The sequence below is a fragment of the Campylobacter insulaenigrae NCTC 12927 genome, from assembly GCF_000816185.1.
Taxonomy (GTDB): domain Bacteria; phylum Campylobacterota; class Campylobacteria; order Campylobacterales; family Campylobacteraceae; genus Campylobacter_D; species Campylobacter_D insulaenigrae.
In genome coordinates this window covers 1037097-1094767 of the sequence record NZ_CP007770.1, presented here as the reverse complement: position 1 = coordinate 1094767, position 57671 = coordinate 1037097, and the positions used below count along the sequence as shown (strand labels likewise).

Sequence of the window (57671 nt, the reverse complement as noted above, 5' to 3'; positions counted from 1 at the left end):
TTTCATTATAGCTTGTGCATCAGTGTTTGCAGATATAAGATCTAAATCGTTCAACCCCATATTAACCATATGATCTATCATGTTTCCACCGCCACCACCGCAGCCAATGACTTTAATTTTTGCACCTTTTGCGTGTTGCATTTCTTCCACCAAAAATTCACTCATTATATTCTCCTATTAGAACTGATTTATAACTTTATTCCACAATTTAGAAAAAGCACTTGGTTTTTTTTCTTTTTTTATTTCAGTTTTATTAAAAACTTCTTTTTCATCATCAAAATCTCGTTTATCTTGAAAAATTTCTTCAAATTTCTCTTCCTCTTGATCTTCTTCTATAATAAGATTTTGTTTGACTTGTTTGTTAATAAATTCAGGTTCGCCTTTATATCTTAGCTTCTCATTTGAGTCTAATTCATAAGGAGTAAAATATCCTCCACCATAAAGACAAAGTCCTATCGCACAACTATTTTCTGGATCATCAAAAATTTCTTTAAAACCATCCATTGTATCTTTTTTTGCACTTGCTATTCTAACAGCTTTATTATCAAAGTAAGCTGAAGCAAGTTTATCAAGTCCTGCAAATTTTGTCATACCACCGGTTAAGACTATACCGGCTCCTGCTTGATTTGCATTTGAATTATCGCTTAGCATTTTTGCTAGTATAATGATAGTTTCTTCTATTCTTGCATAAATTACATTAGAAATAACTTCTATAGAAACCTCATTTTTTCTTTTTTCATCACCCATATATGGAATTTGTATTAACGAATTTTCATTTTGTGCTAGTGATGCATAATTTAGTTTTAATTTTTCAGCTTCTTTAGGGGGCGTGTGTAATGCTATAGAAAGATCGTTAGTTATATTTACAGAGCCAATTTGCAAACATTCGTTATATCTTACAGAATTTCCTGCGTGAATAATCATATCACAAACTGCACCGCCCATATCTATTAATATCGCACCTAATTCTTTTTCACTATCATCAAAACAAGCAATTGATGATGCGTATCCAGATAAAACAATGTTATCAACTCTAAGATCAGCTAATTCTACAGCTTTTTTTAAATTTTTAATATGGACTTCTTGGGAAATAACAATATGAGTAGAAACCTCCAAACGATTTCCACTCATTCCTAGAGGATCTTCTACGTGTTCTAAATCATTAACCTTGAAATTATAAGGCAATACATGAATAATTTCATACCCATTTGGTATATTTGCGGTATGTTTAGCAGTACTTACGGCTCTATGAATTTCTTTTATGCCTATTTCTTGATTGGGGATATTTACAACTCCTATGCTATCAACACTTTTTGCATATGCTCCAGATATTGAAATAATTACCTTATCATAATGCACCCCTGACATCATTTGAGCATTAGCAACAGCTTCTTCAATAGATTTTGACGCTAGTTCTATATTAGTAATAGCTCCTTTTTTTACTCCACTAGATTTTGATTTACCAAAACCTATAATCTTAAGTCCTTCTTCATTTTTTTGTGCTAAAATCGCACATGTTTGCACAGAGCCTAGATCAATTCCTAAAATATTCAACTTGCATTTCCTTTATAGTATCGTTTAATTGGGTATAGTTCAATAAGTTTTTTTAACAATTCTTCTTTTAAAATTGTTTGTTTTGTTTGTCTTGCACTTTGTTCTATGATAAATTGATAAATTTTATCTTTTTCTTTATTTTGTAATTTTTGTTCGCTAATTTCATAGACAATAGCCTTATTATCAAATAAAACATAAGATTTTTGTTTATTTGAGTCAAATACCTGCATTAAAAATTCACTAAATTCGGTATTATTCATTATTCTATCATCAACTTTAGTATTTTTGCTAGAATCTCTACTGTAAATTCCTATATCTATACCTTTAAAGTTTGTTAAAGCTTTTTTAGCTTCTTCTTCGAGTATTTTTCTAGCTTTTTCTTTTAAATATATAGTTTCAACTTCTTTTTTAGCTTGTTCAAAAGTTTTAGTTTGTATAGGGTTTATTTTGACAATTTGAGCAATCATATAGCCATCTTTAAACCTAAAAGGCTTAATAAAATCTTTTTCTTTGCTCTTTTGTATGCTTTCTAAAGGATAATAAATGTCAGCATCGCTAATAGTGATATTTTTGTCAAATTTCAACTCTCCTTTTTTAAGGGCGACATAGCTTTCATTAGCTTGAACTTTTAAATTTGATAATTCAAAATCTTTTGTAATTTTATCCTTACTTTCTTCTAAACTTAAAATTTTACCATTAAAATCTTTATAATTATTTTTATTTTCTTCATAGAATTGAATAAGTTCTTTTTCATTTATCTGCATTTTTTTTGGTTCTAGAAAATATGTAGCTAATTCATAACTTGGCTCTGTCTTATATAAATTTTTATTTTTTTCCCAAGTTTGATAGAGTTCTTTTTCATCTATAGAAATGTTTTTGTCATCAATATAAACTACTTGAATTTTTAATTTATCTTGCATCAAAAAACTTGCCGCAAACATTTCAATTTCGTTTTCTTTTAAAGGCAAATTAAAAATAGCATTTATTTTTTTCAATAACAATTCATCATGAATAATTTGTTCATAATTTTTAGCAGTATAATTATTTCTTGAAAGTATGTTGTAGTAAATATTTTTATCAAAAATACCTGAATCATTTTGAAAAATTTTTTGATGTGCAAGATCATAAGCAATTTCTTCTTCACTTACGCTTAAACCTAATGACTTCGCATAAGAAAGCAATAACTTCTCTCGTATTAATTCATCTATTGCTTGAGTATCTAATCCATCTTTGAGAGCTTGCTCTTGGGTGTAATCTCCATTGTTTAGTTGAGAATAATAGCCAAATAATTGAGAATATTTGAGATTAAATTCGTCATAGCTTATTTTTTCATCACCTACTTTTGCAACAGCGTTTGCGCGATCTGTATTAAAATCATAACTACCCCAACCAACAAATCCTGCACCTACAAAAGCAATTACGCTAATCCAAATAGTTACGACCAAATATTTTTTATGATGCTGCATCCAAGTGAGCATAATCTCCCCAATCAGTTAAAATTTAATCATAAATTATAGATAATTTGTGATTAATAAAAAATTAATTTTTTAAAAAAATTATGATAAATTTGTTTCAGCTAGATAAATAATTTTACATGAATTTTCTATTAAATCTATGATTTTGCCAAGTTCATAACTTGTTCTTCCGTAGGCGAAAATTCCATAACCTTTTATTACGGCAAAATTTTGTTTTTGTTCTAGCATGTAACGATAAATTTCGGTTTGAGATCTATCTTCCCAGTCTTCGTAGTTTTTAGGATTATAAACACGAATCTCTTCTAAAAATATTTCTCCAAAATAATCTTGAGGAACTATAAAATCACGATTTAAACTCATAGAAAGAGTAAAAGAAGGACAAGCAAAACATATAAATTTTGCTTCAGGTATATTTTCATAGATACTCTTATGAATTTCGCAATCTTGACTTGCTTCATTCCAACTATAATCTTTGCTAAATTTTAATATGCTGAGATTTTTTTCACTAATATGGCTTAAAAAAGCATCATTTTTATTTATAATAAAAGAACTTTGTGAAAGTTTGGCAGAAATAGAACCATGGTGAATACCAAAAAAATTTTTTTTAAACATAGAATCAGAGAGTATTTGAATTTGGGAAATAATATTATCTTTATTCACTAAGAGCCTTTTTTAAACTTAATTGAGATATTATACTAAAAAATAAATTAAGGTTTTGTTTGAATAGTCCACATATTTCAGTTTTATTGAAAGAAGTTTTAGATGTTTTTAAAGATCTAGATCAAGGTGATTTTTTAGATTGCACTCTTGGTTATGCTGGTCATAGCAGTGCTATTTTAAAAGCTCATCCGAAAATAAATTTATTTGCTTGTGATAAAGACATAGAAGCTCTAAATTTTTCTAAAAAAATATTAAGTAATTTTCCTAATAAAATTACATTCAAGCATATAGGATTTAAGGATATTTTAAAAGAAATTCCACTTTTGAATTTAAAAGGTATATTAGCTGATATAGGAGTTTCTTCTTTGCAACTTGATAAAAACGATAGAGGATTTTCTTTACAATCAGATTTTTTAGATATGAGAATGAATCAAAATCAAAAGTTAAGCGCAAAAGACATTGTAAATTTATATTCTCAAGAAGAATTAGAAAGAATTTTTAGAGAATATGGAGATTTAGGTAATCTTTCTCGATCCTTAGCACATAAAATAGTGCAAAGTAGAAATATCAGAGAAATTTTGAGTGCAAAAGAATTATCTAATATAATTGGTACAGCTAAATTTCAAGGACGTAGAGTAAGTGTAGCTTTGCTTGTATTTCAAGCTTTGCGTATAGAAGTAAATAATGAATTAGATGAATTAAAAAAATTACTTGTAGAAATTGAAAAAGCAAGGCTTAAAGATTGTAAATTTGCTATTATTAGTTTCCATTCTTTAGAAGATAGGTTAATAAAAAATACTTTTAAAAAATGGGAAAAAGATTGTATTTGTGATGATAAAGCGATAAAGTGTGAATGTGGTAAAAATCATAGTCTTGGTAAAATTCTTAGCAAGAAGGCTATAAGTGCATCCAAAGAAGAAGTAAGATACAATAGCAGATCAAGTTGTGCAAAAATGAGAATTTTTTATTTTAGGTAGAATATGGTTGATGATGATTTTTTAAAAGAGAAGCAAAATATACGAGAAAAAATGCTTAAATATTCAAGAGCTGTTAAGGAAGGTAAAGCTCATGAAATACGTCAATATGAATTAAATGAAAGCGATCGTATCTTAAAAAATAGAATCAATTATAAAAAAAGACCAAAATTTATAGATTTTGATGATGAGTATGAAATAAAACCGAAAAAACAATCATCTATTTATCTTAAAGAAGATTTAATTAATGTTAAATTGGAAGAAAAAAAGCCATTTAATATAAAATTAAATTTTTTTAAAAATAAAAAAAAGATTGTGAATTTTAAAAAGAAAGATATTGAGCATATTAAGGAAAACAAATTAAAATTTTCCAAGATTATTATGCAAAGTAATGCTTATTTAGCATGTAAAATTCAAAATTTAAAAGAAAAACAAAAATTAAAAACACAAATTAAACAAGAATCCAAGAAAAAGCAAAAAAATGAAAATTTTCAAAAAGTAGAAGAAGAGATTGTTCAGGAAAAATCACAAGTTCAAGAGCGAGATTTTCAAGAACAAAACGAAAATTATATTATTGAAGATAAATATGAGTTATTGGATAATATTAAAACAGAAGAAAATAAAAATTTAAGTCTTAAAAATTTATTATATGCAGGAATTATTTTATTTTTTACTTTATTAATATTTTTACCACAAATTTATATTAGAAACCAAATTTATTATATTAGTAGAGATATCGCAGATTTAAGATCACAAGAGTGGATATTAGATGAAGAAAATAAAGAGCTTCAAAGACAACTTGAGGCAATATATTTTCAAAATCAAGTTTTAGATTTTCTAGATTAATTATTAAATTGAATAATTTTTTCTAAGACATATTGTTCTAGTTGATTTTTCGGAATTTCTTCTTTTATAGCTTGATTGTAAACATTTTCTAAGACTTTAGAATATTTTTCATAAGAAAAAAAAGGAAAATGCAAACTCCAAGATTTTTTTATTAACTTTTTGCTAATAATTTTTCTTGTATAGATTTTGAATATATCATAACCTATAAAAACACAAGCGGTTACAAAAATGGCACTTAAAATACTAATATGAAAATCAACTATAGTTAAAAAGTAGTGTGTGATAAATAAAGATGGAATAAGTATTATAGCGCATAAAAGAGCATATATAAGATAAGAATTAATAACTCTAAAATTATAATTTAACTTCGCTGGATCAACCAACATACCTTCATTAAATAGAGCATTTGCTTCTAAAAGATCTTTTAAATTTACTGGTTGATTTGAAATTTTAAAAATAGAATTAAAAATAAAATCTTGAATCTTCATAAATATTTGCCTAAAATTTATTTGTAATATTTTATCATTTTTTTATTTTAAATAAAAGTAAGTTTTGGTTTTTTAAATCATTATATTATGTTAAAATTTAGCATAATAATAATTAGGAGATGAAAATGCAAGAAAAAGAAATAGTTTTTTTAAATGGGGAATTTGTTAAGTCTAATGAAGCTAAAATCAGTATATTTGATAGAGGCTTTATTTTTGGAGATGGAATTTATGAAGTGGTTCCCATAATAAATTTTAAAATGGCTGATAAAGAAGAATTCTTTGAAAGATTAGAAAGGAGTATGAAGCAAATTGATTTGAAGATTACTTATTCTAAAGAAGAGTTTGAAAATATTATAAAAGAATTAATTACTCAAAATTCTTTAAAAGAAGGAGGGGTATATATACAAATTACTAGAGGTGTAGCTAGTAGGAATTTTGCACTCTTAAAAGGACTAACACCTACTGTTATGGCTTTTGTTTTTGAGTGTAAAGTTGTTGATCATGAATTATCAAAGCAAGGAGTTAGTATAGTTTCAACTGCTGATTTAAGATGGAAAAGAAGAGATATAAAATCAATTTCTTTGTTAGCCCAGTGTCTTGCAAAAGAAGAAGCAATCAAAGCTAAGGCGTTTGAAGCTTTTATGGTTGAAAATACCTGGGTGACTGAAGCTTCTAGTAGTTCAGCTTTTATCATAAAAGATGACACTTTAATTACTAAGCCATTTTCTAATGAGATCTTGCCAGGTATAAGACGAAAAAATATTTTAAATTTTGCAAAAGATATAGGACTTAAGATAAATCAAAGAGCTTTTAGTATGAAAGAGGTATACGAGGCAGATGAGGTTTTTATTTCAGCAGCTACCTTTCTAATTTTAGGTGTTATCAAAGCTGATAGTAAAATTATTAAAGATGGAAAAGTTGGATTTTATACACAACAATTAAGGAAAAAATACGTAGAAAAAGTTATAAATGAAACTTTATAATTTTGATGAAATATTATTTAAATATTGTTTTTAAATAATGATAATGTTTATCTTAATTTAAGAAATGAAGTAATATACTTCCAGCTATAATTTTAAAAATGAATATCATTTTTGGAGATATATAGTGTTAAAACATTTTTTCCCTCTTTTAATTTTATTATTGTATTCATTAACTTTCGCAAGGGATATAAATTATAAAGAAGAAAGTCAAATTATCAAAAGTATCTTAAGCGAAAGTATGTCTTTATATAAAGAAAATAAAAATTTGGAAGCAAAAAAGAAAGTTGAAGATGCTTATTTTCAGCATTTTGAAAATATGGAAGGCTCAATTGGACGTAATATCGGTAAAAAAGTTATCGTTATGGAAAGAAAATTTAATAGTCTTAGGAAAATGTATAAAGATAAAGAAGAAATTTCCAAAATTGAAGCTTTAATTAGTAGTTTATCTTTTGATTTAGATGAGGTTACACCAGCTCTAGAAGAAGGTTTTCAGTTGCAAGCTGAAGCAAGTGATACTAGTTATGATAAACAAGAGGCTGAGAATTCTTCTATAAAGGCTGAAAAAGAAAGACAAGCAGCAGCAGCAGCAATGTTTGCAAATTTACTTGGAGAAGAATTAGGAGCAAATAAATTAGATTTAAATTCAAGTCAAGAAAAACAAGTAGATAATGAAAAGAATTTGCTTTCTTTGCAAGAAGCTTCTATGTTAGATGATAGGTTGCAGTTTTTATTAGATAATATAAGTTCTAAATTAGATCAAGCGGCCTTAGCTTTTTTAAATAAAGATTATCAAAAGGCTAAGAATTTCATTCAATCTGCTTTGTTTGATGATTATAGAAATTCGAAGGTTGAGATTCTAGTTGCAAGATATACAAGAGCAAATTTGGATAAAGAAATTCAAACTAGTTTAAGAAAAATAATAATAGAAATAAATGAAAATTCGATTGATGAAAAAGCTATAAGAAGTGAAATTTCAAATATAGTTGATTTGATATATGAAGCTTTTTTGATGTTGCCAAAAGAAGAGTTATCGGTTTTACAAATTCAAGGTTTTAAATCAAATGATGAAAATTTTAAAGATTATAGTAAAGTTTCTGAAGATATTAAATTTGCATTAAATGAGATATTAAAAAATTATGAAGGTTTTAATTTAGATAGTATTGACGCTTTGCAAAATGTATATTTAGATATATTTGAAGCAAGTGGAATGGAAAGCAAGATAGGAGCTATTGATAGTGCTTTAAAATTAAAAATTGAAAGTTATTTTTCTAAAGGCGTTGCGCTTATCAAAGCAAGTGCTTCAAAAGAAGAGTTAGAGAGAAATTTTGGCGAACTAAATGCCTTAATAGAAAGTTCTTTAGATAGTATTCAAAATTCTTCACCTTTATCTTTGTTTATATGGGCTTTAGGAATTATTTTAAGAGAAGGCTTAGAAGCTTTAATTATTATTGTAGCAATAGTGTCTTATTTGGTTCAAAGTGGTAACAAAAAGCGTTTAAATATAGTCTATTCAGCACTTTGGAGTGGAGTATTCTTAAGTTTTGTAACAGCTTTTTTAGTATCGTGGTTTTTTAAAGAATATGCTGGACAAAGTAGAGAATTATTAGAAGGCATTACGATGCTTGTAGCTGTTGTTTTACTTATTTATGTTGGATTTTGGCTTTTATCTAATGCACAAAATAAAAAGTGGGCAAATTATGTTAAATCTCAAGCTATAGAATCTATTTCTAATAATTGTGCTAAAACTTTATGGCTTAGCGTATTTTTAGCTGTATATCGAGAGGGTGCTGAGACTATACTTTTTTACCAAGCTTTATTATTTGATGCAAAAACAAATTTAGGATATACGCTTGTATTGGCAGGTTTAGCGTGTGGTTTAATTATTCTTGTAGTGTTATACTTTTTATTAAAATCTGGCGCTTTAAAAATTCCTGTAAAACAATTTTTTTATATTACTTCATACATTATTTTTTACATGGTCTTTGTTTTTACGGGCAAAGGCATAGGTGAGCTTATAGAAGCTAAGGTCATTACTCCAAATTTACTTCCATTTGATTTTAATGGAATTTTGTGGCTTGGAATTTATCCTTACTATGAGAGCATCATACCTCAGTTTATAGTTTTAACTTTACTCGTTACGGGTATTTTTATAACAAATCAAATTTCACATAAAAAGGAGAATACATGAAAAAAACTTTATTAAGTTTAGGTGCTGCAGCTAGTATTTTTGCTAGTTCAATGTTTTCAGCAGAAGTTCCAATTGGGGATCCTTATGAATTAAATGGTATGGAAATAGCAGCTGTTTATTTACAGCCTATTGAAATGGAACCAAGAGGTATTGATCTTGCAGCTAGTTTAGCAGATATCCACCTTGAAGCAGATATTCATGCATTAAAAGGCAATAAAAATGGATTTCCTGAAGGTTTTTGGATTCCATATTTAAGTATCGCTTATAAACTTACAAATCTTGACAATGGAAAGGTGAAAACAGGAACTCTTATGCCAATGGTAGCAGATGATGGTCCTCACTATGGTGCAAATCTTAAAATGGATACTGGTATAGGAAATTATGAATTAGTATTTTTAATTGATAATCCAGAAAAACAAGGTTTTGGTCGCCATGTAGATAAAGAAACTGGTGTTGGTAAATGGTTTGAACCATTTTCAGTAAAATATAATTTTAAATATACAGGTAAACCTCAATGATTTATCCTAGCTATTAAGGCTAGGATTTATGTAAAGAATTTAAGATTTTTTACATAAATCCTATCTAAAGAAGTATTATAATGTCTATTTATTTCATACATTTTTTTATAACTATATTTCCCTGTGTATTTTTAGGTGCTTTATTTTTTTATAATTTAAATAAGTTTTTTGTTTTAAAACTTAGTGCAATAGGATTTATTTTTGCATATTTTGCTTTTTTTATTAGTTCTAAAAATTTAGCATATGATGTATTAAATTTTTTTAATTCTATTTTATTGGTTGTTTTAACTTTGAGTATTATTGGTTTATCTTTAATAAAAAATTTTTCTTTTAGAAAAAATATTCAAAGTGCAATAGTTTTTTTACTATCTTTTGCTTTTGGCGTAAAATATTTATATATTTCTATAAATTTTCCGCTTTTTAGTACTAATTTATTAGATTCTTTGACATTTAATTCTTTTGGATTTATATTGCTTGCTTTGTTTTTATCTTTTGGTTTTTATCTATTTATATGCTGGGTGAAAGAATTTAATTTTAAAATTTTAAATATATTTTTGTTGATTATTGGTATTTTGTATTGCAATGAGTCCTTAGCTCAAATTTTACTTTATCTCATGAGAGAAGGAAATATAGAAACAGAAAGTATTTATTTAAGTTATGTAGCAAAAAGTGTGTATTATGTGCAATTTTATCCTTATATTTTATTAAGTTTTATAGGAATAATTGTTGTTTTAGTATTAAAAAGACGAGAAGAACAGTGTGCTAAAAAAAAGGACTTTGATATAGAATTTAGAAAAATTCGAGCAAAGAATTTAAAAATTACTAAATTTAGTGCAAGTATTTTTAGTGCAAGTATTTTTAGTCTTTGTATTTTGCTTTTTTATGATTTACATGCTTCAAAACCTATTACTATAGATGAACCTACTTATGTGGAACCAAACGAAAATAATGAGTTTGTTTTTGATGTAAAAATGCTAAGAGATAATAAATTGCATCGTTTCGCATATATTAGCGATGAAGGTAAAGTAGTGAGATTTTTTCTCATTAATAAAAGAGAAGATCGAGACTCTCCAGTAGCTGTTTTTGATGCTTGCAGTATTTGTGGAGATGTGGGATATATTAAAAGAGATGGGGAATTAATTTGTATTTCTTGTAATGTAAGGATATTTTTACCAAGTGTGGGAAAAGCGGGCGGTTGTAATCCTATTCCTATGTTGTATAAATTTGAAAATGATCAAGTCATTATTCCTTTTTCTGAAATTTTAAATGGGATAAATTTTTTCACTAAAATAGTGGAGAAAAAAGTATATGATCCAATTGATAATACCGAACTTATTAATTTAAAAGCTCCAAGAAGTTATATGTATAAAGGGAGAACTTATTTTTTTGCTAATGAAAAAAATTATGAGAAATTTAAAGATGATCCTGAAAAGTACATAGGTGCTAATGAGAGTTCTAAGTTTAGAATTCATAATTTATTAGGAAACAATTATGCAAGTTAAGATTATTAAAAATTCTATTTTTCAAAATAAAATTCAAAAATCTCTAGCTCTTTTTACTATTTTTTTAGCCACTTTGCTTATTGCCACTATGTTAAATCTTACTTTAGGCATAGGAAATGAATTAGCTAAAGAGTTAAGAAGTTATGGATCTAATATTTTAGTTTTGCCAAAAGGTGCAAGTTTAAGTATTGAAGTAGGGAATAAAATTTATGAACCTTTAAAAAATCAAAATTTTTTAGAAGAAGATAAACTTCATACTATTAAAGAAATTTTTTGGAGAAATAATATTAATGCCTTTTCTCCATTTTTAAATTCACAAATTGATGTGAAAATTCAAGATAAAAACATTAATAATATTTCTTTGTTAGGGACTTATTTTAATAAGGCTATAAAAATTCAAGATGATGATGATTTTTATGCTGGAATAGAACAGTTATATAAATATAGTAAAATTGAAGGAGTATATCCGCAAGATGATAGTTTAGATGAGATTATTGTGGGAAAAGAATTGGCGGAAAAATATCATTTAAATTTAAATGATGAAATCGAATTAATTAAAAATGAAAAAAGATTTAAAGTTAAAATAGTAGCAATTATAAGCTTAGTAGATGAATTTTCTAATAAAATTATTGCTTCTTTACTTTTATCTCAAAAACTTTTAGATAAGGAAGGCTTATTCGCTAAGGCTGAAGTTTCAGCATTAACTATACCAGAAAATGACTTAGCTCAAAAAGCTCGCAGGGATGTTAGTAGTCTTGATCAGTTAGAGTATGATCATTGGTACTGCACAGCTTATGTAAGTTCTATAGCTTATCAAATTGCAGAAGATTTTAAAGGAGCAAGCACCAAAGTTATTAGTGCTATTTCTGATGCAGAAAGTTTAATAGTATCTAAAATTCAATCTTTAATGATGGTTATTAGCATAATATGTTTGATTGTTGCTTCCATAGCTATTTCATCTTTAATGAGTGCAGATATTTATAGAAGAAAAAGTGAAATAGGGCTTTTAAAAGCTCTTGGTGCAAGTATTTTGCAAATATATATGATTTTCGTTTTAGAAGGTGTAATAATAGCTATTATTGGGGCTATTTTAGGTTTCATTTGCGGTGTCGTGATTTCAGAATTTATAGCATTGAGTATCTTTTCTCATAGTGTTGATATTTCTTGGATTATTTTGCCACTTTGTATTTTCTTTGCAATACTAATAATATTTTTAGGATGTTTATTATCAATTAAAAGTATTTCTAAACTTTCCACTTCAGAGGTTTTATATGGGAAATAATTTTTTTGTGCAAGAAATTTTCAAATCGCTTATTTTTTCTTATAAGCGAGTAAGTGTTATTTTTATAGCTATTTTTATAGGTGCTATGGTTAGTACATCGTTTTTTAATATATATTTTGATATTGATGCAAAACTTTCTAAAGAATTAAAAGCTTATGGTGCAAATTTTATTATCACTCCAAAAAATAGTGAATTTTTAGATATGCAAGAATTTTTGCAAATCAAAGAACAATTAAAAGCAAGATCCATAGCACCTTTTTTATATGGTTTTTATAATCTTGAAAGTTCAAGCGCCATAGTTTTAGGAACTGATTTTGCAAGTTTGAAACTTACCAAACCTTTTATAGAAGTCTTAAAAGGTAATTTTTCTTTAAGTGATTTTAAGGAAGATAGTGCTTTTGTAGGAGCTGATTTAGCAAAACAATTAGAACTTAAAATAGGTCAAGAGATACAAATTTATAATCCAAGTCTTTCCAAGATTGTTAAAGTCGTTATAAAAGGTATTTTAAGAAGTAATGATGAGCAAGATGGTGTTTTGATAGTGTCTTTACAAAAAGCTCAGGAATTAGCTGATAAAAATGTTGTAAATTATGCAGAGGCTATAGTTTTAGGTGATTATGAAACTCTAAATAATACAGGTAAGAAATTAAGCCAAGATAATATAGAAGCTAGACCGATATCTTCAGTTTCCATAAGTGAAGGGCTTATTTTAGATAAAATGAAAGCTTTAATGGCTTTAATTAGTATTGTTATTTTATTAATTAGTTCTTTGAGTGTGAATACAACTCTTAGTGCGGTAATTTTTTCAAGAAAAAAAGAAATAGCATTGCATCTTGCATTGGGTGCAAAACAAAAAGATTTGATCAAACTTTTTGGCGCCGAAGTTTTAATTCTTAGTTTGAGCGCTAGTTTGTTTGGGGCATTTAGCGGATATTTTTTAGCAAATATTTTTGGGTATTTAATCTTTAATGCAAGTATAGATTTTCGATTGATTTCTGTACTCTTTGCCATAATTATATCTTTAATATTTGCGTTTTTTGCAAGTTTCTTACCATTAAAAAAAGCATTGACAATCAATGTTTGTGAAAATTTAAAAGGCGAATGATGAAAAATATTATACAAATTTCAAATTTAAATCGTGATTTTAACGAAGTTAAAGCTTTACAAAATATAAATTTAGAGGTTAAACAAGGTGAATGGTTAGCTATTATGGGTCCTTCAGGATCTGGAAAATCTACACTTTTAAATATACTTTCTTTGATGGATACTCAAAGTAGTGGAGAATATTTTTTAGATGGAAAAGAAGTTGGAAATTTAAATGAAGAGGAAAAAAGTATCATAAGAAGAGACAAAATAGGATTAATCTTTCAACAATTTCATCTTATTCCTTATTTAAATGCTTTAGAAAATGTTATGTTGGCACAATTTTATCATTCTTGCGTAGAGCAAAAAGATGCGACAATTGCGTTAGAAAAAGTAGGACTTTCTCATAGACTCACTCATTTACCTAGTCAATTAAGTGGTGGAGAACAACAAAGATTGTGTATAGCAAGAGCTTTGGTTAATGATCCTGAGATTTTATTGGCAGATGAACCGACAGGAAATTTAGATGAGGCAAATGAAAAAAATATTTTAGAGTTGTTTTGTCAGTTAAAGCAAGAAGGTAAAACCATAGTTTTAATTACACACAATCCTGATTTGGCTACTTTTGCTGATAGAACTATTATTCTAAGTCATGGAGTAATAAAGTCATGAGAATTAAAATTTTGATTCTAACTTTTTTTTGTATGATATTTTTAAATGCTTGTTTTGAAAATAACAATAAAAATGGAGGAAAAATAGGCTTGCATGCTCCAGAAATTTCAGCCAAAAATATAAAAGGACAAAAAGTAAAAATTTCTGATTTTGATAATCTTGTTATTTTAACTTTTGTACAACAAGGCTGTGCTTCTTGTTTGAAAGATTTACCACTTTTAGAAAAATTAGCTGATGATAATCCACAAAAAATAACTATTTTAGCAGTAGATTCTATAGATAAAGATATTAAATTTAAAGATTTTGTAAATGCAAATGATTATAAAAATATTATTTTTCTAGAGGATGATTTAGATATTTCTTGGCAAAGATTTAATATCTTTGCTGTTCCAACAACTTTTATTATTAAAAATGGAATAGTGCAAGATAAAATTATAGGAGAAAAGCCATGGTCGTACTTAAAAAATTCTATATCTTCTTGGCTTTAGCTTTTTTATTAAGTTCGTGTGCTAACAATGAATTCAAAGCTTTAAATGGCGATGAAAATTTAGAATTTTTATATGATGGTTTTCAAAAAACTTTAAAGATTAAAGATCAAAACCAGCCTTATGCTTTATTTTTTCTTACTCCAGATTGTGGAGTTTGCAAAGCTCAAATACCTATACTTAATGAACTTTATAAAACAAGAAAATTTAAAATTATTGCGGTATTAAATGGTGTTAAGGATAAAAATGAGGCTCAGCAAAATATTTTAGAAAAAAATATTCTTTTTCCACTTTTATACCAAGCGAAAGCAAGTTTGTTTTTGTCTAAAGCTGTAGGTGATATATATGGGGTTCCTGTAATAGTTTTTGTTGATGAAAATGGTATTTTGAAAGAAAAATTTATAGGACTTACTCCAAAAAATATTCTTGAAAATCAAATAAAACTTCTCAAACAATATGATGATTAAAAATAATTAATATAATTTTTAATTAAATTTTATATTTCAAAAAATACTTCAGGCTTTAATTTTAACATTAGGCAAAAAGCGGCTAGACATGCTTGTTCTCGTGTGTAATTTCTATTGCCTTGTATGTGAATACATTCTTGCAAAAATGTTCCATCTTTATACATAGCTCCAATATATATGGTACCTGATTTTGTATTTTTATCATCACTATCAGCTACTCCACTAATTGCTAAAGCAAAATCAGGATTTGCTGTTTTAAAAACCCCTTTTAACATAAAATATATACAACGATCTGAATATTCGCCCACGCTTTCTAAAGTGTCATTGCTTACTCCAAGCCAAGCATTTTTTAAACGATTAGAATAAGTAATAAGGGAGCCTTCGTAAATCTTTGAAATTCCAGAAATTTCTGCTAGTTTTGAAGCACACAAGCCAGCTGTACAACTTTCTGCAAAGGAAATCTTTAAATTTTTTTCTAAAAGTTTTTTTGTGACAAAATTTATAGGATTGTTTCCTAAAAATACTTTTGCATTAAATAGTTTAAATACTCCTTTTAAAAATCCTTCTAATTTTCCATATTGGTTAGCATTAGCTCTTATACAGATTAGGTTTTCAAGTAAAGCACTAGAATTTGTTTGAACTTCAAAAGATTTAGTAAGAGTATTAAGTAAAACATTTGCACTCATTTCATCAATATCTAAAAGACAAAAATGTACATAATTTAATTCTGGTTTATTTAAAATTTGAGGTAATTTTGATGTTATGTTAGTATTTAGTAAATTGATATAGCATTCATTTATTTGAGTTAAAAAGCTATTTTTAACACGATTTGATTTTGAAGGAATTAAAGTATCATTTTCTAAAATCAATGCATCATCATCAAGCGTAGCTAGTATTTTTGCTATGGTAGCATAGTATTCATTTACGCAAAAAATGCTTATATACTTAAATTCTTCTGTTAAATTTTGGAGTAAAAAAGGAAGCTCTTTGTCTGGTTTGTTTATAAATTTTATTTCATAAAGCTCTAAAAATTGTTTTTTGTATTCTTCATAAATATAACGCATATAGTTTTCATTGATGATAAGTTCATTGCCAATTACAATGATAAGATGTTTCATAAATTTCCTTTTTTGTAATCATTATAACAAAAAAATAAGTGCAAATTAAAATTATTTTAAGTAAAATTGAACATTTTTATATTTTGAGGTCGATTGTATGGATTATAAAGATACGCTGTTGCTGCCTAATACAACTTTTGCTATGCGTGCAAATTTAGCAGAACTTGAGACTAAACGTTTTGATAAATGGTTTAAAAATAACTATGCTTATGATAAAATGAAGCAAAAAAGACAAAGTGCAAATGAAAATTTTACACTTCATGATGGTCCTCCTTATGCAAATGGGCATTTGCATATTGGTCATGCTTTGAATAAAATTTTAAAAGATATTATTATTAAAATGCATTATTTTCAGGGTAAAAAAGTACGTTTTACTCCAGGATGGGATTGTCATGGACTACCTATAGAACAACAAGTTGAAGTAAAATTAAAAGAAAAAAAACAAAGCTTAAGCAAGAAAGAAATCCGTGAATTTTGTAGACAACATGCTAAGGAATTTGTTGATATACAAAGGGAAGAATTTAAGTCTTTAGGGGTAATTGCTGATTGGAATGAACCTTATTTAACTATGAAAAATGCTTTTGAAGCAGATATCTATAGAGCTTTATGTGAGATTGCTAAAAAAGGACTTTTATTAGAAAGAAGTAAGCCTGTTTTTTGGAGTTGGGCAGCTAAAACAGCTTTAGCTGAGGCTGAGGTAGAATACGAAGATAAGGAAGATTATTCTATATTTGTAGCTTTTAGTTTAGATGAATCTTCATGTAAAAAACTTGGTGTAGTTAATGCAAAGGCAGTTATTTGGACTACTACCCCTTGGACTTTACCTGCAAATCAAGCTATATCTTTAAATCCAAATGAAAAGTATGTTATAACTAAAGATGGTTTTATTTTTGCTAAACCTTTGCTTGAAAATATGATTAATAAACAATTTACCCAAGGTGAAATTCAAAAAGAAGTTATGGGCTATGAATTTGAAAATTTAAGCGCTATTAATCCACTCAACCAAAGAAAATCTACTTTAATTTTAGGTGAACATGTTTTAATGGAAGGTGGAACTGGGCTTGTTCATACTGCACCAGGACATGGTGAGGATGATTATTACGTATGTTTAAAATATAATATTGAAGTAATTATGCCAGTAGATGATGGAGGATGCTATGATGAAACGCTTAGGACTAAAAATCTTTTACCAGAACATTTATTAAATGAATTTATAGGCCTTCATATATTTAAAGCAAATGAGCGTATATTAGAACTTTTAGGAGATGCTTTGCTTGAAAGTTCTAAATTCATACATTCTTATCCTTTCTGTTGGAGAACACATAAACCAGTAATCTATAGAGCTACTAAACAATGGTTTATTTTGATGGATGAAAAAAAGCTTGATGGAAAATCTTTAAGAGAACTAGCATTAGAAGAACTGAGTAAGGTTAAATTTTATCCTGAAAGTGGTATTAAACGTCTTAATTCCATGATAGAGAATCGTCCTGATTGGTGTATTTCAAGACAAAGAGATTGGGGTGTACCTATAGCTTTTTTTAGAAATAAAAATACTAAAGAGATTATTTTTGACGAATCAGTTTTAAATCATTTGATAAATATTTTTGAGAAAAATGGTGCTGATGCATGGTGGGATTTAGAAATAAAAGATTTATTACCACAAAATAGCAATTATAATCCGTGTGATTTAGAAAAAGTTTATGATATTTTAGATGTTTGGTTTGATAGTGGTAGCACTTGGGAGGCTGTTTTAAATTCTAATAGATATGATGCGGGAGAATACCAAGCTTCTATGTATCTTGAAGGAAGTGATCAACACCGTGGATGGTTTCAAAGTTCGCTCTTAATTTCTACAGCCATTAATCACAAAGCTCCTTATAATAATATACTTACTCATGGTTTTACGGTAGATGAAAAAGGTCAAAAAATGAGTAAATCTAAGGGTAATGTAATTTTACCTCAAAATGTTGCTAGAGATTATGGTGTAGAAATTTTGAGATTATGGATTATGTTAAGTGATTATTCTAGTGATTTAAAAATTTCAGATAATATTTTAAAGCAAGTAAGTGAGCAATATAGAAAAATAAGAAACACTATACGATTTTTATTAGCTAACACTAACGATATAGAATTTGTAGAAACTAAGCATTTTACATTCTTAGATAAATGGATTTTAATGCGAGCTAAAATAGCTTTTGAAATATGTGAAAATGCCTTCGAAAAATATGAATTTGCAAAAGGATTTAGTGCTCTTTTAAATTTCTTAAGCGCTGATTTAAGTGGAATTTATCTTGATGTCTGTAAGGATAGATTGTATTGTAATGCTAAGGATAATATTAAAAGAATTAGTGCACAAAGCGCTATGGTATTAATAACTAGAAAACTTTTTTCGCTTTTAGCTCCAAGCTTAACTTATACTATAGATGAAGCATTAGAGCATGCTAACATAGCTATTAAAGAAAATGCAAAAGATGTGTTTGATTTATTGTTAAAAAACGGATTTGATTATGAATTTAAAATTGATGATGAATTATTTATTCAATCAAGAGAAAAATTCTTTGAGATTATTGATGGGTTAAAAAAAGATAAGCTTATAAAATCAACACTAGAATTATCATTGCAAACTAGTGCCAATGAAATTTTAAGTGAAGATTTGGAAGAAATGGCAGATTGGTTTATGGTAAGTTCAGTGGAAAGTTTTGATGATAAAGAAGTCTTGGGCGAATTTGAAGTTAATAAGACAAAATTTAAAATTGTTAAAGCTTCCTTATATAAATGTCCAAGATGTTGGAAATTTTTAGCAAAAGAAGAAGAGTGTTTGTGTCCAAGATGTTATGGGGTTGAAAAAATAAAAAATGTTTGAACAAGCTTTGCCTTTTAGCGTGGTAGTTGTGACTACAATATGTTTTTTATTTGCTACTTTGTTTTTATTTTATATAGTTAGAAAATTTAAGGATAAATGATGGTAACTTTAAAAGAAGCTTTGAAATTTTCGCAAGAAGAAATAGAAAATTTGAAAAAAGAATTAAATTCTAAGGCACAAGCACAAAAGCATATTGGTGCTTATGTCGAGCAATTTTTAAATAAAGATTTAACTAGTTCAGGTTCTGGAATCCCAATAGCAATTAAAGATAACATTAGTGTTAAAGAATGGGAATTAACTTGTGCTTCTAAAATTTTGCAAGGTTATATATCTCCGTATGATGCCACTGCGATAAAAAATTTGAGAAAAAATAATTTTGCTCCTTTTGGAAGATGCAATATGGATGAATTTGCTATGGGTAGTACAAGTGCAACTTCTTTTTATGGAAAAACTTTAAATCCATTTGACAATACTAAAGTTCCTGGCGGGAGTAGTGGGGGAAGCGCTGCTGCGGTAGCTTCTGGAATGGCTTTGGCAAGTTTAGGGTCTGATACAGGGGGTTCAGTAAGACAACCTGCTGCATTTTGTGGTTGTGTAGGATTTAAGCCAAGTTATGGAAGAGTGAGTAGATATGGTTTAGCAGCATATTCTTCAAGTCTTGATCAAATTGGCGTTTTGACGCAAAATGTAGAAGATGCAGCTATTTTATATGATTCTATAGCAGGCTATGATGAAAAAGATAGTACAAGTGCAAATATCGGTTTTGAATCTACTGCTCAAAAATTAAATGCAAATAAAAAATTAAGAATAGCTGTAATCAAAAACTATATAGATCAAACTAATGATGATGTTAAAAAAGCATTATTAGATACCATTGAAATGTTAAAAGCTAATAATCATGAAATTATTTATAAAGATTTGATGGACTCTAAGTTTGATGTGGCAGCATATTATATAATTGCTTCAGCTGAAGCTAGTGCGAATTTAAGTCGTTATGACGGAGTTCGCTATGGCAGAAGAAGTGAGAATAATCAAAATTTAAATGATCTTTATGTTAATAGTAGAAGTGAAGGTTTTGGTGAAGAAGTAAAAAGAAGAATTTTATTAGGAACTTTTGTTTTAAGTAGTGGATATTATGATGCATATTATATTAAAGCGCAAAAAGCTAGAAGATTTATAAAAGAAAAATATGAAGAAATTTTAAATGATTGTGATTTGATTTTTATGCCTGTTGCTCCAAGTGTAGCTTTTGGTTTTAATGATGTTAAAACTCCGGTACAAATGTATTTAGAAGATGTATTTACAATTTCTGTAAATCTCGCAGGACTTGGTGGTATTAGTGTCCCAGTTGCTAAAAATCAAGATGGGCTTAATATTTCAGCTCAATTAATTTGCAAGGCTTATAACGAACAAACTTTGCTTGATGGAGCTTTAAGTTTAGAATATCTAGTTAAAAATAAATAAAGGAAAAATATGAAAATTCTCAAACGCGCTTTAACTTTTGAAGATGTTTTATTGGTTCCGCAATATTCTGAAGTTTTACCAAAAGAAGTAGAAATTAAGACTAAATTGACTAAAAATATTACATTAAATATGCCTTTAGTTTCTGCAGCTATGGATACGGTTACTGAACATAGGGCTGCTATTATGATGGCAAGGCTTGGCGGTATAGGTGTAATCCATAAGAATATGGATATTGCTTCACAAGTAAGAGAAATTAAAAGAGTAAAAAAAAGTGAGAGTGGAGTTATTATGGATCCTATTTATATAGGAGCTAAAGCAAGCGTAAAAGAAGCTTTAGAACTTATGGCAGAATATAGAATTTCTGGGGTTCCTGTGGTAGATGAAAATAAGACTTTAATAGGAATTTTAACTAATCGTGATTTAAGATTTGAGACAAATTTTGATAATTTGGTAGAAAATGTGATGACTAAAATGCCTTTAATTACTGCAAAAAAAGGTTCAACTTTAGATGATGCTGAAAGAATTTTTTCAACAAATAAAGTAGAAAAACTTCCAATTGTTGATGAAAATAATCGTTTAGAAGGTTTAATTACTATTAAAGATCTTAAAAAACGTAAAGAATATCCAAATTCTAATAAGGATTCTTATGGAAGATTAAGAGTTGCAGCTGCAGTGGGAGTAGGTCAACTTGATCGTGTGAGAGCTTTGGTTGAAGCTGAGGTAGATGTTATAGTGATGGATAGTGCACATGGGCATTCTAAAGGGATTATTGATACATTAAAAGCTATTAAGGCTGAATTTAATGTTGATGTAATTGTTGGAAATGTTGCGAGTGCAAAAGCGGTTAAAGATCTTTGTGAGGCTGGTGCTGATGCTATTAAGGTAGGTATAGGACCTGGTAGTATTTGTACCACACGTATAGTTTCAGGTGTGGGTGTGCCTCAAATTTCAGCCATAGATGAATGTGCGATAGAAGCAAGTAGATATGATGTACCAGTGATTGCCGATGGAGGTATAAAATACTCAGGTGACATAGCAAAAGCTATTGCAGCAGGAGCAAGTAGCGTGATGATAGGATCACTTTTAGCGGGAACTGATGAAAGTCCTGGTGAGCTTTTTACGTATCAAGGAAGACAATATAAAAGTTATAGAGGTATGGGAAGCTTAGGTGCTATGCAAAAAGGAAGCTCTGATAGATATTTTCAAGAAGGGACAGCGCAAGATAAACTTGTTCCAGAGGGTATTGAAGGTAGAGTGCCTTATGTGGGAAGTATTAAAAGTGTAGTTCATCAACTTTTAGGCGGTCTTAGGTCTTCTATGGGATATGTTGGAGCTGCAAATATTAAAGCTTTTCGAGAAAAAGCTGAATTTGTAGAAATTACTGCAGCAGGATTAAAAGAAAGTCATGTACACGATGTTACTATTACTGCTGAAGCGCCAAATTATAAGGTAAGTAATTAATGGAATTTGAAAAATTTTTACAACAAGCTGAAGCTTCTTTAGAAAAGCTAAATGATAAAGATTTAAAGCTTCAAGCATGTATTGAAATTTATAAAGAAGGTCTAAAAAATATACAAGCAGCAAGAGAACTTCTAGACAAAGCAAAATTAGAAATAGAGCAGATTGATGAGTAGTATTGTTGCTTTACAATTTCCTACTTTAGCATTGAGCGAATCAAGACTTGATTATTATTTAAAAATTGCTAAAGATAATGGTGCGAATTTGGTAGTTTTAGGTGAATATGTTTTAAATAGCTTTTTTACTGAGCTTATTACTATGCCAAAATCAATGATAAAAGAGCAAAGTGAGAGTAAAAAAGAAAGTTTAATTCGTTTAGCAAATAAATATGATTTAGAAATTATCGCTCCCTTTGTGAGTGTAGATGCTAAAGGTTGTCGTAAATTTTGTCTTAAGGTATCTTCTAAAGGTGTTAAAAACTATGAGCAACAAATTTTAATGCCTTATGCACACTGGAATGAGGATAAATTTTTTCAAAATAAAAAAAATGAACATATTAAGCTTTTTACTTTTAGCTATGAAAATTTAAAATGTGCTTTGCTTTTTGGATTTGAGGCACATTTTGATATTTTTTGGCAGATGATTATGAAAAAAAAGATAGACTTAGTTATTATTCCTACAGCTAGTACTTTTGAGAGTAATCAAAGATGGTTAGAGCTTTTAAAAACTAGAGCTTTTTTAAATTCAACAAATATTTTAAGAGTTAATCGCATTGGTAAGCTTAAAGATGGTTGGAATTTTTATGGTGATACTTTCTTTATCAATGCTTTTGGGGAGGTGCAAGATAGGCTTACAGATAAGGAAGAGATGCTAATTGTGGAACCTCAAAAAGCTGATGAAGCAAGAAAAGTTTGGGAATTTGAAAAAATAATTAGGAATTTTTTATAAATTTTTAAAACAACAAAATTGTTTAAGTATTAATGAGGTTTTTTATGAGAAAAGTTTTATTACAAATTTCCATTTTTAGTGTTTTATTTTCTATTGTTTTTGCTTTAAATCGTTTTTTAATGCAAGTGGATTTTATTCCGGAGAATTTATCAACTTCAAGTGAAATTGTTATGATGTATTCTTTGGGATTATTTCATGATATAAGATTTTTAAGTGCTATCTTTTTGCCGCTTTTATTATGTGGATTTTTTACTTTATTTTTTTGTAATATAAAAAATCAAAAATTGACGATGCAAGGAAAGAAGTTTTATTTTATTTTTTCTAATATCTACGTAATTTTTGTTGCTGTGTTAAGTATAGGATTTTCTTATGCAAAATACTATTATTATGAAATTTATAAAAGTAAATTTGATATTTTTCTTTTTAGTGTAAAAGATGAAAACACTCAAGCTATTTATGATATCATCATCTCTGATTATCCTTTGATAAAAATTACTTTAATAATGATTGTTTTTTGTGCGTTTTGTGTATTTATTAATACAAGAATTTTAAATTTAAAATTAAAACCCATAAAATTCAAAATGCCAACTTTAATTTTTTTAAATATTGTATTGGTATGTGTTTATATTGTAGCTCTAAGAGGACCTTTTAAACATGTTGCCATTAATGTACAAAATTATTCCTTTAGTGAATTTAAGGTTATAAATGATGTAATGTTAAATCCTGTTATGGCTTTTAGTTGGGCTTATAAACAATATAAAGAAGAAGAAAAAATGAATTTTATCACTCATACGCAAGCTGAAAATTTGCAAAATGAGCTTTTTATGTATTGGTCAAAGAGTCCTCATAATGAATACGCTAAAAATTTCCGTCCTAGTATTTTTATAAATTTTATGGAAAGTTTTGGCTGGAATTTGGCAGATTTTAAAGATGAAGAGCATAATTATTTAGGTGCTTTAGATAGACATTTTAAACAAGATTTTGTTTTTCAAAAATTTTTAAGTTCCACTAATGGAACTATTCCAAGCTTTGCAAATTTATTTTTTCTTAGTCCTTTTGCAAATATTTCAACAAGTAAATTTCAAAAAACATATTTAAAATATACTCCTATAGAACTTTATAAGCAGCAAGGTTATAAAATTATTTTTGTGAGTGCTGGTAATGGTGCTTGGCAAAATATAAGAAGTTATTTAAGTGTACTAGGTGTTGATGAAATCATAGATGAAAATATTTTAATAAGAGAATTTAATGGTGCTAAAGAAAGTGAAAATGGTTATGGAGTAGCTGATGAATTTTTATATAAAAAAGTTTATGATTTATTAGAAAAAAATCCACATAATACTTTAATTATATCTCTTACTATCTCAAATCATCCACCATACAAGATATCACATTTTGATGAAAATATTTTAAAAAATACCCACAAAGGATTATTAGATTTACTTCCTTATAATGAGGAAAAACAAAATAACATTATAAAAGCTTACACTTATGCTAATGATGAATTTGGAAAGTTCTTAGATAAAATTAAACAAAGCTCTTTTAAAGATAGTGTTATTATAGCAGCTACTGGTGATCATCGTGTAAGAGAAATGAGTATGGATGCAAAAACCCAAAAAGCTTTTGCATATAGTGTACCTTTTTATCTTTATGTGCCTAAGAATTTACAAAAAGATATATATTATGATAAAAATCGTATTGGCTCGCATAAGGACATTTTTCCTACTTTGTATGCTCTTAGCTTAGATAATGTAGATTATTTGAGTTTGGGTGGTAAAAGTATGCTAAGAACTCCAAGTGATAAAAAACTTGAATTTGGTTTTAATGATGTTGTATGGGTGGATGAAAACGGAGTGTATCCTGTAAATAGTTTTAAAGGTTATCGCTTTGAAAAAAATACAAGTTTGAAAGATACAAATGAAGCTTTTGATTTGGATTCTTATCATAAAGATTTTGCAAAAAAATATCAAGAATTAAATTTTTATTTTCTAGGAATTCGTTTAGGATTAATAGAATAAATATTTTAGCTATATTTTATTTTTAGTAAATAAATGATAGAATTTTGCCTTAAATTTTGAAAAATTTGAGGCAATAATGCAAAAAGTTCATTTTATAGGTATAGGTGGTATTGGAATTTCAGCTTTAGCGAGATTTTTAAAAGAACAAGGCTTTAAAATTAGTGGTTCTGATATCAAAGAAAGTAAAACTACAAAAGAATTAGAAAAAGAAGGCATAAATATAAAAATTCCTCATCATAAAGACAATGTTAAAGATGTGGATTTAGTAGTATATTCAGCTGCTATTAAAGAAGACAATGAAGAGTTAATTAGCGCAAAAAATCAAAATATTACAACACTTTCAAGAAAAGAAGCCTTGCCTATGATTTTAAAAGATAAAAGAGTTTTTGCAGTTGCGGGAGCTCATGGAAAAAGCACGACTTCAAGTATTTTAGCAAGCTTAATAGAAGCTTCTGTAATCATTGGTGCGGTTTTAAAAGAAAGTGGCACCAATATGCTTTATAAGGAAAGTGAAAATCTCATTTTTGAAGCTGATGAAAGTGATAGTTCTTTTTTAAATTCAAATCCATATTTAGCTATAGTTACTAATGTGGAAGCAGAGCATTTAGACCATTATGGAAATGATCTTGCAAAATTACACAAGGCTTATGAGGACTTTTTGCATTTGTCTAAAATTCAAGTGATTAATGCTGAAGATGAATTTTTAGCAAGTTTAAATTTAAATAATGCTAAAAAGCTTTATCCTAGTAAAGATATTACAAATATTTATATGAAAGTAGAAGATTTCAAACCTAGAACTTATTTTACACTTAAAAATTTAGGAGAATTTAGCGTTTTTGGTATGGGCGAACATATGGCAATGGACGCTGCTTTGGCTATTTTGGCTGCAAGTGAATTTTTAAACACAGAACAAATTCGTAAAAAAATACATAATTATCAAGGTATTAAGAAAAGGTTTGATATTTTATTTGCAAATGATAAAATGGCTTTGATTGATGATTATGGACATCATCCAACTGAAATTAAAACCACTTTAAAAGCGGCTAGTGAGTATGCAAGATTAGCTGGATATAAAAAAAATATAGCCATTTTTGAGCCCCATCGCTATACTCGCTTAAATGCTAATATAGAGTATTTTAGTGAAGTTTTAAGAGAAGTTGATGAGCTTTATATTCTGCCTGTATATGCAGCAGGAGAATCTAAAATAGAAATTAATATGCAAAAATATTTCCCAAAAGCCAAATTCATAAAAGAAATTAAAAGAGAGCAAAGTGTTATTTACCTTGATGATATCTTGATTGAAAGTGGCTTGGTTATTGGTTTTGGTGCAGGTGATATAAGTACAAAACTCAGGGGAAAATATGTTTAAAATTATCTTGTATGTTTTAGTTTTTTTTGTGGTTTTGCTTTTTTTTGTATTTTTGCGTAAAAAAATTGGCAAGATCGGTAATTATCTTTTAGTTTTAATATTGATTTTGGCTACTATTTTTGCAATTAAATTTGAGCTAAGTGCTACAAGAAGTGGAGTTGTAAAAAAAGAAATACTTAATGCATTTTTACAAGGACAAAGTTTAAAATGTAAAGATATCAATATAAGCAAAGAATATTTTAATTTTGAACATGGAACGCAGAGTTTTATTTCAAATGGTAAAAATAAACAATTTAAAGCTTTGATTTTTGATATTAAAGAATGCCAGTTGGTTCGATAAAATGCAAGAGCAATTTTTTAAAAAACTTGATCTAGATATTTATATAAAAGACTTTAAAAATTTATTTGCTAGAGATAAAGAGATATTTTTGCAAGGCGATAGCAAGCTTCATTTTAAAAGGATTAATGAACTTTGTTTGATAGATTTTACTCCACCGCCAATAATTGGGAATTTAAATACTGCATTAACTCATCTTAGCAAACAAGGAATTTTACATTTAAATCAAAGCTTTGAATTTATAAAAATTTGTATGTATTTTAATTATTTAAAAGGTTTAAAATTCGATGAAAGTTTAAGAGAATGGCTTTTAAAAATAGAAATTCCACAAAGCATTATAGAATTTATAGAATATTTTGATGAAAAAGGTGAAATTAAAGAAAGTATTGATGAGAGACTTATTAATTTAAATTTAGCACTAAAAATGAAAAAAGAAAGCTTGGTGGCTGAATTTAAAAAACTTACTTATACAAAAAATCTTAGTGCGTATTTAATAGATACTCAAGTTCATCTCATAAATGGTATGGAAGCTTTACTTTTGCGTGGTGGATTTAACCATGCTTTAAAAGCTAAAATTATAGGTAGAAGTAGCAGTGGTGGTTTTTATGTAGTACCTTTAAGTGTAGAAAAAATTCAAAGTCAAATTGATGAGATAAAAGATGCAAAAGAAGAAATTTTTTATGAATATGCTAAAAAAATTAGTTTAATTTTTTATAAAAATTTGATGTTTTTAAAATTTATTAATCAAGCTTTTGATTTATTTGATCATTATAGCGCTAGGGTTTTGATGGCTAAGAAAAATGATTTTGAATTTGTTTTAACAGATAATTCTAGTAATTTAAAATTATATAATTTTGCACACCCAGCTTTAAAAAATGCAAAGAGTGTGGATGTAAATTTTTCTCAAAAGGTATTGATTATTACAGGGGTTAATGCAGGCGGTAAATCGATGCTTTTAAAAGGTATTTTAAGCGCTGCTTTACTTGCTAAATACTTGCTTCCTATGAAGATTAATGCTCAAAAAAGTCAGATAGGAAATTTTAAAGAATTTGATGCAATTTTAGAAGATCCTCAAAATGTAAAAAATGATATTTCTACTTTTGCAGGAAGAATGTTGCATTTTTCTAAACTTTTTAATAAAAAAAATATTTTACTAGGTATAGATGAAATAGAGCTTGGAACAGATTTTGAGGAAGCTGCATGTTTATATAATGAGTTAATTACGCATTTAATTAAGCATGATAATAAAATTATAATTACCACTCATCATAAGCGTCTTGCTATGCTTTTGGCTAAAAATTCACAAGTAGAACTTTTAGCAGCTTTGTATGATGAAGAGCTTTCAAGGCCAAAATATGAGTTTTTAAAAGGTACTATAGGTAAATCTTATGCTTTTGAAACAGCTTTAAGATATGGAATAAGTGCTAATTTAGTACAAAATGCTAAAAAACTTTATGGAGAAGATAAAGAGAATTTAGAAGAAATGGTAAGTAAAAATATTAATTTAGAGCTTAGCTTGCGTAAGAAAAGTCAGGAACTTGAAATGAAAGAAGTTAAAGTTGATGAAATTTTACTTTCACTTAAAGATCAAAAAGAAAAAAATGAACAAGAATTTAAAAAACTTATTTCGAATTTAGAATTTAAATATCATCAAGCCATACAAGAAGCTAAAAAAACCATTAGTCTTAAAGATACTAAAGAAAAACAAAGAAGTTTAAATAAAGCAAATGAATTTAAAAAAAGTATTATTCTACCGAGTATGGAACAAAACGAAGAATTTAGAGTAGGAGATTTTGTAAAATACGAAAAAATTAAAGGAAAAATTACAGCTATTTCAAAAAATGATGTAATGATTCAAAGTGATGGGCTGAGTTTGCGTGTACCGCTAAAACTTCTTAAAAAGAGTAATCAAATTCCTACACAAAAGGTAAAATCAAGTATAAATATAACACGTCCAAATACTTTAAATATGACTTTAGATTTACATGGACTTAGAAGCGATGAGGCTATAGAAAGGCTTGATAAGTTTATTTCAGATGCACTTATAGCTGGTTTTGATGAGGTTGTGGTGTATCATGGCATAGGCACAGGAAAATTAGCTTTTGCGGTGAGAGAATTTTTAAAAGCTCATAAAAGCGTAAAAAGTTTTAGCGATGCGCCATTTAATCAAGGTGGATTTGGCGCTAAGGTAGTTAAGCTTTGATTTTCTAATGAGAGTAAATCTCATTAGAATTCTTTTTTGTTAACATCTTCTAAAATTTCGTTAGCTATTTTTGAAACATTATTACTAATTTTAGAAGTAGAAAGAGAAATATCAAGATTGGTTTGAGTATTAAGTTCTAATTCTGAAATTCTTTCATTGATATGATTTATGCCTTTAGATTGCTCTGCGATTGAACCTACGATTTCATTGATAGATTGGGTAAGTAAATTGGTATTTGCATCAATTTCATCAAGACTTTTTTGTGTTCTTTCAGCTAAATTTCTAACTTCATCAGCGACAACTGCAAAGCCGCGTCCATGTTCTCTCCAGCACGAGCTGCTTCAATAGCTGCATTTAAAGCTAAAAGATTGGTTTGTTCGGCTATTTCTTTTATGACACTAACTATTTTTGTAATATCCTCACTTTGTTGTATAATATTTTCTCCTCTTTGATTCATATGAGTCATTGAATTTGCTATTTGTTCTACAGCGCTTGATATGGAACCTAAAGATTTTACTTGTTGTTGTGAGCTTTGTTCTAATTGCATGATTGAATCATTAAGATTTTGACTATGAATGTTTAAAGCATCGGCTAGCTCTTTTGAGGTAACTAGCATCTTGGCTATATTATGTATGAGGGTATTAACATCTTTTTCTATACCAACAGGAGTTGTAATTTGCACTTTAAAATTTTCTTTTTCTACTTGTTTGAATGTTTCTAAAATTCTAGAAAGATCTGTAGTAATGGTTTCACATAATGTTGCACTCATTTCATTAATGGAAGTTTTGAGTGTATTAAGACTAGGATTTTTTGATTTAAAAATCAACATTTTTCCAAATCGACCTTCTTTTGCTTCATTAGCTATCGTGTTAATATCTTCTTGTATGGCATGTTCTTGATCTCTTAATTTTTGTATTTCGTTTATATTCTCATCGATATAATTAGCCATTTGCTTAAATTCATCTTGAGTTTTAATAATAATAGGTGAATATTTCTTTTCTTCATAATTAAGATATCTGAAAAAATTTGCTAAATTAGATTTCAAATCTTTTAATGGAGTGAGTAGATAAGATATAGTAAGGTAGATTATACTTAGCAATATAACAAAACCTATTAAAAACCATATAAAATTTTTAACAGCAATATATTTTAATTCTTTTGTGTAGTCATTATAAGAATTTGTCAAACAAATATTCCAACCTATATTGCTTATCCCACAAGTTGCGAGCCTTTCATCATTATCTAAGGAAGAGTGGTATTTAAAAGCTTTATCTTTATGTATTTCATATCCATCTTTTAAAGCTTTAATAAAAGGTTTTCCAGCCTCATCTAAAATATATTTTCCAGGTGTTACATAAAATAAATCTTCAAAAACAAGAACTCTAGCCGATTGTGAAAATTTAAATTTATTAATAGCATTGCTAAAAACATCTAAGGGTAAATCTCCAGAAATAATACCTATAAGTTTATTTTTTGAGTCAAAGACAGGTTGTGAAAATCCTAAGGTTAAAGCATTGCTAACAACATCAACAAATGGTTTTGTAATTACTGTATTTTTTTCCTGTATAGTTTGTTTAAACCAAATTCTATCTTTTGGATTAAATTTGGTTCCATCTGGATTTAGTAAAATTACTGCATCGGCATAATTATTTGATTTACTACTGATAATCAAATCACCACTATCAACATAAGTAAAATAAAAATTATAAAATCCAGAAGATCTGGCTATATTTTGAATAAAACTATATATTCTTGAACTTTGATAAATATTAGGATCAAGTTGTAGTGTGTTTGCTGCTTCTATTAAAACTTGTTTTTCTCTGTCTAAATAATTATTTGTATAAGTTAATACAGATTGCAAGGCAAACTCCCGACTTTCATTTGATTTTTGTTGAAAGATATTAACACTATCAAGATAACTAAATACTCCAAAAAATGTAAAAATTACAAATAATGCTATTGAAAGAACTGCTATAATTTTTGTTTTTAAACTATTCATAAAACAAACTCCTTTTTATTTTTATTAGATACTTTACAAATAATACAAATATAATCTTAAAAAAGATTTCTATTAATTTTTAATTTATAAAATCGTTTTTTTTATTTGATTTTTGTTACCACTTTATACATTTAATCTTTTTTTTAAATTAATATTACTTCAATGATATTTTAGATAGTATAATCATCACAAAATAACTTTTAATCAAATCAATTTTTAGTTTAAGATTTAGTTAAATTTAAATCAAGGAAAATATAAAATATATGTTAGAAATTTTTTTAAATGGTCTAATTTTAGGTATGGCAGTGTCAGTTCCCTTTGGACCTGTAAATATTTTGATTTTAAATACGGCTTTATCATCTTTTAAAAGTGCTTTTTATATAGGTTTTGGAGCCTTAAATGCTGATATATTATTTTTAATTTTGATTAATTTTGGAGTTTTAAACTTTATAGATAATGAAATTTTTCATAAAATATTAGCTATTTTTGGTTTTTTATTTTTAAGTTTTATGGTGTTTTTAATGCTTAAAAATACAAAAAAAATTAATTTAAATCAAATTTATAAAACTCACCCGATAAAAGGCTTTGCTAAAGGATTTTTTCTTAATCTAACAAATCCTTATGTGATAGGTTTTTGGGTGAGTGTAGCAGGACTTAGTGTGCAGAGTGAAAATTCTTTTGCTTTGCTTTGCGGATTGGTAGGTTTTATTATTTTTTGGATCTTTGCTTTAGCTTTTTTTGTGTCTAAATTTAAAACTTTAGTAAAAAATAAACATATTTTTTATATTAATTTCTTTTCAGCAATTATTTTAGAGTATTTTGCTCTTTCTTTATTATACAAAGCATTTATAGGATAAAACATTATGCAAGTAGTAAATTTTTTAAAAGAATTAACTAAATTTAAGTCTATTACTCCAGATGATGATGGCGCATTAAATTATATCGCAGTGGAGCTTAGCGATTTTGAGGCTTTTTTTATAGAAAAAGAAGGGGTAAAAAATCTTTTGCTTACTAAAAAATTTAGTGATGTTGGCGAGCATTTAGCTTTTGGAGGGCATGTTGATGTTGTGCCACCAGGAGATGGTTGGAGTAATGATCCTTTTATTCCTTTAGAAAAAGATGGCTTTATTTACGCAAGAGGGGCTCAAGATATGAAAAGTGGCGTAGCAGCCTTTGTTAATGCAATTAAAGATGCTGATTTTAAAGGTTCAAGGCTAAGCATTATTCTTACGAGCGATGAAGAAGGTGAAGCAAAATATGGCACTTTAGAGGTACTTAAATTTATGCAAGAAAAAGATCTTTTACCAGATTTTGCAGTAGTAGCTGAACCAACTTGTGATAAAAAATTTGGAGATAGTATTAAAATAGGTCGTCGCGGATCAATTAATGGTATTTTGCGTATTAAAGGTAAACAAGGACATGTAGCTTATCCGCAAAAATGTACTAACCCTGTGCATAATTTTGCTGCGTCTTTAAAGTTTTTAGCTGGATTTGATTTAGATCCAGGAGATGAGGCTTTTTTGCCATCAAAAATAGTTATTACAGATATAAGAGCTGGAATGGAAGTGACAAATGTAACACCTAGCGAATTGAAAATTATGTTTAATATTCGCAATTCTTTACAAACTAGTTTAGAAGATGTACAAAATTATATAGAAAAAATTTGCGAAGGGCTTGATTATGAGTTTTCTTTAAATCAAAGCTCTAAACCATTTTTAACTGATGCAAATAGCAAAATTGTGCAAAAATTAAACGAAAGTGTGCAAAAAATTACTTCTGTAGTGCCAGAATTTAATACTAAAGGAGGCACAAGCGATGCAAGATATTTTGCTGAGTTTGGAGTTAAAGTAGTAGAATTTGGAGTTTGTAATGACACAATTCACGCAGTTGATGAAAGAGTGAGTATAGAAGAGCTTGAAAAATTATATTTAGTTTTTAAAGATTTACTAGAGAATTTTAACTAGGAAAAATATGGATATATTTAAAAAATATACAAGTGAAATTCAAGTAATTTTTGGGGCAAAAAATTATAATGAACACAGCTTTAGAACTTGTTTTGAAAATTTGCTTAATGAGCTAAAACCCAAAGAGATAAAAATTATCCATGAGCCAAAAAGTGAAAAAGGACAAGGTTCTATAAGACCTGATTTTAAAACCTATAAACTCATAGATAAAGAAAAAGAGTTAAGTTATAATCATTTAATAGGCTTTATAGAGTGTAAAAATTTAGATGTAGATTTAAATTTACATTTAAAAGGAAATCAACTTAGCAAATATTTGCAAATTTCACCTAATATCATTTTTACAAATTACAAACGCTTTATGCTTTTTTCTTTTGAAAAAGTTGTTTTTGATATCAATTTACTCGATGATAGTTTAAATTTAAAAGAAGAAAATATAAGTATATTTAAAAACCTTTTAAAAGCTTATTTTGATGACAATAGCACCACCATTAAGTCAAAACAAGAACTAATAAAAGTTTTAAGTACGCAAAGCTTTTATCTTAGTAGTGCTTTAAAAATTTCTTTTGATGAAAGTGATGTAAATTCTTCTTTTAGAAGATTCTTTCAAAAAACAAAAGATACTTTTGAAAGTATAGAAAAGATAGATTTGAAAGATGAAGAATTTTGTGATATTTTAGCTCAAGCTATAGTGTATGGAATTTTTGTTTCTTATATAGAAAATGATGATTATGATTTAGAAAAAATCCCTATAGAAAATTTTATTTCATTTTTGCCTAGCACTTTTAGAACCTTAAGTGAATTTGTGTATTTTGCTGTGCCATCTTTTTCTTTGCCGCAAGATATTAAATATACTTTAGAAAATATCAAAAAAACTCTATCTTTGATAGATAAAATCGCCCTTTGTGGTATTTTAAATCAAGATTTAGAAAGCATAAGTATATATTTGTATGAAGATTTTTTAAAAGCTTATGATGATTTAAGAGCTACGCAAAAGCGTAAAGAAGGTGGTGTTTTTTATACCCCAAAAAGTATTGTAGATATGATAGTTTCATCTCTTGATGAGCTTTTAAAAACTAAATTTGGTAAAAATAAAGGCTTTAATGATGAGAGTGTAAAAGTGCTTGATTTTGCGACAGGCACAGGAAGCTTCTTAGCCAGTGTTTTTGAAAAAATTATTTCCAAAGAAAGTGAAGTTTTTAAAAATGAAGCTATAAAAAATAAATTTTTAAAAGATATTTATGGCTTTGAGCTTTCTTTTGTGCCTTATATCGTAGCAAGATTAAAACTAGGGCAAATTTTAAGAAAAAATGGCTTTAAGGATTTTAGCGAAGCTGATTTTCAAATTTTTCTTAATAATACTTTAGACTTAGAAAAAAATGCAAATTTTGATATGTTTATGCCTTTGGAAAATTTAGATACAGAGTGGAAAAAAGCAAGAGATGTTAAGCACGATAAAAATTTACTTGTGATTTTAGGAAATCCTCCTTATAATGCAAAAAGCAAAAACAAAGGCAAAGAAATATTGGAGCTTTTGCAAACTTACAAACAAGGCTTAAATGAAACAAAGATAAATTTAGATGATGATTACATTAAATTTATGCGTTTTGCGCAGTGGAAATTATTAGAGCAAAAAAGAGCTAATATCTTTGAAAACAATACAGGCTTAATGGGATTTATCACCAACAATTCTTTTTTAAATGGAAAAACTCATAGAAAAATGAGAAAAAGTTTATATAAAAGTTTTGATGAAATTTATATATTAAATTTACACGGAAGCGATAAAGATGCTAAAAACGATGAAAATGTTTTTGATATAAAAATAGGCGTTTGTGTAAGTTTATTTGTAAAGCATAAAGACAAGCCAAGTGATGGTGCTAAAGTATTTTATTATTCTACAAGTGAAAATAATATCTTTTTACGAAAAGAAAAATTCGCTCTTTTAGATGAGATCAAACAAAATGGTTTAAATGCTATCAAATGGCAAGAATTAAGCTTAGATGAGCCTTATTTTTGGTTTATCAAAAAAGAATTTGAAAATGAAGAATATGAAAATTTTTGGGCTTTAGCAAGTGATAAAGCTTTAGGTGATAAAAAGGCTATATTTTTAAATTATAATAGTGGTATAGAAACTCAAAAAGATAATATAGCTATACAACTAAACAAACAAAGTATGGAAAATGTTTTAAATGATTTTAAAAATTTAAATAGTATTGATTTAATAAAAAAATATGATTTAGAAGACTCAAGAGATTGGAAAATTTCTAACTCCATTAATGCTGCAAAAAATAATCTTGGAAAAATAAAATGTATAGCTTATCGTCCATTTGATATAAGATGGACTTTTTATACTAATGAGTCAAAAAGTTTTATAGCTTATCCTAGATATGAAGTTATGCAACATTTTATAGATAAAGAAAATTTAGGACTTTGTTTTTCTAAGGTATTAAATAGTAATTATTATGCACATACTTTTATTTTAAACAATATAGCAGAAAGAGGCATTATAAGCTCCAAAACAAGTGAAAATGCTTATATAGTACCACTTTATCTTCATGATGAAAATGATGAAAAAATTCCAAATTTCACAAATGAATTTTTAGCCTACAAAGAAAATCATAAGGTTTTAAAAGATAAAAGCCCTGAGGAAATTTTGTATTTTATCTATGCAAGTTTATATGATCCAAAATATAGAACAAAATACTTAGAGTATTTAAAAACAGGCTTTGCTAGGATAAATTTTGAAGTAGATAAAAATACTTTTAATGAATTTGTTAAATTTGGTAAAGAGCTTGTGAATTTGCATTTATTTAAAGAAAATTTAGATGATGATATAGATTTTATCTTTTTAAAAGAAGATAAAAGAGCAAATTTCAAGATCAAAAAATACCAAGAAAAAGATCGTTTTGTAGAAAATAAAATCATTTTAAATGAAGATTTAGCTATAAAAAATATCAATGATGAAATTTGGCAATTTACTATAGGTGGTTATCAAGTCATAAAACAATGGCTAAAATACCGCAATGATTATGAATGCTCTAAAGAAGAATTAGAACATTTGTTAAAAATATGCAAGGTTATAAAAGAAACTATAAGAATTCAAAAGGTTTTAAATGATTATTAATGGACAAAAACTTGAGTTAAAAGAACTTAAGTTTATGGACTATGTGAAAGAAAAGAAGCTAAAAATAGAATTTATCGCTTTGGAATTAAATGGAAAAATTATCCCAAAGGATGAATTTGAAGCTTTAATTTTAAAAGAAAATGATAAAGCAGAGATTGTAACTTTTGTAGGAGGTGGCTGATGAGAATTAAATTTAATGGCAAAGAACTTGAGACAAAGTTCAAAACTAGCTTAGAGTTTTTTCAAAGTATAAGTAAAAATGAAAATGATGTGTGGATAGTGAATGGCTTTGCTACTAAGGAAAATTTAAATTTAAATGAGAATGATGAGCTTTTTTGTATAGAAAAAAATATTATGCCTCCAAAAGATGCACTTGATGCTATGATGAGAGCACGCCATACTCCAAAACTTCACGATAAATTAAAAAAAGCAAGTGTTGCAATTTGTGGTCTTGGGGGACTTGGCTCGCATATAGCTATAAATTTAGCAAGAAGTGGAGTTGGAAGACTTCACTTGATAGATTTTGATGTGGTTGAACCTAGTAATTTGAATCGTCAAGCTTATATGGTAGAAGATTTAGGTAAATTTAAAAGTGATGCCTTAAAAGAACAAATTAGTAAAATTAATCCTTTTATAGAAGTATTTTCTCAAAATCTTAAAATAGAAAAAGAAAATATAGCTCAGCTTTTTATAGATGATGATATAGTTTGCGAGGCTTTTGATAGTGCTAAATATAAAGCTATTTTGGCACAAAATTTTCATAAATATTTTGATAAAATTTTAATTTGTGGATCTGGACTTGCAGGGTATGGAGATAGTAATTCCATACAAACTAAAAAAATTGCTAAGAATTTTTATGTGTGTGGAGATTTAAAAAGTGAAGCAAAACCAGGATCTGGACTTATGGCACCACGTGTAAATATTTGTGCGGGACATCAAGCTAATTTAGTTTTAGAACTTTTAGCACAAAGGGAATAAAATGCAAGATAATTTAAAAATAGGAAAATTTGAATTTAACTCACGCTTTATTTTGGGTTCAGGTAAGTATTCTTTAGAATTAATACAAGCTGCTATTAAAGAAGCTAATGCTCAAATTGTTACTTTAGCGCTAAGGCGTGTTAATACAAATGGACTTGAAAATATCCTTGATTTTATCCCTAAAGATATCACTCTTTTGCCTAACACCTCAGGAGCTAGAAATGCTGATGAAGCTTTGCGTATAGCAAGGCTTGCTAGAGAACTTTGCGGTAGTGAGCTTATAAAAATAGAAGTTATAAGAGATAGTAAATATCTTTTGCCTGATAATTACGAAACTATCAAGGCAGTAGAGTTATTGGCAAAAGAAGGTTTTACACCTTTGCCTTATATGAGTGCTGATTTATATGCTGCTAGGGCTATGCAAGATGCTGGAGCGGCTGCTATTATGCCTTTAGCTGCACCTATAGGGACAAATAAGGGTTTATGTGCTAAGGAATTTATACAAATTTTATTAGATGAAATAAACTTACCCATTATCGTTGATGCTGGGCTTGGAAGTCCTGCTCAAGCTTGCGAGGCTATGCAAATGGGAGCAAGTGCTGTAATGGTTAATACTGCCTTAGCTCAAGCACAAAATATCACGCAAATGGCTAAGGCTTTTTCTTTGGCTGTAGAGGCAGGACGCAATGCTTATTTAGCAGGACTTGCTAGTGTTAATGAAAGTCCAAGAGCTAGCTCACCTTTGACAGGTTTTTTAAGAGATTAAAAAATATGCAAGATAATGCCATTTTAAATAAAATCACAAAAGAGCTTGAAAACTATCATGATGAAGATTTTGGCTTTGATGATGTAAGACAGGCTCTTGATGCAAGGACTTTGAACATAAGACATTTAAAGGCTTTACTTTCAAGTGCGGCTGAGGAATTCATAGAAGAGCTAGCTTTTAAAGCAAGCAAGATAAGGCTTAAGTATTTTGGCAATGGAGTTTCTTTATTTACCCCGCTTTATCTTTCAAATTATTGCAATAGCAAGTGCACCTATTGTGGTTTTCAAAAGGGTAATAAAATCGCGCGTTCTAAGCTCAATGAAGCACAAATTCATGCTGAAATGCAAGCTATAGCAAAAAGTGGCTTGCAAGAACTTATTATGCTAACAGGTGAGGGTAGGGAGTATGCAAGTGTTGCTTATATAGCAAAGGCCTGTAAAATAGCAAGGCAGTATTTTAAGGTTGTAGGAGTTGAGGTTTATCCTATGGAAATAGCAGAATATGAGCTTTTGCATGAAAATGGCTGTGATTATGTAACCATTTTTCAAGAAACTTATAATGCGCAAAGTTATAAAAAATTCCATCTAAGTGGGGAAAAGAGTGATTTTTACTATCGTTTTAATGGCCAAGAAAGAGCTTTAAAAGCAGGCATGAGAGGGGTTGCTTTTGGGGCTTTGTTAGGACTTGATGATTTTAGAAAAGATGCCCTAGCTACTTTACTTCATGCTTATTATCTGCAGCAGCTTTATCCTCAAGCTGAGCTATCCTTGTCTGTGCCTCGTTTAAGGCCTATTATTAACAATGCTAAAATTCATCCCAAAGATGTCAGCGAAAAACGCCTTTTACAGGTACTTTGTGCTTATAGGATTTTTCTTCCTTATGCAGGCTTGACTATCTCAAGTCGTGAAAGAGCGGGTTTTAGAGATGAGGTGTTAAAACTTGGTGCGACTAAAATAAGTGCTGGAGTGAGTGTGGGTATAGGGGAACACTCGGGAGAAAAAACAGGAGATGATCAGTTTCAAATAACTGATGGCAGGGGTGTACAAGATATTTTACATATGTTAAAAGAGCGAAATTTGCAAGCTATAATGAGTGATAGTATTTATGTGGGCTAAAAAAATTATCGCTATTAGTGATAGTCAAATTTTAAACGAAGATTTTTTGATTTATATTGAAAAACTAACAAAAGCAAAAATTGATACTCTAGTACTTAGAGAAAAACATTTAAGCGATGTAGAATATTATGATTTGGCAAAAGAGGTTTTAAAAATTTGTAAAAAAAATAATACAAATTGCGTATTACATAATTTTGACAGAATAAGTTTAAAACTTAATCATAAATTTTTTCATGCACCTTTGAATTTGCTTAGAAATAATCCAAGATTATATAAGTATTTTCATATTTTAGGAACTTCAATACACTCTAAAGAAGAATTATACGAAGCTATGATGTATAAGGTAAATTATGCTTTTGTAGGTCATATTTTTGATAGTTCTTGTAAAATTGATTTGCCTCCTTATGGGCTTGAGCTCATGAAAGAGTTGTTAATGATAAGTAAAATTCCGCTTTATGCTATAGGTGGTATAAACTTACAAAATATTAATAAATTTCAAGATTTAGATATAGCAGGGGTATGTATGAGAGAAGCATTTGTGCATCAAAAGAATTTAAGACATTATATTAATGAATGCAAAAATATATTAAATCCATAAAATAGGTTGTGATGATGGATAAAGCTTATAAAAGGATTTATTATTTAAATTTATTTATTGTTATTGTTGTTGCTTTTAATCTTAGAGCTCCTATAACTGCTTTAGGACCTATGGCTGAGATGATTAAAGAATATTTTGATATAAATTATACTTTAATAGGCATTGTAAATTCTTTGCCTTTATTTACATTTGGATTTTTATCTTTTTTTGTGGGGTATTTTTCGCCATTGCGAGCCATGTTAGGTGGAATTTGCTTAATAGCTATTGGTGAATTAGTAAGAAGTTATACTGGGATTAATGGTTTGTTTTTAGGCACTTTCCTTTTGGGTTGTGGTATTGCTATAGCAAATGTTTTAGTTCCTAGTTTGATAAAGCAAAAATTTCCTGACAATGTTACTAAAATGATGGGTATTTATGGAATGATGCTTGGAATTTCTTCTATGGCTGGAATTGCCTTATCTTTGCCTTTAGTTTATGCTTTTGGTGTTAAATATGCTTTGTTTTTTTGGGGTATTTTTGCTGTGTTGGCTTTGCTGGTTTATTATCCTCAAATTAAAAATAAAAGATTTTTTAGAAAAAAACAAAAGCAGTATAATAAAATTCATTTATTTAAAAACACAACAGCTTGGAAAATTACATTATTTATGGGGACGCAAAGTTTTTTAGCATATAGTTTATTTGCTTGGCTTGCTTTAATTATAAAATCCAAAGGATTTAGCATAGAAGCTAGTACAAATTTGATTTTGTTAGCACAGATTATAGGACTTCCTGTAGCATTTTTAACGCCATTATTATTTGGAAAAATTAAAGAAAAATTCAAATTATTTTACGTAGTAGGTTTGTGTTTTTTATATGTTTTATCATTTTTTATTATTGTATTAAGTGTTGATAAATATATAGTAGTAATTGGTGTATGTTTGATGAGTATTCCATGGGGAGGAGCTTTTACTATAGCATTATTTTTTATTGCGCATAAAAGTAAAAATCACTTCATAGCGGCAAAACTTTCTTCTTTTGCTCAAGGTTTTGGATATTTATTAGCTTCTACTTCGTCTATTATTATAGGCTATTTATATGATTATTTTAAAAGTTTTGAAGAAATTTTGATATTTTTTATTTTTATTAGCATTCTTCTTTGTTTATTTGGATATTTTGCTTATAAGAGTAAAATAATAAGTTAATCTTTTAGTCCAAGATTGGACTAAAAGATTAAAGCCAGAAAAAGTAAGCTATGAGAGCAATACTTATCGAGCAAAAGATATTGAGAATAATTCCAACTTTAATCATTTCTCGCTGTTTAATATGACCTGTTCCAAAAACTATAGCATTTGGTGGTGTTGCTACTGGTAACATAAATGCACAAGAAGCACCTATGCCTATAATTAAAGCAAGTCCTAAAGCAGGCACACCTAAAGTTTCTGCAATAGAAATAAACAAAGGCACTAAAAGAGCAGCTGAAGCAGTGTTAGAGGTAAATTCTGTTAAAAACACTATGAAAAAAGCTACAATTAAGCTTATAATAAATAAATTTCCGTTTTCTATAAATGCTATGAGTGTATCAGCCATAACTTTACTAGCTCCTGAATCTTTCAATACTACACTTAAAGTGATGCCTCCACCAAAGAGCATTAAAACACCCCAATCTGTATTTTTTTGTATGCTTTTCCAATCAATTACTTTGAATGCACACACCAAAACCGCAGCCAATAAAGCAATAATAGCATCAAGGTTTGCTATTTTATAGCCAAATGTACTTTCTATAATAGGATCAATTTTGCTACTAAATATCCAAGCTAAAGCAATCACCAAAAATATAATTAAAGTAATAATTCTTGGTCTATTTAATTCTACATAATCAGTGTGAGAATCAATTTTAGTATTAAATCTAGGTTTAAATACAAAATATAATATTAAAATCATAGCAGGTAAAAAGACTAAAACAATAGGAATTCCATATTGTAACCATTGAGCAAAACTTATTTTAAGTTGTGTTGCTACTATGGCATTAGGCGGGGTTCCTACTATAGTTCCTATACCACCAATGCTTGCACTAAAGGCTATTCCTAAAAGAACAAAAATATAAGTATTTCTATCTTTATTTTCGTCTAAAGAAGCTAACATTCCAATGGCTAATGGAAGCATCATAGCTGCTGTTGCTGTATTACTCATCCACATTGACAAAAATGCAGTTGTAATGAAAATATACAAGCTTGATAATCCTAAATGTCCTTTAGCTAGAGAAAGAATTTTATGCGCTATCATTTTATCTAGTTTTTGATGATGCATTGCAGCAGCTAAAGCAAAACCACCGAAAAATAAAAAAATATTTGAATCTGCAAAATTATTTAAGGCTTTTGAAGTAGGTAGTAAACCTAAAATAACAGCTAGTACAGGTACCAAAATGGCCGTAATAGTAACATGTAATGCTTCACTTAACCATAATATGGCAATGAATATGAGCAAAGATAATCCTTGATTTACTTTTGTTTCTCCAAAAGGTGAGAAATACAATAAAGCAATAAAAAGCACTAAATTTGCTATAACAATTAGTGTTTTTGTATTTGAATTCATTACAATGACCCCCTTGATGTAAAATTGTAATTTCGTAACATAATTATAAACGATTTTCATTAAACAATATTTTTATTCATTAAAAAATATCAATATTGTGTAAAAAAGTAGTTTTAGTATAATTTTATTTTTTTGGTATAATTTTTGCTATATTAACTCTAATGTTAAGTTCAGTGAAATTTAATGACTTAAAATTTTTAAGGATGGAAAAATGATAAAAAAAATATTTTTATTAGCAATAGCTTTATTTTTTAGTGCTTGTGCGGTTGCCACTAAAAATAGTGCTAAAAATCAAGGTGTGATAAGGGTAAATGAGGTTGTAAAAATTCAAACACAATGTTATAATCCTTCGGATTCTAAAGCTTATGAAGCTAAAATTCAAGGTTTAACTTATGTTAGTGATGTAGGACTTAAATACTGTGCAAACAAAAGAACCGTAGATAAAAGTCCTTCTTTGAAGAAAGTATATATTCATAGAATTTATGATTTAGATGAAAACAAAAAGATTTCGATGTCAGAAAAGACTAGTTACTATATAGATGAGAATTTTAATTATTATTTTTATGTTTTTTTAAAACAAGAATTACATAATAGAGGTATTGTGGTTGTAGAGAATGTTCAAGATTCTCCTTATATTTTAAAAATTAATTTAAGTTTTACTGATTTTTATTCAAGATTTAATTCTAATTCTCTTTATTCTGCTATTAAGGGTCAATTAGAAATTCAAAATATTAACAATAATAAAAAAATTGGCATAAAAACCAAGCAAGAAATCAGAGGTTTTAATAAAGTTAATGAATTGCCTTTTTATACTCAACTTCTTATCAAACAAATGGCTAATAAAGCTGCAGATATTATAAGCTCTTTGTGAGATGCTTTAGTTGTTATGAATTTTCCCTGACAAGCTTTTGTGATTCTTGTCAAAAAGAATTGCTAGAATATTCTTTAGGTATTAGAGAGCTTGAGGGAAAATTGAAAGTTTATTATTTTTATCAATATGAAAATATTAAACATCTATTGTATTCCAAACATAAATTTCATGGTTATTTTATTTTAAATGCACTTGCAAAATTAAGTTTTTATAGATTTAAAGATTTTTTTCAACCTTCTTGTTTTATTAATGCTATTGCTCTTGATGATAAAACCCATGGTGCTTATTCTCATACTGCTATTTTAGCTAAGTATTTAAAAACTAAATTTGTAAAACCTATGTTTAATACCTTACAATCAAAGTCAAATATAAAATACAGTGGACAGACTTTAGAATTTAGAAAGACAAATAAAAGATTATATGAACTCAAAAAAATTCCAAAATACCCTGTGATTTTAGTTGATGATGTGGTAACTACAGGATTGAGTTTGCTTCAGGCAAAAGAAATTTTAGAAAAAAATAATATCGAAGTTCTTTTTGCTTTGGTTTTAGCTAATGCAAAAGAATAATTTGTTAAAATACAAAGATTAATTTTCAAGGATTTTTATGGAAAATATGTTTACCAAAGATTCAGATATCGAAGACATAGATATAGAAAGTTCTATAAAAAGTAGCTATTTAGATTATTCTATGAGTGTTATTATAGGTCGTGCGTTACCTGATGCAAGAGACGGGCTAAAACCTGTTCATAGAAGAATTTTGTATGCAATGAATGATTTAGGTGTTGGAAGTCGTAGTGCTTATAAGAAATCAGCTCGTATAGTCGGGGATGTTATCGGTAAATATCATCCACATGGTGATGTTGCTGTTTATGATGCTTTAGTAAGAATGGCACAAGATTTTTCAATGCGTTATCCAAGCGTTGATGGTCAAGGAAATTTTGGTTCAATTGATGGAGATGGCGCAGCAGCTATGCGTTATACGGAAGCTAGAATGACAATTTTGGCTGAAGAATTGTTGCGTGATATAGACAAAGATACTGTTGATTTTGTGCCAAATTATGATGATTCTATGAGTGAACCTGATGTATTACCTGCTAGGGTTCCAAATTTATTACTCAATGGCTCAAGTGGTATTGCCGTAGGTATGGCGACTAACATTCCACCACATAGTTTAAATGAACTTATTGATGGCTTGCTTTATTTAATTGAAAACAAAGAATGTTCTTTAGAAGAAATTATGCAGTTTATTAAAGGTCCAGATTTTCCAACTGGTGGTATTATCTATGGTAAAAAAGGTATTATTGAAGCTTATAAAACTGGGCGTGGAAGAGTAAAGGTGCGCGCTAAAACTCATATAGAAAAAAGAGCTAATAAAGATATAATTGTAATTGATGAATTACCCTATCAAACTAATAAAGCAAGACTGATTGAGCAAATTGCTGATCTAGCTAAAGAAAAACAAATTGAAGGTATTGCTGAAGTTAGAGATGAGAGTGATAGAGAAGGTATTCGTGTTGTGATTGAATTAAAGCGCGATGCTATGAGTGAAATTGTTTTAAATAATTTATTTAAATCAACTACCATGGAAAGCACTTTTGGCGTCATAATGCTTGCAATACATAATAAAGAACCAAAAATATTTTCTTTAATTGAATTGTTGAAATTATTCTTAAATCATAGAAAAACTGTTATCATAAGAAGAACTATTTTTGAACTTCAAAAAGCAAGAGCAAGAGCACATATTTTAGAAGGTTTAAAAATCGCTCTTGATAATATTGATGAAGTTATAGCTTTGATTAAAAATTCGCCTGATAATCCAACAGCTAAAAATTTGCTGATGGAAAAATTTGGGCTTAGTGAATTGCAATCAAATGCTATTTTGGATATGAAATTAGGTCGTTTGACAGGACTTGAAAGAGAAAAAATTGATAATGAATTAAAAGAATTACTTGCTGAGATTGAAAGATTAGATCAAATTTTAAAAAGTGAAACTTTATTAGAAAATCTAATTAAAGATGAATTAAAGGAAATCAAAACCAAATTTGATGTTCCAAGAATTACACAAATTGAAGATGATTATGATGACATTGATATTGAGGATTTAATACCTAATGAAAATATGGTAGTTACAATAACACATCGTGGATATATTAAACGTGTACCTAGCAAGCAGTATGAAAAACAAAAACGTGGTGGAAAGGGAAAAGTTGCTGTTACTACTTACGATGATGATTTTATAGAAAATTTCTTTACTGCTAATACGCATGATACTTTAATGTTTGTAACAGATCGTGGTCAACTTTATTGGCTTAAGGTTTATAAAATTCCAGAAGGTAGTCGAACAGCTAAAGGCAAAGCTGTAGTTAATCTTATCAATCTTCAAGTAGATGAAAAAATTATGGCTATTATTCCAACTACTGATTTTGACGAAAATAAATCATTATGCTTCTTCACTAAAAACGGTATTATCAAACGTACTAATTTAAGTGAATATCAAAATATTAGAAGCGTAGGGGTAAAAGCGATTAATTTAGATGAAAATGATGAATTAGTCACAGCAATAATTGTTACGCGAGATGAAAATGAAAAATTAGAATTACAAAATGATGAAAATGAAATTTTAGATGAAGAAATTGATGAAAATGTAAAAGGTAAAATGCTTTTTGCGGTTACTAAAAAAGGCATGTGTATTAAATTCTTATTAGCAAAAGTAAGAGAGATTGGTCGTGTTAGTAGAGGTGTAACTGCTATAAAATTCAAAGAAAAAGACGATGAATTGGTAGGTGCGGTTGTAATTGAAAATAATGAGCAAGAAATTTTAAGTATAAGTGCAAAAGGTATAGGTAAACGAACTAATGCCGGTGAATATCGATTGCAAAGCAGGGGAGGTAAAGGTGTTATTTGTATGAAGCTTACTTCAAAAACTAAAGATTTAATTAGTGTTGTAATCGTCGATGAAAGTATGGATTTGATGGCTTTAACAAGTAGCGGTAAAATGATTCGTGTGGATATGCAAAGTATTAGAAAAGCAGGCAGGAACACAAGTGGAGTCATTGTGGTTAATGTAGAAAATGATGAGGTTGTAAGCATTGCTAAGTGTCCTAAAGAAGAAGAGGATGAATTAGATAATGATACTAATGTAGATTTAAATTTAGAATAGTAGAATTCTTGGAATGCTTTTTGCTATCTTTAAAAAATCAAATAAATTGAAGGTGTTTAAAATGAAAAAACTTATTTTAATGTTTTGTTTAGCTCTAGGTTTTAGTGCTTGTGCTTTAGATCAAAGGAATATGAGTGCTAATAAAAATCAAGCTCCTACTAATGCAGCTACTTCAAGTGATGTTGTAGTTCAAAAAGTAGACAAAGATGATGTTCGTAGTATCATTCGAGAAGAAAAAATGCTTGCAAATGATATAAATACTGACAATGATTTAACTTTTACTGCAGTGGGTGAGGGTATAGCACCATTGAATACAGTTTCTGTAGGTCAAGCTTTAGCTTTAGCTAAAAGAGCAGCTATTACTGATGCTTATAGACAATTAGCTAGTAAGTTATATGGTGTAAGAGTTAATGGTAAAGATACAGTAAAAGATGCTATGCTTAAAAGCTCAACTATCACAGCTCAAGTAAATGGTCTTATTAAAAATGCAAGTGTTGTTGATCAAGACTTCAAAGATGGACTTTATAGAGTTAATGTAGAATTAAAAATTGATTCAGACAAGTGGAAAGAATTATTTGCTTACTAATTTGTTTATATTTTAAAGTTATTGCTCAAGATGAATTTATATTTTGGGCAGAACTTTCTAATAAAAATTTGATACTCTTTCATCAAAATGAAACTATTTCTATGGCAATGACAAAAAGTAAAAATAAAAAGCTTGAATTTGCTTGTGAAATTCCTTATAGTAACAAAGATTTTATATCTTTACCTCGGAATGATTTTGGTATGGTTGATGAAGAGAAAATGACCAAACTGGATAAATTTAATTTTTTAAATTTACATAAAAGTAATTTAATTGATTGTTTTTTTAATGCTAAAATTGATGTAAAAGATTTTACAAATACTAATTTTGCTTCAGCTCAGAGTGAAACTTATGTCAGAATTTTGCCTCTTAGATTTATGGTAGAATTTAACGACTATAGTGTTTTTGTATACTATTTAAAGTGATTTATGAAAATATTTGTATTGTTTTATTGTTAGAATAAATAAAAAATAGAGTTAAGATGAAAAGTATTCCTAGATATTTATTATTTAAATATTTGCGTTTTGATAAAGATCAACCATTTATAACATTATCTAAAATTTTGGCTTTTTTAGGTGTGAGTATTGGTCTGTGTGTTCTTTTAGTGGCCATGGCTATAATGAATGGTTTTGATAAGGAATTTGAAAGAAAACTTTTTACAATGAACTATCCTATATCTATTTTACCACGTTTTGGAACAAATGTTGATGAAAAATTATTACAAGAATTAAGATTAAAATTTCCTAATTTAATTTTTAGTCCTTATATTAGTACTCAAGTGATAGCTAGAAATGATTTTAAACTAGAAGGAGGGGTATTATTTGGTGTAAATTTTGAGGATGAGAAAAAAATTAATGAGATTATCAATACAGCATTGGAAAACAAAGATATTCAAGATTTTGAAATCTTAATTGGAAATGGCTTAAAAAACGAATTTAATCTTGCATTTGACGATAAATTAACACTTATTTTTTCAAATTTAAATGCTAATGGTTTATCTTTAATACCACAAATAAAACGTTTTGATGTAAAAGCTTCTTTTTCTTCAGGCTTGTTAGCTTATGATAAAGCATATATGTATACAGATATAAAATCCCTAGCAAAAATTTTATCTTATCCTCAAGGGAGTTATGATGGCTTACATGTGTATTCTAAAAATCCTTTTAAGGATGTAAAACTTATAGAAGAATTTGTAGGAGCTAAATATATTAGTGTTGGATGGTGGGAACAAAATGGAAATTTTTTTGCAGCTTTAGCTTTGGAAAAAAGAGCACTTTTTATAGTACTGATGCTTATTATTTTGGTTGCAAGTTTAAATATAGTTAGTTCTTTACTTATGATAGTTATGAATCGACGCAATGAAATAGCTTTATTATTATCTTTAGGTGTAAGTAAAATAGAGATTAAAAAAACTTTTTTCTCTTTAGGATTTTTAATTGGTGGGAGTGGAATTGTTGTTGGTATGATTTTAGCAGCAATAGTTTTATATGTATTAGGAAATTTTGATATTATTTCTTTGCCAAGTGATGTGTATGGTATGAGTAAATTACCATTAGAGCTTTCTATTGTTGATTTTTTAGCAACTATTTTAGGTGCTATTATTATTATTGTTTTATCTTCGTATTATCCTGCTAAGAAAGCCACTCAAGTAAATATTTTAGATACTTTGAGAAATGAATAAAGCTTAATTATCTAAAAATTGTTTAATTTCATTGTAGAAATTTTCATAGCTAATGTCATTAATTGTCTTGAAGAATTTTCCTTTTTCATCTATAAGATAAAATTCTCCACTATGAGCTATAGAATACTTCATGGCAGAATCTTTTAAAGGAATTTTTTGATAAATTACACCATAATTTTGTGTAATTTGTTTAAGTGTTTTTTCATCTTGTGCAATCAAAGCGGTAGAATTTGGATAAAAATATTGCACCCATTGATTAGATTGAGTTAAATTATTATCTCTACTTGGATCTAAAGATATAAATAAAAGATGTGTTTGATTTTTAATATCTAATTTTTTTAAAATTTTTCCAATTAAAGCTAACTCCGTGGGACATATATCGGGACAATATGTATAGCCAAAATATATAACTAATTTTTTTCCTGCGAAGTCTTTTAAGCTTAACATTCCTTTTTCAGAATTTAAAGAAAAGTCATATTTGTTGTTTTTAAAATATTCCATTGAAATAAAAATAAATCCAATTGCTACTATACAGACTAAAACAAAAGAAAATTTTTTCATTACTTACCTTTTTATATCAAAATCAAAATAAAAGTCCAATGCTTTTTCATCTTCAAAAAGTTCTATTCTAAAACGCATAACATCTAAAGTACAAGAACTTAATACTAATTTTGCATGATAGGAATTATTATTTTTTTTAAATTTAGGAACAATATCTCCCATATACATATTTAATCCATAAACTCTTGCATTTAAGTTGCTAAAATCTCCAAGATTACTAATATTTAAATCAAGTTCGCTCATAGAAGAAATTGGCTTTGGATTTAAAGAGACCAATATTTTTTGTCCATTAAAATCATAGCTACAATCTTGTATATTTAAGTCACATTGCAATGGAGTTAATGTGGTGATAAGTTCTCTTTTTTTACTTTGATTGTTGCTAGTATAAGTATAGGCCATAGCTATTAAACTAATAATAACTATGACAAAAATGAGTAGTTTTTTCATTATTTCATAATATTTTTTGAATGAATGTCTTTTATCACAATAGTGCTATTATCATCAAAATATAAAGTTAAATCGGCTTTTGTGTCCTCGGTAATATTTTGATTAAGATTTAATACCATAATATGTTTTCCACCTGGTTTTAAAGTGGTGCTAGAATTTGCTTTTATAGTTATTTGTGGAATTTGCATCATCATTTTTTTGCCATTATCCATAACATGATCGTGAATTTCGGTTGTATCACTTAGTGAACTTTCAGCTTTTATGAGTGCAATGTCATTATTTGATTTGTTTGTAAGTTCTAAAAAAAATGCTGTTGATTTTACATTTGGCGGAGTTTGTCTTACATAAGGATCATTTACGACAATATTATTTGCGAAAATAAATGAGCTAAAAGCACAAAGAGCTAAAATTTTTTTCATATTTTTTCCTTTAATAAATTTATTAACATTGAAACATTATACACATATAAATTTAAATATATATTTATTGTAAAAATATTATAATTAAGACTTTTAATTTGAATACGAAAGGTTGACTTTGTTGTTTAAAATATTATTTTCACTTGCATTTTTTTTCGTTTTTGCTAATGCAAATAATCTTGCAAAAATATATTTAAACGAAGGTTTAGAGGCGGTTGAAAGAGTTTTAGAACAAGAATTAGCGTCGAAAGAATTTTGGTCTAAAGAATTAAAAGATAAAAACGTAAGTTTGGGTTATTATGATAACGACACAGCGATAGTTTTGACAAATAAAGGTGATAAAATAATTAAAGTGTTTTATTATAATGATGGAAAAATTGAGAAAAAATTTACTCAAAAAGATGTTTTAACGGGTTTATCTGGCGATAAAGAAATAGAAGGAGATTTAAAAACTCCTATAGGTTTTTATGAGCTAGGAAAAAAATTTTATCCAGGAGATCCATATTATGGTCCTTTTGCATTCGCGACAACCTATCCTAATATCTTAGATAGGACTTTAGGTAAAACAGGTGGTGGAATATGGATACATGGCTATCCACTAGATGGAACGCGTTTGGATACATATAAAACTAGAGGTTGTATTGCGGTTCATAATGATTTGTTGGAGGAATTTTATAAAGTGGTAGCTGATAGAAGAACATATGCCATGATAGAAGAAAAAGATAAAATTACTACCAATATAGATGAAATTTCTACACTTCTTGCAAATTTATTTACTTGGAAGGAAAGTTGGCAAAATAATGATATAAAAAGATATTTATCTTTCTATGATCAAAAAGTATTTAAACATAATAATAAATATAAATATGAGCAGTTTGCAAAGACAAAAGAAAGAGTTTTTTCAAAAAATGATAAAAAAATTATTAAATTTTCGGATTTAAGTATTAGTCCTTATCCAAATATTAAAAATGAGAAAATTTTTAGAATAGGTTTTTATGAAGATTATGATACTAAAAATTATAAATTTAAAGGTGATAAGGTTATTTATGTAAGATTGCAAGATAGCAAAATGCAAATTTTAGCTGAGCAATAATGGCATATATAAAATTAGATCGTAAAGCCTATGAGTTTAATTTAGATCTAATTGCTTCTAAAATTCGATCTTATGAAAAAATAATATGTGTTTTTAAAGATAATGCCTATGGACATGGAGCTAAAGATTTAGCTCCTATTGCAAGAGCTAAGGGCGTAAATTTCATTGCAGTTAAAAACGAGTATGAAGCAACACAACTACAAGATATTTTTGACAATATTTTAATCTTATCTCATATTCCCAATTTTAATGAAAATGATAAATTTATTTATGCGTTAAATGATAAAAGAGATATTAAAAAAATAAAAACTAATACTAAAATACATTTGGTAGTTGATACAAATATGCATAGAAACGGTATTTCATTTTATGAGATAGAAGAAGTTTTAAATCAAATAAAAAATCATCAGTTAAAATTGTGTGGTGTTATGATGCATTTTGCAGGAAGCGATGAATTTGATGGAAGCTATTATGTGCAAAAGCAAAATTTTAAATTTGTAAAAGAAAAAGTAAAAAAAATACTTGGTGAAGAGTCTAAAAAAATTATTTTTCATTCTCATAATTCTGAAGCATTGTTTAGGTCAAGTAAATTAGATGATGATGAATATTGTAGAGTAGGTCTTGTACAATTTGGATATGCTTATTTTAATCAAAATTTGCGTAAAGTATTAAGTTTATGGGCAAATAAAATCAGCCAAAGGACTTTGCAACCATATCAAAGTTTAGGTTATGGTGGGGCTTATGTTGCCAAGAATACTATAAACATTGCAACTTATGATTTAGGATATGGAGATGGTTTGTTTCGTTATAATGGTAAAAAAGATTTAATTTTACCAAATGGAAAAAAAATACTTGGCAAAATGTCTATGGACAATTTTTCTTGCGAAGACTGTGGTGATGAAATTTGTGTAATAAAAGATGCTAATGAAATGGCGCGATTTTTTAATACGATTAATTATGAAATTTTAGTTAAACTTTCACCATTTTTAGAAAGAATTGTAGTTTAAGTCAAAAGATATTAATATGTCTTGAGGAAAGGAAAGAAGTATGGAATTTTTAAATTGGACCATATTAATTTTATTTTTATTTATAGTGTTTTTGCTCATTAATCGTTATGAAAGAAAAATAAAAATTTTATACAAAAATATAGAGATTTTAAAGAATGAATGTAAAAAAAATAATGAAAATATAGAAAAAAATAGAATGTTAATAGAAAAAAATAGATCAAACATAGAAGATATTAAAAATTTTCAAGAATAATTTTCTTCTAATGTTTTAGCTATTAATTCTAAAGGGTGTAAAAATTTAGTATTAATTTTTTCATGTTCGAGTGAGTTTGAAATTTGCATCCTGCAAGCAGAGCATTCCGCACTTACCACTTGAACTTTTGTATGTTTAATATTATTTGCTTTTTTTATGCCAACTTTTAATGCATTATTATAATTTTCCATTTGCATACTAATACCACCAAAACCGCAGCATTCATTTGCGTTAGGTAATTCTTTAAAAATATAATTATTTCTAAGCAAAGTCCTTGGTTCTTTAAAAACTCCTTGCATTTTTTTAGCATGGCAAGGATCATGATAGGTAATACTAAAATCAAATTTTTTACTATTTTTTAAAATTTCTTCTAGATTGGTATGATCATAAAGATATTTTGTAGCTAATAAAATTTTAGAAGATACCATTTTCGCTCTTTTAGCCCACTCTGTATCATTATTCATATGAAAAAAATGTTCATAATCAATATTCAGCATAGCAGAACAAGTAGCTTCAGGAACAATAATATAATCTAGTTTTTTTAGTTTTTCTTCAAAATAGATTATGTTTTTTTTAGCTAATTTTTCAACACTTTTAAAATCTCCGGTAAAATAATGAGGAGCCCCGCAGCATTTTTGTTGTTTTAACAAATCAACATTAATTTTTAGATGCTTACAAATTTTAAGTAAAGCAAATCCTGTATCTGTATAAGAATAATTAGCCAAACATCCTATGAAAATACCTATATTTTTATCCCCATTATTATCTATAAAATCACCATTAGCATTTAAAAAACTTTTTTTAGTTAGAGAGGGCAGCAAACGATCTTTTTTAATTAATGGAAGATTAAATTTAGCTTTCATACCCAAATTAACATCTTGTAATTTAAAAGCACAACTTTGAAAGACATAACCAAATTTTGCCAATAGATTTAAAATACTTCTTTTTCTTAAGAGAAAGAATATGATTTTTTTATACCATGCAATACCAAATTTTTCCGCTATATCGTAACGAACTTTTTCTATTGCACTATCTACTTTTAAATTACTTGGACAAACTTCAACACAGTTAGTGCATAAAAAACATGATTCAAAAATTTTTTTAAGATCTTTGTCTAAATTTAATTCTTGATTCTCATATGCGTTAATTAAATCCAAAAATCCTCTTGGAGAAGTAGTTTCATCGCGATTGATTTCATGTATTGTACAGATAGGAATGCATTTGCCACATTTTACACAGGCGTTTGAAATTTCAGATATATTCAGCATTTTAAACCGTTTTAGAAAAAACTTTTTTATCTTCGCTAATTTGTTTTAAATATTTATCAAAGCACATTGCGATATTCCTTATAAGTAAAACTCCTGTTTCGTTTACCTTGATAAATTTTGAATTTATATCTAAAAATTGTTTTAATTCTTCTAATTGTTTTAATTCATCTTTAAAATACTCAAAAAAATCAACTTTAAATTCTTGTTCAATTTTGTCTATATTTAATGCAAAATTACTCATAAGTTCCATGATCACTGCTTTTCTTAAAACATCATCATCATCAAGCATAATGCCTTTTTCGCAAGGCAGTTTTCCCTCATCAATAGCTTTTTCATACTTTAGCATATCTTTAAAATTTTGCATATAATGTCTTTTACCTTCACCAATACTAGTTAAGCCAATACCTAGCAAGTCAGTGCCACCCTTGGTTGTATAGCCTTGAAAATTCCTATGTAAAGTACCATTTTCTAATGCCTTAAAAAGTTCATCTTGTGGTTTTGCAAAATGATCCATTCCAATCATTTTATATCCATTTTGAGTTAAAAATTTTTCACAATATTCTAAAATTTGAAGTTTTACATTAGGGGTTGGTAAAGTACTTTCATCAAATTTTCTCATGTTTTTTTTAAGCCAAGGTACATGCGCATAATTAAAAATTGCTAGTCTATCAGGATTAATTAAAAGTGCTTTTTCTAAGGTTTGTTTGAAACTTTCAATACTTTGATATGGAAGCCCATAAATTAAATCCATATTTACAGATTTTATACCTTTGCTCCTGACCATATCTACTGCGTTTTTTGTGATATCAAATGGCTGAATTCTATGAATTTCTTTCTGTACTTTTGTATCAAAATCTTGTACACCAAAACTAATACGATTAAATCCATTATTAATTAAAACATCAGCTTGCTCTTCATTTAAAAATCTAGGATCTATTTCGCAACTTACTTCACTATCTTGACTAAATTGTGGAAAAATATCTTTGATTTTTAAAATTAATTTTTCAAGTTGTTTTGCAGAAAAAAAAGTAGGAGTTCCTCCTCCAAAGTGCATTTGCTCTACTATTCGTTTAGTGTTGATAATGCTAGCTAACAAGTCTAACTCTTTAAAAAGATAAGTTAAATATCTCTCTTTGTTTTCTTCTTTTGCAGTATAAATAACATTGCAGCCACAAAAATAACAGGCACTTCTGCAAAAAGGTAAGTGGAAATATAAAGACAAAGAAGCTTGTTGTTTTTTTAAAATCTGTATATAGTCGTTGTAATTAAAATTGTTATTAAATTCAACTGCAGTAGGATATGAAGTATATCTTGGTCCAGCTTTAGAATATTTAGTAAAATTTTTATAATCTTTCATTATTTTGAACCTTTTGTGCCATTTCTTTCATATTAAAAAATAGATTAGGGTGTTTAATATGTATATTTGTAATTAATTGCTCTAAGTCTATATTAGCTTCTTTGGTGCCATTGTTAATTTGTTTTTGAATTTCATCCATTGCTACAATCCATACATCATGAAAATCTATAGGAATTTGCTGATAAATTGCTTTTTCGAGTCTTAATTCAAAATTATGTCTTTGAATTTCTTTGGCCTTTTGAAAAAAATCTATTAAAGTTTTAATAGAAAACATTGTTTTAACTTCATCATTTTCATCTATGATAAACCATGGTTCAAGTACCTCTTTGCATTTTGCATCAAGAATGATTTGTTTTTCTTTTTCATTAATATTTTTTAGATGAAAGACTGTACGGTTTTGTTCTTCCATGCCAAGTTGTTTTAATAAATCGTCTATAATTTTTTGAGATTTTTTTTTAGTAAGATTGTTCAATTGTTTCCTTTTTGAGTAAGAAATTTAGCAATTTCTTTTGCATGATAAGTTATGATAAGCTTAGCTCCTGCTCTTTTGAAAGCTAGCATAGTTTCATAAACTACTTTTTCATAATCAATCACTCCAGATTTTTGACCAGCTTTTAAGAGTGCATATTCTCCACTAACATTATATACGCAAATTGGGAGTTTAGAATGATTTGATAAATCTTTGACTACATCCAAATAAGCAAGAGCTGGCTTAACCATCAAAATATCAGCTCCTTGTTTTTCATCTTCTAAACTTTCATTTAATGCTTCTTTACCATTGGCAAAATCCATTTGATAGCTTTTTCTATCCCCGTAACTTGGAGTTGATTTTGCTACTTCTCTAAAAGGTCCATAATATGCTGAAGCAAATTTAGTAGAATAAGCCATAATTGGTAAGTTTTCGAATCCATTCTCATCTAATGTTTTTCTTAGAATTTGGACAATACCATCCATCATTCCACTTGGTGCTATCATATCAGCACCATTTTTTGCATGAATTAAAGCTTGTTTGGCTGAAATTTCTAGAGTAAGGTCATTATCAACGCTTTTTGTTTTAGGATTTATAATTCCACAATGTCCATGATCTGTGTATTCGCAAAAACAAAGATCGGTTATTAGAATTAAATTTGGAAATTTAGCTTTGATTTCTCTTAAACTTCTAGCTATTAATCCATCATCATTTAAAGCATCGCTCCCACAACTATCTTTTTTATCATCTTCTATAACGCCAAATAAAATAATAGCTTTAATGCCGAGTGAGATTAATTCTTGACATTCTTTTAAAATTTCATCTATACTCATTTGAAAAATATCTGGCATAGAATTAATTTCTTTTTTTATATTTTTTCCTTCAACAACAAAAAGTGGATAAATTAAATCATCTAAATTTAATGTATTTTCCTTTACTAAAGCTCTTAGGTTTTCATTAAGTCTTAATCTTCTAAAGCGTTTAAACATAAATTTCCTTTTTGTTTGTTAAAATCTATATAAATTTTAACATATTTTTGTAAAAAAGGTAAGTATTGATGGATATCCAAATTTCTAATATAGCTAAACTTCCTACGCGTTTTGGAGAATTCAATATTCAGAGTTTTAAAGAAAAAGATAAAGATCATATTTGTATTTTTAAAGGAACATTCGACAAAGAAGTCAATATTAGAATTCATTCAGAATGCCTTACAGGTGATGCTTTTGGGAGTTTAAAATGTGATTGTGGTGAGCAGCTTGAGTTTTCTTTAAAATATATTCAAGAATATGGTGGAATGGTTATTTATTTAAGGCAAGAAGGTAGAGGAATAGGGCTTTTTAATAAAATTAATGCTTATGCTTTGCAAGATCAAGGATTTAATACAATAGAAGCAAATCACCAGCTGGGTTTTCAGGCAGATGAAAGAACTTACGATATAGTTGAGTTCATATTAAATCATTATCAAATTTCAAAAATAAATTTGCTAACGAATAATCCACATAAGCTTGCTTCTTTGAAAAATAAAATCAATGCGAGAATTCCAATACTTATTGAGTCAAATCGTTTTAATAAAGAATATTTAGAAATTAAACATGTACAAATGGGACATTTAAATTGAATATATATTTTAAAAAGGTAAAGTTTTTAAATTTACAAGATCATGATATTTTTTTTGAAAAAATTGAAAAATATAAGAAGCTATTGAAGAAATTTAATGCAGTGCATAATCTTACTCATTTTGAAAATATAGATGAAAATATCATAGATAGTATTAAAATTTTAGATTTTTATGACTTAAATTTTGCAAAAAATATTATAGATGTGGGAAGTGGTGCAGGATTTCCGGCAGTATTTTTAGCATGCTTATTAAATAATAGTAATTTTTTCTTATTTGAGCCAAATTTTAAAAAATCTTCATTTTTAAGAGTTGTTAAAACAGAGCTTGAGTTAACAAATATGAATATCATTAAAGAAAAAATACAAAATTATCCCAAATTTAGAGTTGATGCTATAAGCTCACGGGCTTTGATGGATGTTAAATCTTTAATAAGTATTTGTAAAGGTTTTTATGATGAAAAAACTATATTTTTACTTTATAAAGGAAGTCATATTTATGAGGAATTAAAACAAATGGAAAATTATAGTATTTTCAATAATGGTTTTAGAAATTATTGTATCTTACAATCAAAGGAGTGAGAAATGCTTATTTTTGGACATAATTTAATTCCTATGCAAAAATTTTTTCATTTTAAAGATAAATTCGATAAAAAAGGCATTAATTGTTTTGATTTTAACGAACACATCATACAACAAGCTTTAGAGCAAAATGTAGAATTTGCAATTTATGTTAATAATGAAGATGAAGTATTGATTGCCAATGCTTTAGGTGCAAAATATGCTTTAGTTATTGATAATGAACTTGCAAGAAGATCT

At 27.8% G+C, this 57671-nt stretch carries 55 protein-coding genes and 2 pseudogenes (2 of these 57 cut by a window edge); 41 read left to right on the top strand and 16 right to left on the bottom strand.

Features of this window, described 5'->3' with window-relative positions; all coding sequences use genetic code 11:
• The 4 genes from ftsZ to CINS_RS05665 form a co-directional block, all read right to left on the bottom strand.
• Positions 1 to 165, bottom strand: partial view of a cell division protein FtsZ gene (ftsZ, locus tag CINS_RS05680; RefSeq protein WP_039650609.1) — the beginning only. 939 nt of this gene lie to the left of the window's left edge; the window shows 165 of its 1104 coding nt (coding positions 1–165); the start codon lies at positions 163 to 165; its stop codon lies beyond the left edge, outside the window.
• A gap of 12 nt (positions 166 to 177) precedes the next feature.
• Positions 178 to 1554: a cell division protein FtsA gene (ftsA, locus tag CINS_RS05675; protein WP_039650607.1), complete on the bottom strand. Its 1377-nt coding sequence runs from the start codon at positions 1552 to 1554 to the stop codon at positions 178 to 180.
• Positions 1551 to 3032 (bottom strand): peptidylprolyl isomerase, encoded by a 1482-nt coding sequence (locus CINS_RS05670; RefSeq protein ID WP_039650605.1) that lies wholly within the window; start codon positions 3030 to 3032, stop codon positions 1551 to 1553. Before CINS_RS05670 ends, ftsA begins: the two co-directional genes overlap by 4 nt.
• A gap of 78 nt (positions 3033 to 3110) precedes the next feature.
• Positions 3111 to 3689, bottom strand: a complete 579-nt coding sequence (locus CINS_RS05665; RefSeq protein WP_039650603.1) for a class II aldolase and adducin N-terminal domain-containing protein — start codon at positions 3687 to 3689, stop codon at positions 3111 to 3113.
• Positions 3690 to 3748: 59 nt separating this feature from the next.
• Here CINS_RS05665 and rsmH point away from each other — a divergent pair, with 59 nt between their 5' ends.
• Positions 3749 to 4666, top strand: a complete 918-nt coding sequence (gene rsmH, locus CINS_RS05660; RefSeq protein ID WP_039650601.1) for a 16S rRNA (cytosine(1402)-N(4))-methyltransferase RsmH — start codon at positions 3749 to 3751, stop codon at positions 4664 to 4666.
• Between the two features lie 3 nt (positions 4667 to 4669).
• Positions 4670 to 5509: a hypothetical protein gene (locus CINS_RS07685; protein ID WP_039650599.1), complete on the top strand. Its 840-nt coding sequence runs from the start codon at positions 4670 to 4672 to the stop codon at positions 5507 to 5509.
• On the opposite strand, the gene CINS_RS05650 is transcribed toward CINS_RS07685, so the two are convergent.
• Complete coding sequence (locus tag CINS_RS05650) at positions 5506 to 5997, bottom strand: hypothetical protein (protein ID WP_039650597.1); 492 nt, start codon at positions 5995 to 5997, stop codon at positions 5506 to 5508. The two genes, CINS_RS07685 and CINS_RS05650, sit on opposite strands and share 4 nt — an antisense overlap.
• A gap of 119 nt (positions 5998 to 6116) precedes the next feature.
• On the opposite strand from CINS_RS05650, the gene CINS_RS05645 reads away from it, so the two are divergent.
• The 9 genes from CINS_RS05645 (at position 6117) to CINS_RS05605 (ending at position 15177) form a co-directional block, all read left to right on the top strand.
• Positions 6117 to 6980, top strand: a complete 864-nt coding sequence (locus CINS_RS05645; protein ID WP_039650594.1) for an aminotransferase class IV — start codon at positions 6117 to 6119, stop codon at positions 6978 to 6980.
• A gap of 124 nt (positions 6981 to 7104) precedes the next feature.
• Entirely contained in the window at positions 7105 to 9168 is a 2064-nt protein-coding gene (locus CINS_RS05640; protein ID WP_039650593.1) for a ferrirhodotorulic acid transporter inner membrane protein, read from the top strand.
• On the top strand, positions 9165 to 9686 hold the full coding sequence (locus CINS_RS05635; RefSeq protein WP_039650592.1) for a ferrirhodotorulic acid transporter, periplasmic binding protein: 522 nt from the start codon (positions 9165 to 9167) through the stop codon (positions 9684 to 9686). Before CINS_RS05640 ends, CINS_RS05635 begins: the two co-directional genes overlap by 4 nt.
• Before the next feature lie 80 nt (positions 9687 to 9766).
• Positions 9767 to 11188: a ferrirhodotorulic acid ABC transporter membrane protein gene (locus CINS_RS05630; protein WP_039650591.1), complete on the top strand. Its 1422-nt coding sequence runs from the start codon at positions 9767 to 9769 to the stop codon at positions 11186 to 11188.
• Positions 11178 to 12470, top strand: coding sequence for an ABC transporter permease (locus CINS_RS05625; protein WP_039650590.1), 1293 nt, complete (start codon positions 11178 to 11180; stop codon positions 12468 to 12470). The genes CINS_RS05630 and CINS_RS05625 overlap by 11 nt, the downstream gene beginning before the upstream one ends.
• Positions 12460 to 13575, top strand: coding sequence for an ABC transporter permease (locus CINS_RS05620; protein ID WP_039650589.1), 1116 nt, complete (start codon positions 12460 to 12462; stop codon positions 13573 to 13575). The genes CINS_RS05625 and CINS_RS05620 overlap by 11 nt, the downstream gene beginning before the upstream one ends.
• Positions 13572 to 14225 (top strand): ABC transporter ATP-binding protein, encoded by a 654-nt coding sequence (locus CINS_RS05615; protein ID WP_232012938.1) that lies wholly within the window; start codon positions 13572 to 13574, stop codon positions 14223 to 14225. The genes CINS_RS05620 and CINS_RS05615 overlap by 4 nt, the downstream gene beginning before the upstream one ends.
• Positions 14222 to 14713, top strand: a complete 492-nt coding sequence (locus CINS_RS05610; protein WP_039650587.1) for a TlpA family protein disulfide reductase — start codon at positions 14222 to 14224, stop codon at positions 14711 to 14713. The genes CINS_RS05615 and CINS_RS05610 overlap by 4 nt, the downstream gene beginning before the upstream one ends.
• The gene (locus tag CINS_RS05605) at positions 14674 to 15177 is read left to right on the top strand and encodes a TlpA family protein disulfide reductase (RefSeq protein ID WP_039650586.1); all 504 of its coding nucleotides are present in this window, start codon (positions 14674 to 14676) and stop codon (positions 15175 to 15177) included. Before CINS_RS05610 ends, CINS_RS05605 begins: the two co-directional genes overlap by 40 nt.
• Positions 15178 to 15206: 29 nt before the next feature.
• Here the strand turns inward: CINS_RS05605 and CINS_RS05600 are convergent, their stop codons facing one another.
• Positions 15207 to 16295 (bottom strand): CinA family protein, encoded by a 1089-nt coding sequence (locus CINS_RS05600; RefSeq protein WP_039650585.1) that lies wholly within the window; start codon positions 16293 to 16295, stop codon positions 15207 to 15209.
• A gap of 97 nt (positions 16296 to 16392) precedes the next feature.
• On the opposite strand from CINS_RS05600, the gene ileS reads away from it, so the two are divergent.
• The 9 genes from ileS (at position 16393) to CINS_RS05555 (ending at position 28955) form a co-directional block, all read left to right on the top strand.
• On the top strand, positions 16393 to 19158 hold the full coding sequence (ileS, locus tag CINS_RS05595; protein ID WP_039650584.1) for an isoleucine--tRNA ligase: 2766 nt from the start codon (positions 16393 to 16395) through the stop codon (positions 19156 to 19158).
• A gap of 99 nt (positions 19159 to 19257) precedes the next feature.
• Positions 19258 to 20622, top strand: coding sequence for an Asp-tRNA(Asn)/Glu-tRNA(Gln) amidotransferase subunit GatA (gene gatA, locus CINS_RS05590; RefSeq protein ID WP_039650582.1), 1365 nt, complete (start codon positions 19258 to 19260; stop codon positions 20620 to 20622).
• 9 nt (positions 20623 to 20631) lie between these two features.
• Positions 20632 to 22083, top strand: a complete 1452-nt coding sequence (gene guaB / locus CINS_RS05585) for an IMP dehydrogenase (protein ID WP_039650580.1) — start codon at positions 20632 to 20634, stop codon at positions 22081 to 22083.
• The gene (locus CINS_RS05580) at positions 22083 to 22256 is read left to right on the top strand and encodes an exodeoxyribonuclease VII small subunit (RefSeq protein WP_039650578.1); all 174 of its coding nucleotides are present in this window, start codon (positions 22083 to 22085) and stop codon (positions 22254 to 22256) included. Before guaB ends, CINS_RS05580 begins: the two co-directional genes overlap by 1 nt.
• Positions 22249 to 23028, top strand: a complete 780-nt coding sequence (locus CINS_RS05575; RefSeq protein WP_039650576.1) for a carbon-nitrogen hydrolase family protein — start codon at positions 22249 to 22251, stop codon at positions 23026 to 23028. Before CINS_RS05580 ends, CINS_RS05575 begins: the two co-directional genes overlap by 8 nt.
• Before the next feature lie 44 nt (positions 23029 to 23072).
• A complete protein-coding gene (locus CINS_RS05570; protein WP_039650574.1) occupies positions 23073 to 25046 on the top strand; it encodes an LTA synthase family protein in 1974 nt (657 codons plus the stop codon).
• Positions 25047 to 25122: 76 nt separating this feature from the next.
• Positions 25123 to 26415: a UDP-N-acetylmuramate--L-alanine ligase gene (gene murC, locus CINS_RS05565; RefSeq protein ID WP_039650573.1), complete on the top strand. Its 1293-nt coding sequence runs from the start codon at positions 25123 to 25125 to the stop codon at positions 26413 to 26415.
• Positions 26408 to 26755 carry a hypothetical protein gene (locus CINS_RS05560; protein WP_039650571.1) on the top strand — a complete coding sequence of 116 codons (348 nt, stop codon included), beginning with the start codon at positions 26408 to 26410 and terminating at the stop codon, positions 26753 to 26755. Before murC ends, CINS_RS05560 begins: the two co-directional genes overlap by 8 nt.
• Position 26756: 1 nt before the next feature.
• The gene (locus CINS_RS05555) at positions 26757 to 28955 is read left to right on the top strand and encodes an endonuclease MutS2 (RefSeq protein WP_039650569.1); all 2199 of its coding nucleotides are present in this window, start codon (positions 26757 to 26759) and stop codon (positions 28953 to 28955) included.
• Between the two features lie 23 nt (positions 28956 to 28978).
• Here the strand turns inward: CINS_RS05555 and CINS_RS08085 are convergent.
• Together CINS_RS08085 and CINS_RS08000 are read right to left on the bottom strand one after the other, a co-directional pair.
• Positions 28979 to 29349 (bottom strand): annotated as a pseudogene (locus CINS_RS08085) (methyl-accepting chemotaxis protein); the annotation flags it as partial.
• A pseudogene (locus CINS_RS08000) lies at positions 29341 to 30954 on the bottom strand (methyl-accepting chemotaxis protein); the annotation flags it as partial. The pseudogenes CINS_RS08085 and CINS_RS08000, both read right to left, overlap by 9 nt.
• Before the next feature lie 263 nt (positions 30955 to 31217).
• On the opposite strand from CINS_RS08000, the gene CINS_RS05545 reads away from it, so the two are divergent.
• From CINS_RS05545 to CINS_RS05505, 9 genes are read left to right on the top strand one after another with little or no spacing between them, the layout of a single operon-like run.
• On the top strand, positions 31218 to 31811 hold the full coding sequence (locus CINS_RS05545) for a LysE family transporter (protein WP_039650567.1): 594 nt from the start codon (positions 31218 to 31220) through the stop codon (positions 31809 to 31811).
• Between the two features lie 6 nt (positions 31812 to 31817).
• A complete protein-coding gene (gene dapE / locus CINS_RS05540; protein WP_039650564.1) occupies positions 31818 to 32918 on the top strand; it encodes a succinyl-diaminopimelate desuccinylase in 1101 nt (366 codons plus the stop codon).
• 7 nt (positions 32919 to 32925) lie between these two features.
• On the top strand, positions 32926 to 36039 hold the full coding sequence (locus CINS_RS05535; RefSeq protein WP_039650561.1) for a DNA methyltransferase/helicase: 3114 nt from the start codon (positions 32926 to 32928) through the stop codon (positions 36037 to 36039).
• Positions 36029 to 36220, top strand: coding sequence for a sulfur carrier protein ThiS (thiS, locus tag CINS_RS05530; RefSeq protein ID WP_039650560.1), 192 nt, complete (start codon positions 36029 to 36031; stop codon positions 36218 to 36220). The genes CINS_RS05535 and thiS overlap by 11 nt, the downstream gene beginning before the upstream one ends.
• Positions 36217 to 37017: a thiamine biosynthesis protein ThiF gene (thiF, locus tag CINS_RS05525; RefSeq protein ID WP_126437493.1), complete on the top strand. Its 801-nt coding sequence runs from the start codon at positions 36217 to 36219 to the stop codon at positions 37015 to 37017. Before thiS ends, thiF begins: the two co-directional genes overlap by 4 nt.
• A gap of 1 nt (position 37018) precedes the next feature.
• Complete coding sequence (locus tag CINS_RS05520) at positions 37019 to 37783, top strand: thiazole synthase (RefSeq protein ID WP_039650557.1); 765 nt, start codon at positions 37019 to 37021, stop codon at positions 37781 to 37783.
• Positions 37784 to 37788: 5 nt separating this feature from the next.
• Complete coding sequence (thiH, locus tag CINS_RS05515; protein WP_039650555.1) at positions 37789 to 38898, top strand: 2-iminoacetate synthase ThiH; 1110 nt, start codon at positions 37789 to 37791, stop codon at positions 38896 to 38898.
• Positions 38888 to 39496 (top strand): thiamine phosphate synthase, encoded by a 609-nt coding sequence (locus CINS_RS05510; protein ID WP_039650553.1) that lies wholly within the window; start codon positions 38888 to 38890, stop codon positions 39494 to 39496. Before thiH ends, CINS_RS05510 begins: the two co-directional genes overlap by 11 nt.
• A gap of 14 nt (positions 39497 to 39510) precedes the next feature.
• Positions 39511 to 40677, top strand: a complete 1167-nt coding sequence (locus CINS_RS05505; protein ID WP_039650551.1) for an MFS transporter — start codon at positions 39511 to 39513, stop codon at positions 40675 to 40677.
• A 28-nt stretch (positions 40678 to 40705) separates the two neighbouring features.
• Here CINS_RS05505 and CINS_RS05500 read toward each other — a convergent pair whose 3' ends face one another.
• Positions 40706 to 42067, bottom strand: a complete 1362-nt coding sequence (locus tag CINS_RS05500; protein ID WP_039650549.1) for an SLC13 family permease — start codon at positions 42065 to 42067, stop codon at positions 40706 to 40708.
• A 211-nt stretch (positions 42068 to 42278) separates the two neighbouring features.
• Between CINS_RS05500 and mapA the strand changes: the two genes are divergently transcribed.
• The 6 genes from mapA (at position 42279) to CINS_RS05470 (ending at position 48364) form a co-directional block, all read left to right on the top strand.
• A complete protein-coding gene (gene mapA / locus CINS_RS05495) occupies positions 42279 to 42938 on the top strand; it encodes an outer membrane lipoprotein MapA (protein ID WP_039650547.1) in 660 nt (219 codons plus the stop codon).
• The gene (locus CINS_RS05490) at positions 42935 to 43507 is read left to right on the top strand and encodes a ComF family protein (protein ID WP_039650545.1); all 573 of its coding nucleotides are present in this window, start codon (positions 42935 to 42937) and stop codon (positions 43505 to 43507) included. The genes mapA and CINS_RS05490 overlap by 4 nt, the downstream gene beginning before the upstream one ends.
• A gap of 37 nt (positions 43508 to 43544) precedes the next feature.
• Positions 43545 to 46100: a DNA gyrase subunit A gene (gene gyrA, locus CINS_RS05485; RefSeq protein WP_039650543.1), complete on the top strand. Its 2556-nt coding sequence runs from the start codon at positions 43545 to 43547 to the stop codon at positions 46098 to 46100.
• Between the two features lie 61 nt (positions 46101 to 46161).
• Positions 46162 to 46686: an LPP20 family lipoprotein gene (locus CINS_RS05480; protein WP_039650541.1), complete on the top strand. Its 525-nt coding sequence runs from the start codon at positions 46162 to 46164 to the stop codon at positions 46684 to 46686.
• Complete coding sequence (locus tag CINS_RS05475) at positions 46662 to 47108, top strand: hypothetical protein (protein ID WP_039650539.1); 447 nt, start codon at positions 46662 to 46664, stop codon at positions 47106 to 47108. Before CINS_RS05480 ends, CINS_RS05475 begins: the two co-directional genes overlap by 25 nt.
• Before the next feature lie 56 nt (positions 47109 to 47164).
• Complete coding sequence (locus CINS_RS05470; protein WP_039650537.1) at positions 47165 to 48364, top strand: ABC transporter permease; 1200 nt, start codon at positions 47165 to 47167, stop codon at positions 48362 to 48364.
• Between the two features lie 3 nt (positions 48365 to 48367).
• Here the strand turns inward: CINS_RS05470 and CINS_RS05465 are convergent, their stop codons facing one another.
• The 3 genes from CINS_RS05465 to CINS_RS05455 are packed head-to-tail and all read right to left on the bottom strand — an operon-like array spanning position 48368 to position 49791.
• Complete coding sequence (locus CINS_RS05465) at positions 48368 to 48925, bottom strand: cytochrome oxidase biogenesis protein, Sco1/SenC/PrrC family (RefSeq protein ID WP_039650535.1); 558 nt, start codon at positions 48923 to 48925, stop codon at positions 48368 to 48370.
• 3 nt (positions 48926 to 48928) lie between these two features.
• Entirely contained in the window at positions 48929 to 49372 is a 444-nt protein-coding gene (locus tag CINS_RS05460) for a hypothetical protein (RefSeq protein WP_039650533.1), read from the bottom strand.
• Positions 49372 to 49791, bottom strand: coding sequence for a copper chaperone PCu(A)C (locus CINS_RS05455; protein ID WP_039650531.1), 420 nt, complete (start codon positions 49789 to 49791; stop codon positions 49372 to 49374). The genes CINS_RS05460 and CINS_RS05455 overlap by 1 nt, the downstream gene beginning before the upstream one ends.
• Before the next feature lie 121 nt (positions 49792 to 49912).
• Here CINS_RS05455 and CINS_RS05450 point away from each other — a divergent pair, with 121 nt between their 5' ends.
• The 3 genes from CINS_RS05450 to CINS_RS05440 are packed head-to-tail and all read left to right on the top strand — an operon-like array spanning position 49913 to position 52144.
• Positions 49913 to 50884: a L,D-transpeptidase family protein gene (locus CINS_RS05450; protein WP_052252012.1), complete on the top strand. Its 972-nt coding sequence runs from the start codon at positions 49913 to 49915 to the stop codon at positions 50882 to 50884.
• A complete protein-coding gene (locus tag CINS_RS05445) occupies positions 50884 to 51891 on the top strand; it encodes an alanine racemase (protein ID WP_039650529.1) in 1008 nt (335 codons plus the stop codon). Before CINS_RS05450 ends, CINS_RS05445 begins: the two co-directional genes overlap by 1 nt.
• Before the next feature lie 40 nt (positions 51892 to 51931).
• Complete coding sequence (locus CINS_RS05440) at positions 51932 to 52144, top strand: hypothetical protein (protein WP_039650527.1); 213 nt, start codon at positions 51932 to 51934, stop codon at positions 52142 to 52144.
• Here CINS_RS05440 and CINS_RS05435 read toward each other — a convergent pair.
• From CINS_RS05435 to hemB, 4 genes are read right to left on the bottom strand one after another with little or no spacing between them, the layout of a single operon-like run.
• Positions 52135 to 53409 (bottom strand): (Fe-S)-binding protein, encoded by a 1275-nt coding sequence (locus CINS_RS05435; protein WP_126437505.1) that lies wholly within the window; start codon positions 53407 to 53409, stop codon positions 52135 to 52137. The genes CINS_RS05440 and CINS_RS05435 overlap by 10 nt on opposite strands.
• Positions 53410 to 53413: 4 nt before the next feature.
• Positions 53414 to 54769 (bottom strand): oxygen-independent coproporphyrinogen III oxidase, encoded by a 1356-nt coding sequence (hemN, locus tag CINS_RS05430; RefSeq protein WP_039650523.1) that lies wholly within the window; start codon positions 54767 to 54769, stop codon positions 53414 to 53416.
• Positions 54756 to 55241: a DUF2603 domain-containing protein gene (locus CINS_RS05425; protein ID WP_039650521.1), complete on the bottom strand. Its 486-nt coding sequence runs from the start codon at positions 55239 to 55241 to the stop codon at positions 54756 to 54758. The genes hemN and CINS_RS05425 overlap by 14 nt, the downstream gene beginning before the upstream one ends.
• Positions 55238 to 56227, bottom strand: a complete 990-nt coding sequence (gene hemB, locus CINS_RS05420) for a porphobilinogen synthase (protein WP_039650519.1) — start codon at positions 56225 to 56227, stop codon at positions 55238 to 55240. Before hemB ends, CINS_RS05425 begins: the two co-directional genes overlap by 4 nt.
• A gap of 68 nt (positions 56228 to 56295) precedes the next feature.
• Here hemB and ribA point away from each other — a divergent pair, with 68 nt between their 5' ends.
• The 3 genes in view from ribA to CINS_RS05405 are tightly spaced (at most 3 nt apart) and all read left to right on the top strand, a layout consistent with a single transcriptional unit that may run on beyond the window.
• Positions 56296 to 56856, top strand: coding sequence for a GTP cyclohydrolase II (gene ribA / locus CINS_RS05415; RefSeq protein ID WP_039650517.1), 561 nt, complete (start codon positions 56296 to 56298; stop codon positions 56854 to 56856).
• A gap of 2 nt (positions 56857 to 56858) precedes the next feature.
• Positions 56859 to 57434, top strand: a complete 576-nt coding sequence (rsmG, locus tag CINS_RS05410; protein ID WP_232012960.1) for a 16S rRNA (guanine(527)-N(7))-methyltransferase RsmG — start codon at positions 56859 to 56861, stop codon at positions 57432 to 57434.
• 3 nt (positions 57435 to 57437) lie between these two features.
• On the top strand, positions 57438 to 57671 hold the 5' portion of the coding sequence (locus tag CINS_RS05405; protein WP_039650516.1) for a hypothetical protein. Its footprint extends 138 nt past the window's final position; the window shows 234 of its 372 coding nt (coding positions 1–234); its start codon is at positions 57438 to 57440; the stop codon falls past the right edge of the window.

What these genes read in the sequence shown, in the direction of transcription:
- CINS_RS05670 (WP_039650605.1), bottom strand. Translation starts at nt 3,032, where the DNA reads ATGCTCACTTGGATGCAGCATCATAAAAAATATTTGGTCGTAACTATT.
- CINS_RS07685 (WP_039650599.1), top strand. Translation starts at nt 4,670, where the DNA reads ATGGTTGATGATGATTTTTTAAAAGAGAAGCAAAATATACGAGAAAAA.
- CINS_RS05650 (WP_039650597.1), bottom strand. Translation starts at nt 5,997, where the DNA reads ATGAAGATTCAAGATTTTATTTTTAATTCTATTTTTAAAATTTCAAAT.
- CINS_RS05645 (WP_039650594.1), top strand. Translation starts at nt 6,117, where the DNA reads ATGAAAATGCAAGAAAAAGAAATAGTTTTTTTAAATGGGGAATTTGTT.
- CINS_RS05635 (WP_039650592.1), top strand. Translation starts at nt 9,165, where the DNA reads ATGAAAAAAACTTTATTAAGTTTAGGTGCTGCAGCTAGTATTTTTGCT.
- CINS_RS05630 (WP_039650591.1), top strand. Translation starts at nt 9,767, where the DNA reads ATGTCTATTTATTTCATACATTTTTTTATAACTATATTTCCCTGTGTA.
- CINS_RS05625 (WP_039650590.1), top strand. Translation starts at nt 11,178, where the DNA reads ATGCAAGTTAAGATTATTAAAAATTCTATTTTTCAAAATAAAATTCAA.
- CINS_RS05620 (WP_039650589.1), top strand. Translation starts at nt 12,460, where the DNA reads ATGGGAAATAATTTTTTTGTGCAAGAAATTTTCAAATCGCTTATTTTT.
- CINS_RS05615 (WP_232012938.1), top strand. Translation starts at nt 13,572, where the DNA reads ATGATGAAAAATATTATACAAATTTCAAATTTAAATCGTGATTTTAAC.
- CINS_RS05610 (WP_039650587.1), top strand. Translation starts at nt 14,222, where the DNA reads ATGAGAATTAAAATTTTGATTCTAACTTTTTTTTGTATGATATTTTTA.
- CINS_RS05605 (WP_039650586.1), top strand. Translation starts at nt 14,674, where the DNA reads ATGGTCGTACTTAAAAAATTCTATATCTTCTTGGCTTTAGCTTTTTTA.
- CINS_RS05600 (WP_039650585.1), bottom strand. Translation starts at nt 16,295, where the DNA reads ATGAAACATCTTATCATTGTAATTGGCAATGAACTTATCATCAATGAA.
- ileS (WP_039650584.1), top strand. Translation starts at nt 16,393, where the DNA reads ATGGATTATAAAGATACGCTGTTGCTGCCTAATACAACTTTTGCTATG.
- gatA (WP_039650582.1), top strand. Translation starts at nt 19,258, where the DNA reads ATGGTAACTTTAAAAGAAGCTTTGAAATTTTCGCAAGAAGAAATAGAA.
- guaB (WP_039650580.1), top strand. Translation starts at nt 20,632, where the DNA reads ATGAAAATTCTCAAACGCGCTTTAACTTTTGAAGATGTTTTATTGGTT.
- CINS_RS05580 (WP_039650578.1), top strand. Translation starts at nt 22,083, where the DNA reads ATGGAATTTGAAAAATTTTTACAACAAGCTGAAGCTTCTTTAGAAAAG.
- CINS_RS05575 (WP_039650576.1), top strand. Translation starts at nt 22,249, where the DNA reads ATGAGTAGTATTGTTGCTTTACAATTTCCTACTTTAGCATTGAGCGAA.
- CINS_RS05570 (WP_039650574.1), top strand. Translation starts at nt 23,073, where the DNA reads ATGAGAAAAGTTTTATTACAAATTTCCATTTTTAGTGTTTTATTTTCT.
- murC (WP_039650573.1), top strand. Translation starts at nt 25,123, where the DNA reads ATGCAAAAAGTTCATTTTATAGGTATAGGTGGTATTGGAATTTCAGCT.
- CINS_RS05560 (WP_039650571.1), top strand. Translation starts at nt 26,408, where the DNA reads ATGTTTAAAATTATCTTGTATGTTTTAGTTTTTTTTGTGGTTTTGCTT.
- CINS_RS05555 (WP_039650569.1), top strand. Translation starts at nt 26,757, where the DNA reads ATGCAAGAGCAATTTTTTAAAAAACTTGATCTAGATATTTATATAAAA.
- CINS_RS05545 (WP_039650567.1), top strand. Translation starts at nt 31,218, where the DNA reads ATGTTAGAAATTTTTTTAAATGGTCTAATTTTAGGTATGGCAGTGTCA.
- dapE (WP_039650564.1), top strand. Translation starts at nt 31,818, where the DNA reads ATGCAAGTAGTAAATTTTTTAAAAGAATTAACTAAATTTAAGTCTATT.
- CINS_RS05535 (WP_039650561.1), top strand. Translation starts at nt 32,926, where the DNA reads ATGGATATATTTAAAAAATATACAAGTGAAATTCAAGTAATTTTTGGG.
- thiS (WP_039650560.1), top strand. Translation starts at nt 36,029, where the DNA reads ATGATTATTAATGGACAAAAACTTGAGTTAAAAGAACTTAAGTTTATG.
- CINS_RS05520 (WP_039650557.1), top strand. Translation starts at nt 37,019, where the DNA reads ATGCAAGATAATTTAAAAATAGGAAAATTTGAATTTAACTCACGCTTT.
- thiH (WP_039650555.1), top strand. Translation starts at nt 37,789, where the DNA reads ATGCAAGATAATGCCATTTTAAATAAAATCACAAAAGAGCTTGAAAAC.
- CINS_RS05510 (WP_039650553.1), top strand. Translation starts at nt 38,888, where the DNA reads ATGTGGGCTAAAAAAATTATCGCTATTAGTGATAGTCAAATTTTAAAC.
- CINS_RS05505 (WP_039650551.1), top strand. Translation starts at nt 39,511, where the DNA reads ATGGATAAAGCTTATAAAAGGATTTATTATTTAAATTTATTTATTGTT.
- CINS_RS05500 (WP_039650549.1), bottom strand. Translation starts at nt 42,067, where the DNA reads ATGAATTCAAATACAAAAACACTAATTGTTATAGCAAATTTAGTGCTT.
- mapA (WP_039650547.1), top strand. Translation starts at nt 42,279, where the DNA reads ATGATAAAAAAAATATTTTTATTAGCAATAGCTTTATTTTTTAGTGCT.
- gyrA (WP_039650543.1), top strand. Translation starts at nt 43,545, where the DNA reads ATGGAAAATATGTTTACCAAAGATTCAGATATCGAAGACATAGATATA.
- CINS_RS05480 (WP_039650541.1), top strand. Translation starts at nt 46,162, where the DNA reads ATGAAAAAACTTATTTTAATGTTTTGTTTAGCTCTAGGTTTTAGTGCT.
- CINS_RS05470 (WP_039650537.1), top strand. Translation starts at nt 47,165, where the DNA reads ATGAAAAGTATTCCTAGATATTTATTATTTAAATATTTGCGTTTTGAT.
- CINS_RS05465 (WP_039650535.1), bottom strand. Translation starts at nt 48,925, where the DNA reads ATGAAAAAATTTTCTTTTGTTTTAGTCTGTATAGTAGCAATTGGATTT.
- CINS_RS05460 (WP_039650533.1), bottom strand. Translation starts at nt 49,372, where the DNA reads ATGAAAAAACTACTCATTTTTGTCATAGTTATTATTAGTTTAATAGCT.
- CINS_RS05455 (WP_039650531.1), bottom strand. Translation starts at nt 49,791, where the DNA reads ATGAAAAAAATTTTAGCTCTTTGTGCTTTTAGCTCATTTATTTTCGCA.
- CINS_RS05445 (WP_039650529.1), top strand. Translation starts at nt 50,884, where the DNA reads ATGGCATATATAAAATTAGATCGTAAAGCCTATGAGTTTAATTTAGAT.
- CINS_RS05440 (WP_039650527.1), top strand. Translation starts at nt 51,932, where the DNA reads ATGGAATTTTTAAATTGGACCATATTAATTTTATTTTTATTTATAGTG.
- hemN (WP_039650523.1), bottom strand. Translation starts at nt 54,769, where the DNA reads ATGAAAGATTATAAAAATTTTACTAAATATTCTAAAGCTGGACCAAGA.
- hemB (WP_039650519.1), bottom strand. Translation starts at nt 56,227, where the DNA reads ATGTTTAAACGCTTTAGAAGATTAAGACTTAATGAAAACCTAAGAGCT.
- ribA (WP_039650517.1), top strand. Translation starts at nt 56,296, where the DNA reads ATGGATATCCAAATTTCTAATATAGCTAAACTTCCTACGCGTTTTGGA.